49 protein-coding genes (1 of these 49 running past the window's edge) are annotated in these 57671 nt (G+C 44.3%); 19 read left to right on the top strand and 30 right to left on the bottom strand.

The features are described 5' to 3' along the window. The first annotated feature begins 358 nt into the window (after positions 1-358). From AAFN85_RS17455 to AAFN85_RS17470, 4 genes are all read left to right on the top strand, one after another. On the top strand, positions 359-1567 hold the full coding sequence (locus AAFN85_RS17455; protein WP_347528892.1) for an ABC transporter permease: 1209 nt from the start codon (positions 359-361) through the stop codon (positions 1565-1567). Between the two features lie 41 nt (positions 1568-1608). Further along, positions 1609-2847 (top strand): PP2C family protein-serine/threonine phosphatase, encoded by a 1239-nt coding sequence (locus tag AAFN85_RS17460; protein ID WP_347528893.1) that lies wholly within the window; start codon positions 1609-1611, stop codon positions 2845-2847. A 156-nt stretch (positions 2848-3003) separates the two neighbouring features. Beyond that, complete coding sequence (locus AAFN85_RS17465; protein WP_347528894.1) at positions 3004-3600, top strand: ribonuclease HII; 597 nt, start codon at positions 3004-3006, stop codon at positions 3598-3600. A gap of 57 nt (positions 3601-3657) precedes the next feature. Beyond that, positions 3658-4854: a glycosyltransferase family 4 protein gene (locus AAFN85_RS17470; RefSeq protein WP_347528895.1), complete on the top strand. Its 1197-nt coding sequence runs from the start codon at positions 3658-3660 to the stop codon at positions 4852-4854. Positions 4855-5125: 271 nt separating this feature from the next. Here AAFN85_RS17470 and AAFN85_RS17475 read toward each other — a convergent pair whose 3' ends face one another. The 4 genes from AAFN85_RS17475 to AAFN85_RS17490 form a co-directional block, all read right to left on the bottom strand. After that, on the bottom strand, positions 5126-6091 hold the full coding sequence (locus AAFN85_RS17475) for a transglutaminase family protein (RefSeq protein WP_347528896.1): 966 nt from the start codon (positions 6089-6091) through the stop codon (positions 5126-5128). Positions 6092-6105: 14 nt separating this feature from the next. Next, the gene (locus AAFN85_RS17480; protein WP_347528897.1) at positions 6106-7041 is read right to left on the bottom strand and encodes an alpha-E domain-containing protein; all 936 of its coding nucleotides are present in this window, start codon (positions 7039-7041) and stop codon (positions 6106-6108) included. Between the two features lie 247 nt (positions 7042-7288). Continuing rightward, a complete protein-coding gene (locus tag AAFN85_RS17485; protein WP_347528898.1) occupies positions 7289-8749 on the bottom strand; it encodes a circularly permuted type 2 ATP-grasp protein in 1461 nt (486 codons plus the stop codon). 316 nt (positions 8750-9065) lie between these two features. Continuing rightward, positions 9066-9914 (bottom strand): AraC family transcriptional regulator, encoded by an 849-nt coding sequence (locus AAFN85_RS17490; RefSeq protein WP_347528899.1) that lies wholly within the window; start codon positions 9912-9914, stop codon positions 9066-9068. 97 nt (positions 9915-10011) lie between these two features. On the opposite strand from AAFN85_RS17490, the gene AAFN85_RS17495 reads away from it, so the two are divergent. Next, on the top strand, positions 10012-11022 hold the full coding sequence (locus tag AAFN85_RS17495; RefSeq protein ID WP_347528900.1) for a zinc-dependent alcohol dehydrogenase family protein: 1011 nt from the start codon (positions 10012-10014) through the stop codon (positions 11020-11022). A gap of 134 nt (positions 11023-11156) precedes the next feature. On the opposite strand, the gene AAFN85_RS17500 is transcribed toward AAFN85_RS17495, so the two are convergent. The 6 genes from AAFN85_RS17500 to pdeM form a co-directional block, all read right to left on the bottom strand. Continuing rightward, complete coding sequence (locus AAFN85_RS17500; RefSeq protein WP_347528901.1) at positions 11157-12692, bottom strand: SulP family inorganic anion transporter; 1536 nt, start codon at positions 12690-12692, stop codon at positions 11157-11159. Positions 12693-13009: 317 nt separating this feature from the next. Next, positions 13010-13519, bottom strand: a complete 510-nt coding sequence (locus AAFN85_RS17505; RefSeq protein ID WP_347528902.1) for a hypothetical protein — start codon at positions 13517-13519, stop codon at positions 13010-13012. A 342-nt stretch (positions 13520-13861) separates the two neighbouring features. Then, positions 13862-14647, bottom strand: a complete 786-nt coding sequence (locus AAFN85_RS17510; protein WP_347528903.1) for a succinate dehydrogenase/fumarate reductase iron-sulfur subunit — start codon at positions 14645-14647, stop codon at positions 13862-13864. Between the two features lie 111 nt (positions 14648-14758). Beyond that, positions 14759-16693: a fumarate reductase/succinate dehydrogenase flavoprotein subunit gene (locus AAFN85_RS17515; protein WP_347528904.1), complete on the bottom strand. Its 1935-nt coding sequence runs from the start codon at positions 16691-16693 to the stop codon at positions 14759-14761. 41 nt (positions 16694-16734) lie between these two features. Next, the gene (locus AAFN85_RS17520; protein WP_347528905.1) at positions 16735-17526 is read right to left on the bottom strand and encodes a succinate dehydrogenase cytochrome b subunit; all 792 of its coding nucleotides are present in this window, start codon (positions 17524-17526) and stop codon (positions 16735-16737) included. Between the two features lie 185 nt (positions 17527-17711). Beyond that, the gene (pdeM, locus tag AAFN85_RS17525) at positions 17712-18371 is read right to left on the bottom strand and encodes a ligase-associated DNA damage response endonuclease PdeM (RefSeq protein WP_347528906.1); all 660 of its coding nucleotides are present in this window, start codon (positions 18369-18371) and stop codon (positions 17712-17714) included. 265 nt (positions 18372-18636) lie between these two features. Here pdeM and AAFN85_RS17530 point away from each other — a divergent pair, with 265 nt between their 5' ends. Both AAFN85_RS17530 and AAFN85_RS17535 read left to right on the top strand, forming a co-directional pair. Then, on the top strand, positions 18637-19017 hold the full coding sequence (locus tag AAFN85_RS17530) for a DUF6249 domain-containing protein (protein WP_347528907.1): 381 nt from the start codon (positions 18637-18639) through the stop codon (positions 19015-19017). Between the two features lie 99 nt (positions 19018-19116). Continuing rightward, a complete protein-coding gene (locus AAFN85_RS17535) occupies positions 19117-19572 on the top strand; it encodes a hypothetical protein (RefSeq protein WP_347528908.1) in 456 nt (151 codons plus the stop codon). A gap of 14 nt (positions 19573-19586) precedes the next feature. Here AAFN85_RS17535 and AAFN85_RS17540 read toward each other — a convergent pair whose 3' ends face one another. Next, positions 19587-20102 carry a DinB family protein gene (locus tag AAFN85_RS17540; protein ID WP_347528909.1) on the bottom strand — a complete coding sequence of 172 codons (516 nt, stop codon included), beginning with the start codon at positions 20100-20102 and terminating at the stop codon, positions 19587-19589. Continuing rightward, positions 20077-21294, bottom strand: a complete 1218-nt coding sequence (locus tag AAFN85_RS17545; protein ID WP_347528910.1) for a HAMP domain-containing sensor histidine kinase — start codon at positions 21292-21294, stop codon at positions 20077-20079. Before AAFN85_RS17545 ends, AAFN85_RS17540 begins: the two co-directional genes overlap by 26 nt. Before the next feature lie 276 nt (positions 21295-21570). Between AAFN85_RS17545 and gltX the strand changes: the two genes are divergently transcribed. Further along, positions 21571-23094, top strand: coding sequence for a glutamate--tRNA ligase (gene gltX, locus AAFN85_RS17550; protein WP_347528911.1), 1524 nt, complete (start codon positions 21571-21573; stop codon positions 23092-23094). Positions 23095-23337: 243 nt separating this feature from the next. Here gltX and AAFN85_RS17555 read toward each other — a convergent pair whose 3' ends face one another. The 6 genes from AAFN85_RS17555 to AAFN85_RS17580 form a co-directional block, all read right to left on the bottom strand. Beyond that, positions 23338-23778, bottom strand: a complete 441-nt coding sequence (locus AAFN85_RS17555; protein ID WP_347528912.1) for a low molecular weight protein-tyrosine-phosphatase — start codon at positions 23776-23778, stop codon at positions 23338-23340. 122 nt (positions 23779-23900) lie between these two features. Next, the gene (locus AAFN85_RS17560; protein ID WP_347528913.1) at positions 23901-24692 is read right to left on the bottom strand and encodes a S1/P1 nuclease; all 792 of its coding nucleotides are present in this window, start codon (positions 24690-24692) and stop codon (positions 23901-23903) included. Then, entirely contained in the window at positions 24692-25270 is a 579-nt protein-coding gene (locus AAFN85_RS17565; RefSeq protein WP_347528914.1) for a hypothetical protein, read from the bottom strand. Before AAFN85_RS17565 ends, AAFN85_RS17560 begins: the two co-directional genes overlap by 1 nt. A 55-nt stretch (positions 25271-25325) precedes the next feature. Continuing rightward, positions 25326-26723, bottom strand: coding sequence for a class II fumarate hydratase (gene fumC, locus AAFN85_RS17570; protein ID WP_347528915.1), 1398 nt, complete (start codon positions 26721-26723; stop codon positions 25326-25328). 85 nt (positions 26724-26808) lie between these two features. Then, positions 26809-27282: an SMI1/KNR4 family protein gene (locus AAFN85_RS17575; protein WP_347528916.1), complete on the bottom strand. Its 474-nt coding sequence runs from the start codon at positions 27280-27282 to the stop codon at positions 26809-26811. Positions 27283-27473: 191 nt separating this feature from the next. Continuing rightward, a complete protein-coding gene (locus AAFN85_RS17580; protein ID WP_347528917.1) occupies positions 27474-27767 on the bottom strand; it encodes a hypothetical protein in 294 nt (97 codons plus the stop codon). 282 nt (positions 27768-28049) lie between these two features. Between AAFN85_RS17580 and AAFN85_RS17585 the strand changes: the two genes are divergently transcribed. Continuing rightward, positions 28050-28598 carry a hypothetical protein gene (locus AAFN85_RS17585; RefSeq protein WP_347528918.1) on the top strand — a complete coding sequence of 183 codons (549 nt, stop codon included), beginning with the start codon at positions 28050-28052 and terminating at the stop codon, positions 28596-28598. A 20-nt stretch (positions 28599-28618) separates the two neighbouring features. Here AAFN85_RS17585 and AAFN85_RS17590 read toward each other — a convergent pair whose 3' ends face one another. Both AAFN85_RS17590 and AAFN85_RS17595 read right to left on the bottom strand, forming a co-directional pair. Further along, a complete protein-coding gene (locus AAFN85_RS17590; RefSeq protein WP_347528919.1) occupies positions 28619-29275 on the bottom strand; it encodes a DUF6624 domain-containing protein in 657 nt (218 codons plus the stop codon). A 39-nt stretch (positions 29276-29314) separates the two neighbouring features. Continuing rightward, complete coding sequence (locus AAFN85_RS17595) at positions 29315-29920, bottom strand: hypothetical protein (protein ID WP_347528920.1); 606 nt, start codon at positions 29918-29920, stop codon at positions 29315-29317. A gap of 201 nt (positions 29921-30121) precedes the next feature. On the opposite strand from AAFN85_RS17595, the gene AAFN85_RS17600 reads away from it, so the two are divergent. From AAFN85_RS17600 to AAFN85_RS17625, 6 genes are all read left to right on the top strand, one after another. Beyond that, entirely contained in the window at positions 30122-30730 is a 609-nt protein-coding gene (locus AAFN85_RS17600) for a DUF4142 domain-containing protein (RefSeq protein WP_347528921.1), read from the top strand. Between the two features lie 381 nt (positions 30731-31111). After that, positions 31112-33553, top strand: a complete 2442-nt coding sequence (locus AAFN85_RS17605; RefSeq protein WP_347528922.1) for a zinc-dependent metalloprotease — start codon at positions 31112-31114, stop codon at positions 33551-33553. 232 nt (positions 33554-33785) lie between these two features. After that, the gene (locus tag AAFN85_RS17610) at positions 33786-34802 is read left to right on the top strand and encodes a Gfo/Idh/MocA family oxidoreductase (RefSeq protein WP_347528923.1); all 1017 of its coding nucleotides are present in this window, start codon (positions 33786-33788) and stop codon (positions 34800-34802) included. Between the two features lie 39 nt (positions 34803-34841). Next, a complete protein-coding gene (locus AAFN85_RS17615; RefSeq protein ID WP_347528924.1) occupies positions 34842-35330 on the top strand; it encodes a thioredoxin fold domain-containing protein in 489 nt (162 codons plus the stop codon). A 352-nt stretch (positions 35331-35682) separates the two neighbouring features. Next, a complete protein-coding gene (gene gcvT / locus AAFN85_RS17620) occupies positions 35683-36762 on the top strand; it encodes a glycine cleavage system aminomethyltransferase GcvT (RefSeq protein ID WP_347528925.1) in 1080 nt (359 codons plus the stop codon). A gap of 94 nt (positions 36763-36856) precedes the next feature. Further along, complete coding sequence (locus tag AAFN85_RS17625) at positions 36857-37573, top strand: 2-phosphosulfolactate phosphatase (RefSeq protein WP_347528926.1); 717 nt, start codon at positions 36857-36859, stop codon at positions 37571-37573. A 108-nt stretch (positions 37574-37681) separates the two neighbouring features. Here the strand turns inward: AAFN85_RS17625 and AAFN85_RS17630 are convergent, their stop codons facing one another. Then, on the bottom strand, positions 37682-38182 hold the full coding sequence (locus AAFN85_RS17630; protein WP_347528927.1) for a GNAT family N-acetyltransferase: 501 nt from the start codon (positions 38180-38182) through the stop codon (positions 37682-37684). A 173-nt stretch (positions 38183-38355) separates the two neighbouring features. Here AAFN85_RS17630 and AAFN85_RS17635 point away from each other — a divergent pair, with 173 nt between their 5' ends. From AAFN85_RS17635 to AAFN85_RS17645, 3 genes are all read left to right on the top strand, one after another. Then, positions 38356-39603 carry a DEAD/DEAH box helicase gene (locus tag AAFN85_RS17635; RefSeq protein ID WP_347528928.1) on the top strand — a complete coding sequence of 416 codons (1248 nt, stop codon included), beginning with the start codon at positions 38356-38358 and terminating at the stop codon, positions 39601-39603. Positions 39604-39822: 219 nt separating this feature from the next. Beyond that, positions 39823-40818 carry a glycoside hydrolase family 43 protein gene (locus AAFN85_RS17640; protein ID WP_347528929.1) on the top strand — a complete coding sequence of 332 codons (996 nt, stop codon included), beginning with the start codon at positions 39823-39825 and terminating at the stop codon, positions 40816-40818. Between the two features lie 209 nt (positions 40819-41027). Further along, positions 41028-42641 carry an aminopeptidase P N-terminal domain-containing protein gene (locus AAFN85_RS17645; protein WP_347528930.1) on the top strand — a complete coding sequence of 538 codons (1614 nt, stop codon included), beginning with the start codon at positions 41028-41030 and terminating at the stop codon, positions 42639-42641. A 203-nt stretch (positions 42642-42844) separates the two neighbouring features. On the opposite strand, the gene AAFN85_RS17650 is transcribed toward AAFN85_RS17645, so the two are convergent. From AAFN85_RS17650 to AAFN85_RS17675, 6 genes are all read right to left on the bottom strand, one after another. After that, on the bottom strand, positions 42845-44752 hold the full coding sequence (locus AAFN85_RS17650) for a family 20 glycosylhydrolase (RefSeq protein ID WP_347528931.1): 1908 nt from the start codon (positions 44750-44752) through the stop codon (positions 42845-42847). Between the two features lie 271 nt (positions 44753-45023). Next, positions 45024-46151 carry a heparan-alpha-glucosaminide N-acetyltransferase domain-containing protein gene (locus AAFN85_RS17655; RefSeq protein WP_347528932.1) on the bottom strand — a complete coding sequence of 376 codons (1128 nt, stop codon included), beginning with the start codon at positions 46149-46151 and terminating at the stop codon, positions 45024-45026. A 137-nt stretch (positions 46152-46288) separates the two neighbouring features. Beyond that, the gene (locus AAFN85_RS17660) at positions 46289-48073 is read right to left on the bottom strand and encodes a RagB/SusD family nutrient uptake outer membrane protein (protein ID WP_347528933.1); all 1785 of its coding nucleotides are present in this window, start codon (positions 48071-48073) and stop codon (positions 46289-46291) included. Between the two features lie 23 nt (positions 48074-48096). Next, positions 48097-51567, bottom strand: a complete 3471-nt coding sequence (locus AAFN85_RS17665; RefSeq protein WP_347528934.1) for a TonB-dependent receptor — start codon at positions 51565-51567, stop codon at positions 48097-48099. Positions 51568-51790: 223 nt separating this feature from the next. Further along, positions 51791-52849, bottom strand: a complete 1059-nt coding sequence (locus tag AAFN85_RS17670; RefSeq protein WP_347528935.1) for a FecR domain-containing protein — start codon at positions 52847-52849, stop codon at positions 51791-51793. Between the two features lie 220 nt (positions 52850-53069). Further along, on the bottom strand, positions 53070-53423 hold the full coding sequence (locus AAFN85_RS17675; RefSeq protein ID WP_347528936.1) for a VOC family protein: 354 nt from the start codon (positions 53421-53423) through the stop codon (positions 53070-53072). Between the two features lie 203 nt (positions 53424-53626). Here AAFN85_RS17675 and AAFN85_RS17680 point away from each other — a divergent pair, with 203 nt between their 5' ends. Further along, positions 53627-54187: an RNA polymerase sigma-70 factor gene (locus tag AAFN85_RS17680; protein WP_347528937.1), complete on the top strand. Its 561-nt coding sequence runs from the start codon at positions 53627-53629 to the stop codon at positions 54185-54187. Here AAFN85_RS17680 and AAFN85_RS17685 read toward each other — a convergent pair. From AAFN85_RS17685 to AAFN85_RS17695, 3 genes are all read right to left on the bottom strand, one after another. Next, on the bottom strand, positions 54184-56484 hold the full coding sequence (locus AAFN85_RS17685) for a histidine kinase dimerization/phosphoacceptor domain -containing protein (protein ID WP_347528938.1): 2301 nt from the start codon (positions 56482-56484) through the stop codon (positions 54184-54186). The two genes, AAFN85_RS17680 and AAFN85_RS17685, sit on opposite strands and share 4 nt — an antisense overlap. A gap of 370 nt (positions 56485-56854) precedes the next feature. After that, entirely contained in the window at positions 56855-57253 is a 399-nt protein-coding gene (locus AAFN85_RS17690) for a cupin domain-containing protein (RefSeq protein ID WP_347528939.1), read from the bottom strand. A 281-nt stretch (positions 57254-57534) separates the two neighbouring features. Continuing rightward, positions 57535-57671, bottom strand: the 3' portion of a protein-coding gene (locus tag AAFN85_RS17695; protein ID WP_347528940.1) for an FN3 associated domain-containing protein. Its footprint extends 2020 nt past the window's final position; 137 of the gene's 2157 nt are visible here — the last part of the coding sequence; the start codon falls outside the window, past its right edge; its stop codon occupies positions 57535-57537.

Here is a 57671-nt window from a genome sequence, read left to right on the forward strand (position 1 = left end):
GTATAAAATAGTTAGGGCGGATATAACCCGAAGTCATACCGCCCTAAACAGGCTGGCATAGAGCCGCCTTAAGTAAACAAAATTAGAATTTATTTGATAATTAACACAGAATCTCTCTACGCTGTGCGTAAAGAGGGGATTTTTGTTTTTTGATTTATTTTTCCCTAACCCTCTTTACGGCTTGCCGTAGAGAGGGTGGTCCAGCGAAGCGTAGACCGGGTGAGTAAATTCTGCGCCATGCTAATCCGTAATGCAATGAACCATGCCTCCTCAAATTAATGTCAAGAAACACACCCGTATTGCTAATTGCCGCTATTTAAACGATATTTAGGCCTGCACACACATTAACTGTTTATCCTTGGCCGAACTTACTCCCGCAAAGCGCACCTGGCATGTTTTTAAGCGCAATAAAATTGCTATGGCCGGGCTTTTCTTTATCCTGCTTACTTTGCTGGTGGCCATACTGGGTTATGTTATTATGCCCGATGGTACGCCGCAGGCCAATAACATGATCATACAGTTAAGTATCAAAAAACCAGGGTCAACCTACACTATATTAAAACTGCGCAAAGCCGAACCAGTAGACACTGTAAACTTTTTTGCCAGGATGTTTTACGGGCAGCCCTCGTTTTATAAAGAGGTACCTGTAAAAAGCTACCGCTTTGTTAAAGATGCCATTTACGCCGATGAGTATATTGGCGATGAAGACAAGCCCGAAAAAAAAGCCTACAATATTTTTGAAGCGATATCCGGACAAAAGCCGGTGTATAAAAATGGGATGGTAAGTTATATAGTTAATGGGAAAAAAATAACGCGCCCTGTTAACGAAGCCCTTTACCGCGAGTTGCGAACTGAGATCATCAAACAAAATATCTGCACTAAAACATTTTGGCTTGGCACGGATGCCTACGGGCGCGATATGCTGAGCCGTTTGTTGTTGGGTACCCGTGTTTCGTTGGCTGTTGGGCTGATGGCTGTTATTATCAGCATGCTGCTTGGTGTAACGGTAGGCGCAATTGCCGGTTATTTTGGCGGATGGGTTGATGCCGGTTTAAGCTGGCTCATGAATATTTTATGGGCATTGCCAGCCTTGCTGTTGGTTATTGCTATCTCGTTTGCGCTTGGTAAAGGGCTGTGGCAAATTTTTATTGCCGTGGGCATGTCCATGTGGGTTGAAGTTGCGCGCTTGGTGCGCGGGCAGGTAATGGGGCTTAAACAGGTAGAGTATATTGAAGCCGCAAGGGCGCTGGGCTTTAGCAACAAGCGCATCATCAGCAGGCATATTTTACCAAATATAACCGGGCCTATCCTGGTATTGGCTTCTTCAAACTTCGCATCGGCCATTTTGCTGGAAGCGGGGCTTAGTTTTCTTGGTTTTGGCGCTCAGCCGCCTATGCCTACCTGGGGTGGGATGATCAAGGAACATTATGGCTATATTGTGATGGATTCGGCCTTTTTGGCGGTTGTTCCGGGTTTGGCCATTATGCTTTTGGTGTATGCTTTTAACCTGGTTACAGTTGGCTTGCGCGATGCCTTTGATATAAAATCACAAAGTACTCGCATATAAAAATTATTTCTTCTATTTTAGTCAGCGTACTCATATCAAATATGTTGAATATAGACGATAGTTCCGGAGAAGATGAATTGATCAGGCTCCTGCTTAAACGGCAGTCGGAATTAAACTCGTTGCTGGAAATTACGCGGGCCATCAATAAAAATACGGCTACCCCTATTTTGGTGCAGATGCTTGAGGTGATTTTGCAAAATTACCTGCAGGTTGGTAAGCTTAGATTTTTGATCGAAAAAGACGGAAAGTTTGCCTGCATAGCCAAATATGGCGGCGAGTTTGAATCATCTGTGGTATTGTCTCGCGCTTGCAGGCGGTTAGGGAAGTTTAAATCCCCTATCGCTATATCAGATCATACCGACCCTATACTTAAACGCTATAATTACTTCATCCCCATTTATCATAAAAGCAAAGCACTGGCCTACGCCCTCATCGGCGATTTCAATACATCGGGCGAGATGCTTAACAACGATCTGAATTTTATTCAAACGTTGATGAACGTGATCATCGTAGCGCTCGAAAACAAAAAGCTTTTCCGCGAGCGTTTACAATCCGAACGTTTTCAGCGCGAAATGGAGCTTGCTGTTGAAGTGCAGAACATGCTGATCCCCTTGCGCGAGCATAAGGACGAGAACGTAGAGATAGGCGCTATATACCTCCCCCATCAAAACATCGGTGGCGATTATTTTGATTTTATCCGCCTTAACGAAAACGAGTTTTTATGGTGCATTGCCGATGTATCGGGCAAAGGAATTTCGGCAGCCCTGCTTATGGCAAATTTTCAGGCCAGTTTGCACGCCTGGGCTGCGGTGGAAGACGATTTGACCAACATTGTTGATAGGCTCAATAAAATAGTACTCAACAATACCAAAGGCGAGCGTTTTATTACCCTGTTTTTAGCCCGTTACAATCAAAAAAATCGCAAGCTTAATTATATCAACGCAGGGCACAACCCAACCATCCTGTATTCGGAAGGCGGTGCAATCCCGCTTAAGCTGGGTACCACCATGATAGGTGTTTTTGAAGACCTGCCATTTTTAAACGAGGGCGAAGTAGACGTAGAACCCGGCAGCCTCATTTTTAATTATACCGATGGTTTGATGGATTTTGAATCGCCAAATACCAAAGTTTGGAACGAGGATAAGCTGCTTGATTTTGTGTTGGCACACGGCGAGCTATCGCCCGATAACTTTAACCAGGCCCTGCTTGATCATTTGGGCACTACGCATAAAAGTAAGCCGATAGATGATATTACCTTGCTTACGTTAAAGATCTTTTAAATTTTACACGAATATTTCGAATTAGGACGAATTAAACGAATGAGTGATTTTCTTCGATTAGAATTGGTGTAATTCGTTTTAATTTTATCCGATCAGAAAATAATTCGTGTAATATTTGATCCGTACTATCGTTCACAACAATATTATATTTGCTCCATGTTATCAGCAAGGTACCAGCACGAATTTTTAGAAGCAGGATGTGATGAAGCAGGGCGCGGTTGCCTTGCCGGACCGGTTTTTGCCGCCGCTGTAATTTTACCTCCCGATTTTGATCATCAGCTGCTTAACGATTCGAAACAGATCTCGGAAGAGTTGAGGTATCAGCTCCGTGCCGAAATTGAAGAAAAAGCCATTGCCTGGGCCGTAGCATCGGTTGATAATTTTGAAATAGACGAGATCAATATCCTCAACGCCTCGTTCCTGGCTATGCACCGGGCTATTGAAAAGCTCCATATGGAACCTCAGTTTTTAATAATAGACGGTAACCGCTTTAAAAAGTATCGCAATACCCCTCACGAGTGCATTATTAAAGGCGATGGCAAGTACTTCAGCATTGCGGCCGCATCTATCCTGGCTAAAACCTATCGCGACGATTTTATGATGCGGATAGCCCTTGAGCACCCCGAATACGATTGGCATAGTAACAAAGGTTACCCAACTATAAAACATCGCAATACAGTAATGAAAATAGGCTTTACACCCTACCATCGCCGCACCTTTAGGGTGAGTGACCCGCAGCTAAGTATTTTTTAACCCAGGCTTTGAATACCTCCGTAAGGTTGGTATTTTTGTTGAAAACCAATCCATCATTTGAAGATCCTTATTTTAACCCATCGTGTCCCATTTCCGCAAAATGGCGGATATGCCATTGTGGTTTGCAACACCATTAAGGGTTTGATAGCGCTTGGGCATGAGGTTTCGTTAGTTGCCCTGAACGGAAAAAAATACTACGGCAGCGCGCAAAGCAACGAGGACGATCTGCAGCAAAAAATTCAATATACATCGTACGATATCAATATCAACATCTCCATGTTTGATGCCGTAACAAACCTGTTCAGCAAAAAATCAAACGATGTTGACCGTTATTATGATGCTGAGTTTGAAAAGCTGTTGCTGCGCGAGTTGAGGCAAACAAATTATGATGTTATCCAGTTCGAAGGCCTGTTTGTAACACCATATTTAGCGGCAGTACGTAAGCAGAGCAAAGCTAAACTCATCTATCGTTCGCATAATATTGAGCACCAGGTGTGGATGCGCCTTGCCCAGCAAAAAAGTGATCTGTTTAAAAAGTGGTACCTGCAGCTATTGGCCCGCCGGGTAAAAGATTACGAATTACAGGTGCTTAATAAATTTGATGCGGTAGCAGTATTTACTGCCGAAGATAAAAAAACACTACTCTCCTACGGGATCAATATTCCTGTAGAGATCTTCCCGGTGGGGATTATGTTGGATGATTACAGGCCTAATTACAACAAAACCGAGTTTCCGAGTTTGTTTTTCCTGGGTTCGTTGGATTGGATGCCCAACAGGGAGGGTATAGAGTGGTTTATAGACAACTTTCATAAAGATCTTACCGATGGCGACCTTCGTGTAAAATTTTACGTTGCCGGACATAATATCCCCGATAGTTTTGACGACTACGAGGTGTTGGGCAAAATTTTTATCCAGGGCGAGGTTGATGACGCTTCGGAATTTGTGAACAGCAAGGCCATCATGATAGTTCCCCTGCTATCAAGCGGTGGCATGCGCGTAAAAATTGTGGAAGGTATGGCCATGGAGAAATGTATCATCTCCACAGCCCTCGGGGCTGAAGGCATTGGCTATACCAATGGCGTTAATATTATGATAGCCAATAACCGCCAGGAATTTTATGATGCCATTGAACGCTGCATTGCGGATGAGGAGTTTTGCCGCGGGATAGGCATCAACGCCCGTAAACTCATCGAACAGCAACACGATGTAAATGTGATTGCGCCCAAGCTTGTAAAGTTTTACGGGGAACCGTGATTTCCCCATTGTCATCCTGAGTAAGGTTTATTTGCGCGCAAATAATAGCATTGCAGATGGTGTTTTTTGCGTCTGATTATCAACGCGTTATAGGCTCGTCAATGGCAGCGATAGCGAAGGATCTTCTTCAACAAGTATAGCCGTTATACAGGACGAAGAAGATGCTTCGTGCCTCAGCATGACAAATGAATAAATGGTCAATGTCGTGCTTCCTTCAAATGCCCCTACTTAAAACAGCTGCAAACTGCCAACCGCCTTACTGCAAACTAATCTACTGCTGCTGTTGCTGCTGTTGTTGAATAACCTCCATATATCGCTGATAACTGTTTTTAGCGAAGCTTGTAGTATGTACTGCCGGTACTTCAGCCGGTTTTTCTTCAAACACAATTGCATCGGCATCATCCACCAAAACAGATACTTCAAGCTTATGACCAAATGAACCTTTATACACCCCTTTAACCGGTGAGCAATCTGAAAAATTACGACCAACGGCGAGGCGTACATGCGTTTCATTGGCCACGCAATTGTTTGTCGGGTCGATGCCCAGCCAGCCATAGTCGGGGATGTAAACCTCGGCCCAGGCGTGGGTTGCGCCTGCGCCGCGCATAGCGCTGCTGTGTGTGCAGATATAGCCGCTAACATAGCGGGCAGGTATTTTGAGCAGGCGAAGCATCACCATTAAAATATGCGCGAAATCCTGGCATACGCCGGCTTTCAGTTTCCATACCTCATCAAGGGTTGTTTCAACGGTGGTAACACCTTTAATGTATTCGAAGTTTTTATACACCCAGTTGCAAAACCTTAACGCTACCTGGTAAGGGGCTTCATTATTATTGCGCTCGCTTTCAACAAACTCTTGCAGTTCTGTAAATCCTTCAAAATACTCTTGTTTTAAAAAATCGATATAAGGCACCATGTATTGCAGGCGCTTCAGATCTTCCCAGTGCTGTTCCGGAAAAATATCGTTTACCGGTAGCGGGCGTGGCTTGGTAACTACATCAAGTTTAGAGTTAATGAGCAGTGTACTATGCAACTCGCTGTAGGTAAAGCTGCCAACCTCGTTGCCGTAATAATCAATATGGGTATCAACAACCGGGTTGCCGGTTATATGAAGCTCCTGCTTGATCACATCCTGGTAGTCATCTTTTATCGGGAACAGGATGATCTGGTTGGCGCTGTCGCGTACCGGGCCTTCGTAAGTGTATTTAGTGATATGTTGAATTTTAAATTCGGGCATGGTTGTATCTAAATTTATGAATTGGCAAAATAGTGCTGGTTCAATGAGTTGCCAATACTGTATAATTCACTTCTGATCTGGGTTAAAAACAAGTGCAGGCCTTCAGTTTTAATACTCTTTACCGAGCTGTATTTAATGCGGCTTTGCAACCTGCCTATTTGGAACGACATTTCGCGGTAGTCATCTACGTTGCTTTCGTTCTTCAATCTGTCAAAATAGCGCTGGATATTGTTTACCGAATAAATAACCGAACGCGGGAAATCGACATTTAATACAACCTGCTCCAACACGTTCTCGGCCTCGAAGCCCTCACGGTAGGTTTTAAGGTACAGCTCATACCCGCCTAACGAAAGCAGCAAGTGCTTCCAATAAGTAGTATCGGTAAGCAGATCCGGATTTTCGCTTATGGAGCTAAATTTAGTATCCAAAATATCTACCGATTGGATAGCCCGTTCAAGGTACTTGCCAATGTTCATAAAAGCACGGCCTTCACCGCGTTCCATCGTGATCTCTACGGTGCCGTAGTAAAGCATGACCTGCTTTATCAGTACGTCGAGCACGCCAATTGGGTCTTCTCGCTGCAAGGCGCGGTCAAGGCGCGGATCTTTCACCGTGTGATAATACTCGTTAAGGCATTGCCACAGATCTTTAGTGATGTGCTCCTGCACTCCACGGGCATTTTCGCGGGCCAGCGTAATGATGTTTAATATGGAGTTGGAGTTGTTTTTACCCGTTACCATGTATTTTAAAACCGCGCGACTGTCGTTCTCCAGCGAATCGGTTTCGTCGGCATCCAGGCCGGCAAAAATGCGCATCACCGGTTCCCAGGTAAACTCCTGCACCGTATCCTGCGACGACGCGTAATTAATTTTGAGCATCCGCAGCAAACCATCGCTGCGCTCAATGTAACGGCTTAACCAATAAAAACTTGCTGCTACCCTGCTTAACATAATGCCCCCTAACCCCCTAAAGGGGGAATGATTAACCTGTTGGCTTTCGCCTTAGGCGTTTGTTATTTATATTATTAATACTCAAATTCAAAAGCACATGGTCTGTGCGATTCCCCTCTTGAAAGGGGTGGAGGGGTGTGTTTCTGCTTCGTTGTTCGCTCGTATAACACACCCCTGCTGTCGCTCTTTCCTGTCGCGCCCCCTCTCAAGAGGGGAGCTTGAAAAACTATTTGTTTTCCCTACCCTTTTAAGATATCGGGGGATTAAGTACCCACGTGTCTTTACTTCCACCACCCTGCGAGCTGTTAACCACCAGCGATCCTTCTTTCAACGCCACTCGGGTTAATCCACCCGGCACTATCTCAATGCCATCCGGGCCATATAACGCGTAAGGTCTTAAATCAACCCTGCGTGGTTTTAATGAGCCTTGCATATAGCATGGCGCGGCCGATAGGTTGATGGTTGGTTGCGCAATGAAGTTACGCGGATCTTTCAATATCTCCTTTTTATAATCTTCAATTTCCTGCTCGCTTGCGGCGTGGCCCATTAGCATGCCGTAACCGCCGCTGCCATTGGTTTTTTTAACCACCATTTTGTTGAGGTTTTCAAAAACATGCGCACGTTCATCGGGGTTGCCCAGTTGGTGGGTGGGTACGTTTTTAAGGATCGGTTCCTCGTTCAGGTAATAGCGGATCATATCAGGTACGTAGGCATAAACGGCCTTATCGTCGGCAACGCCGGTCCCGGTGGCGTTTACAATGGCAACATTGCCTTTACGATAAGCACCCATCAGCCCGGCTACGCCCAGCATACTTTCGGGGTTAAATACCAACGGATCCAAAAACTCATCATCCACCCGGCGGTAAATCACATCAACCTGCTGCAAACCGGTGGTGGTTTTCATATATACTTTGTGATTGTTCACCACCAAATCACGACCTTCTACCAGCTCAACGCCCATTAATCGGGCCAGCGTAGTATGCTCAAAATAAGCCGAGTTGTAGATGCCTGGCGTTAGCAATACGATGGTTGGGTTCTGCACCTGCCTTGGCGATAGCGCCAGCAGGTTTTTATATAAAATGGATGGATACTCTGTAACGCTGCGTACGCTGCATTGCGGCAACAGATCAGGAAATAAGCGTTTGGTGATCTCTCTGTTTTCGAGCATATAACTTACGCCCGATGGGGTGCGCAGGTTATCTTCCAGTACATAAAAAGTACCATCGTAATCGCGGATAAGGTCGATACCCGAAATGTGTACGTAAATATCATACGGTACCTGTAGCTGGTACATTTCGCGCAGGAAATGTGGGCAGGAGTAAATGATATCTATCGGTACAATACCGTCTTTAACAATAAACTGATTGTGGTAAATATCCTTCAGGAAAAGGTTGAGGGCGGTAAGGCGTTGCTTGATACCCCGCTCTACAAAAGCCCATTCGCTTGCCGTTATAATACGGGGGATGATATCGAAAGGGAAGATCTTTTCAATGCCTTCGCCGCTGTTGTAAACGGTGAAGGTAATACCCTGGCTCATGAAAAGACGCTTGGCAAGCTCTTCTTTCTTGTTCAGGTCATCGGCCGATTCTTTCGAAATGTAATCGATAACCTTGCGATAATGCTCGCGAACATTAGCATCAAGGCCATACATTTCGTCCCAAACGTTATCAATCGGACTGTATTTGTCAAAATAAGCTGATTCTTCCATGAAAAAATTACAATAGTTTAAAAATTGATAATCAGTTATCTTTAAGAATTGTAATTTATGAAGTGTTTTTGATAAAAAAGCAAATTATTTTGAATTTTTTAAAGATATTTTAATCAAATTGTTAATTTGTGTTGAAATTAACATTGTTAATGTGGGATTAACATGAGGGTAATGAGTATTTTATCTTATAAAGGAAAGCTTTTTAAGATAAGCTAAGAAGTTTATAAGCACGCAAAGGCGCTAAGGTGACTTTATATTTCTCTTTGCGTCTTAGCGCCTTTGCGTGAGAATTTTTTTAAGACGGTTGATAAATAGTTTATGCAGATGCTTCCCCAGTCTTCCTAAACTCCGATGGGTTTACACTTCTATACTTCTTAAAAATTCGGTTAAGGTGGCTTTCGTCATTAAACCCAAGTTCGTTGGCTATTTCGGCCATGCGCATGCTGGTGTGCAGTAAGCGGTTCTCTACAAGTTTGAGTTTGTAGTTGATGATGTACTGCTGCATGGTTTCGTTGGTATGCTTTTTAAAATACCTGCCGAGGTATGTTTCGGAGATGCCCATTTTATCGGCAATAACATCGGCTTTCAGTTTTTCGGGGAAATAGATATTGGCCTGGATATATTGCAGGATATCCAAAGCTTTGTCTTCGGTATTTTCATCAACTTCATCGGGCATGTTCATGGCCACATTGCGGGCCGCTATTATAATAACCGTATTGATATATTGCTGTAAAAGGGCTTTACTATATAGGCCATTCTTCTCTTTTTCGCTGATGATGGCCTGCATAATAGGTTTTACAACGGTCTTGTCTTCATCAGTTTTCAAGATACATCCAGGTGCCTGGCCTGCGTTTTTTAGTAGGAAATCAAGGTGTTGTGCTGTTTCGCGGCTAAGCCCTTGGTCTTTAATGTACAGCGGATTGAATTTTATAAACAGGAATTGCGTTTCGGTTAGTACCTCAAAATAGTGCGAATCATTCGGCGTAAGCAAAAACAAATGACCAGGTTTATAGGCGAATTTGCTTTTATTAATGCACTGCTTCCCGTTGCCGCTCACAATATAAATAAACTCAAAAAAGCTATGTGAATGTTCGCTTCGCGGACAGGCGACAAGCGGCTCACGCAAAACGATGTCAAAAGGCTGGTATAAATTATCTTTTACCATAGTGTAAATGTACAAATGTTACGAGGGATTGTACAAGAAGTGGGGCTGGTGTCTTGTATAATTTTGTAGTGTAATAAAACAACAAAACACAAACACAATGAAAACTCAAAATACAACAACCATGCAAGCCCTTATAGCTCCCGAAGCAAACGCTTCTTTTACATTAACCGAAGTTGAACGCCCCGTTGCCGCCGAAGGCCAGGTATTGGTAAGCATTAAAGCCAGCGGCGTGAGCGTGCTGGATAATAAAATAAGGACAGGTAAAGGCGGACATGCCAAACAGCCGCTACCAGCAATTTTAGGGATGGATTTTGCCGGAGTGGTGGAAGCTGTTGGCGCAGGTGTTACCCGCTTTAAAGTAGGCGATGAAGTTTACGGACTTGCCGGTGGTATTGGCGGTTTACAAGGCACTTATGCCGAATACAGCGCTTTCGATGCCGATCTGTTAGCCGTTAAGCCATCAACATTAAGCATGCGTCAATCAGCCTCAATGCCGCTTAATTTCATCACCGCCTGGGAGGGTTTGGTTGACAGGGCAAAAGTACAGGCGGGCCAAAAAGTATTGGTACACGGCGGTGCCGGTGGCGTTGGTCACTTAGCTGTACAAATAGCCAAAGCCTACGGTGCCGATGTTTATGCAACAGGCAGTACCGCCCAGCAACAATACATTGAAAGTATCGGTGCAACATTTATTGATTACCGAGAAAAAACAGTTGAGCAATATGTAAATGAATACACCAACGGCGAAGGTTTTGATATTGTTTATGATACCCTTGGCGGCGCAACATTAGATGCGTCATTCGCTGCCGCCCGTTTTTATACCGGTCATGTGGTAAGCTGTTTGGGTTGGGGCGAGCATAAACTGGCTCCTCTGTCATTCCGTGGCGCTACCTATTCAGGGGTATTTACTTTAATGCCGATGATTACCGGTAAAGGCCGTAAACATCATGGCGAGATTATGGAAGAGGTTACCAAACTGGCTGAAGCCGGTAAATTGATTCCATTGGTTGATGAGCGTGCGTTTACTTTGGCTACCGCTAATGAAGCGCATGAGATATTGGAAAATGGGAAGGCCAACGGGAAATTGGTGATTGATGTGGCTGAGTAATGCCTCACCACGTCATTGCGAGGAACGAAGCAATCCCCTACTTACAGATAAACTTGCATAGCCGCTCTGCTAATCGGGGATTGCTTCGTTCCTCGCAATGACGTTTTTAGAGATATATGTAAGTCCTCTAAAAACTACTTCTCCACCGCCACCCTATACGAGGGATCTTCCAGAATATTAACATGGATGATCCCTTTCGCGTTTTTAAGCAGGGTTACACAATCATCGCTTACATGTAATAATTGTAGTCGTTTACCTGCCTGGTGATACTTTTCGGTAAGCTTGTTCAGCGCCTCAATGCCCGACATATCAGCAATGCGGCTATCTTTAAAATCGATCACTACTTCCTTTGGATCACCGGCGATATCAAACTTTTCATAAAAAGCCATCACCGAGCCAAAAAACAGCGGGCCATAAATTTCATAATGTTTCACGCCTTTAGCATCCACATATTTGCGGGCACGGATGCGTTTAGCGCTTTCCCATGCAAAAACCAAAGCTGAAATAATTACACCGATCAATACAGCCAGAGCAAGGTTATGCAACCAAATAGTAATGAGCGCTACCAGGATACCGACAAAAACATCCTGCTTAGGCATTTTATTGATGATGCGAAAACTGATCCACTCAAAAGTGCTGATCGCCACCATGATCATTACTCCGGTAAGCGCGGCCATTGGCAATTTTTCGATAACTGGTGCGCCGAAAAATATAATGCAAAGAATAGTTAGCGAAGCAATAATACCCGATAACCTTGCCCTTGCCCCTGCCGATAGGTTAACCAGTGTTTGAGCTATCATAGGGCAGCCGCCCATACCTGAAAAGAAGCCATTTAATATATTAGCACTTCCTTGTGCGATGCACTCACGGTTGCTGTTGCCTCGGGTGGCGGTCATTTCATCAACCAGATTTAAGGTTAATAAACCTTCGGTGAGGCCTACGCCTGCCATGATGAGCGAGTATGGGAAAATGATTTTTAATGTATCGATGGTAAAAGAGATTGAAGGGATATGAAACGGCGGAAAACCACCGCTTACAGCAGCAATATCATGCACTGTTTTGGTATGGATGCCGAATCCGAAAACTACCGCGAATACTACAATAATAGCAACAAGGGATGGCGGAACAGCTTTGGTGATCTTGGGCAAAATAATAACTATCGCGATGGTCAATGCCACCAAACCCGCCATAATGAATAACGGCGTCCCACTAAGCCAGGTCTCCTGTCCATTAACTATCGTTTTAAATTGCTCAAGCTGTGCCATAAAAATGATAACAGCCAAGCCGTTTACAAAGCCATACATCACAGGTTGAGGTACAAGGCGAATAAATTTCCCAAGTTTAAATAAGCCTACTAAGATTTGTACCACACCAGCTAAAGCCACAGCTGCAAATACATACTCGATGCCGTTAGATTTCATCAATGCAATCAGCACCACAACGGTTGCCCCTGCCCCGCCGGATACTAAACCCGGCCTGCCGCCAAATATGGAGGTGATCAATCCCATAATAAAAGCGGCGTACAAACCCATCAGCGGCGGAAAGCCGGCCAGTATGGCGAATGATAACGATTCGGGCATCATGGTCATGGCTACGGTAAAACCGGCCAGGGTTTCGTTTTTATAGTTGATTTTTTGCGAGAAGTCGAAAAGGCGTAAAGAGGATTTCATCCAGGGTGATTAAATATTGAATAGCCTTGATTGCAGGCTTGTAGATATGCTAATGAAACAATGTGATGTGAGCCAGATTATCAAGATTTGACCACGCTGCAAAAATATACAAAAATGCCGGACTGAAGCGAGGGGAGGATATTGAGGCTTCAATATATACTGAAATAAAAATTCATTGCCGTTGGTTTTAACCAACGGAATAAGCTAAGATGATAAGCGGCTTTAGCCAAAATAAACATGCGGGATTTGGGCTGAAGCCCTTTTGCTTAGTTGTTTGTTATCCGTTGGTTGAAACCAACGGCAATGAAGTTACTGGCTTAATTTGTATGTGATTGAACGCGCTCTACACCTTTGTTAATACCAGCTTTAATCATATTGCCGTATCCATCATCGGGTAAAAATGGTGTGTGGCTTAGCGCTAATTGATAGTTTTCAAGTGCATTATTAAAGTCTTTTAAATCCTCATGGCACTTGGCTACGTTGAGGTAGAGTGATGGGTAGACCGCTTTGATTTCCTCGCCTTCTATTTTGAGTGCAAGGTTTAACGCCGTTTCATCCCATCTTAATTTATCTTCTACGTTTTGCTGGTGTCGGGCTATATAGTGTGCGGCGGTAAACTTTTCTGTAGCATTTGTGGCTTCGTTCCAAGCTTGGTGGAATAGTGCAGATGCTTCATCGGATTTGCCCTCGCCTTCTAATAGCATTCCTTGTGCGCAGAGTTTATTGATGTGATTTTCTGGATCGAATTGCATGGTGATGGGAGTGTTTGGCGGAATAAATTTATGGTTTTGGATAGAGAATAAGCTAATATTTAAAGAGTTTGTCATCCTGAGTAAGGTTTATTTGCGCGCAAATAATAGCATTGCAGATGACTTTTTTGCACGACTGATTATCAATGCGTTATAGACTTGTCAATGGCAGGAACGAAGGATCTTCTAAAACATGTAAAGCGACTATACAGGGCGAAGAAGATCCTTCGTTCCTCAGGATGACAAAATTGTGATGTTGTTTTTCGCTATCACTAAACCAGCGGCAGATTGATGATTTGACCGTCCTCTTTCGGGGTTTTTCTGAACTACCGAGGATTCTTCGGTAGTTAGTTCAAATAAGCCAAAACAAAAAACGGCCCGGATAAACCGGGCCGTTATCAATATCTAAACAAAAATCAATTAGTGATTTTGCTCGTGGATCTCTTCTTCTCTGAATAGTTTCGCGCTGAAGAAATCATTATTCATGCGGGCAATGTTGGTAAGTTTGATCTCCTTAGGGCACTCGGCTTCGCAGGCACCGGTGTTGGTACAGTTACCAAAACCTTCTTCGTCCATCTGTGCTACCATTGATTGTACACGACGGTAACGTTCTGGCTGACCTTGTGGTAATAAACCCAATTGAGTGATCTTAGCCGAAACGAATAGCATCGCCGAAGCGTTTTTACAAGCTGCAACGCAGGCACCGCAACCAATACAGGTAGCAGAATTGAAAGCCTCGTCGGCAATAACTTTAGGGATCGGGATAGCGTTACCATCGGGTACACCGCCTGTGTTTACTGACACATAGCCACCTGCTTGTTGGATCCTGTCGAAAGCAGAGCGGTCAACCGCCAAATCTTTTACGATAGGGAAAGCTTCTGCGCGCCATGGTTCGATGGTGATGGTTTCGCCATCGTGAAAAGTACGCATGTGCAATTGGCAGGTAGTGATACCGCGTTTTGGGCCATGCGGGTGACCGTTGATATATAACGAACACATACCACAAATACCTTCGCGGCAGTCGTGATCAAAGTTAATTGGCTCTTCGCCTTTGTGGGTAAGGCTTTCGTTAACCACGTCGAGCATTTCAAGGAACGACATATCAGGCGAAATGCTTTCAGCTTTATAGCTAACAAATTTACCCGCGGTTTGAGCATTTTTTTGACGCCATACTTTAAGCGTCAGGTTCATATTTCCGTTACTCATCTTTGTTTTAGATTTGAGTTATCGTTGTTTTTTTGTTGATTGAGTGAGCGGTTGACTGGGTGAGTGGTCTGTTAACTTAATCAACCATTCACCCAGTCAACTATTCACTAATTATGCATAGTTACGTTGAGACAGGTGAACTGCTTCAAATGTTAACTGTTCCTTGTGTAATTCTTCCGGCTGATTCTCGCCTTTAAACTCCCAGGCAGCAACGAACGCGAAGTTTTCGTCGTCACGTAATGCTTCGCCATCTGGTGTTTGCGATTCAACCCTGAAGTGGCCACCGCATGATTCTTTACGCATCAAAGCGTCGTCTATCATCAGCTCGCCCAGTTCGATGAAATCGGCTACACGGCCGGCTCTTTCTAACGAAGCGTTTACTTCTTCGTTCTCGCCGGTTACGATAGCGTTTTTCCAGAAATCGGCTTTCAATGCCTGGATCAAACCTTTGGCTTTTCTCAAACCTTCGTCGGTACGGGCCATACCGCAATATTCCCACATAATGTGGCCAAGTTCGCGGTGGTACTCGTTGGTGGTTTTAGTGCCTTTAAGGGATAATAATTTATTTACATGCGCAATAACATCTTGTTTGGTTTGCTCAAAAGCAGGGTGGCTGGTATCAACCTTTTTAGGGCCAATTTTAGCCAGGTAATCGCCAAGGGTATAAGGAATTACAAAGTAACCATCAGATAAACCCTGCATCAGCGCCGAAGCACCAAGGCGGTTAGCACCGTGATCGGAGAAGTTACACTCGCCCAAAGCATATAAACCAGGGATGGTAGTGCTCAGGTTATAATCAACCCAAAGGCCACCCATGGTATAGTGTACCGCAGGGTAAATACGCATTGGTTGTTTATACGGGTTCTCGTCGGTGATCTGGATGTACATATCAAACAGGTTACCATATTTGGCTTTAACGGTTTCTTCGCCCAAACGCTTAATCGCGTCGGCAAAATCAAGGAATACCGCGAAGCCCGAGCCGCCTACACCTCTGCCCTCTTCAACCATTTCTTTGGCGTTGCGTGAAGCTACGTCGCGCGGAACAAGGTTACCGAAAGCCGGATATTTACGCTCTAAGAAGTAATCACGATCATCCTCTTTAACTTGGTCGGCTTTTAAAGTGCCTTTGCGCAATTGCTCAGCAATTTCAACCGTTTTAGGTGCCCATACCCTACCATCGTTACGTAACGATTCAGACATCAGTGTAAGCTTAGACTGGTGATCGCCGGTTACCGGGATACAGGTTGGGTGAATTTGAGTATAGCAAGGGTTACCGAAGAATGCGCCACGTTTGTGTGCCCTCCAGGCTGCCGTTACGTTAGATCCGATGGCGTTTGTTGACAGGTAGAAAACGTTGCTGTATCCACCGGTACACAATAACACCGCATGGCCTGCATGGGTATCAATATCGCCGGTTAGCATGTTACGGGTAACAATACCTTTGGCATGGCCATCAATAGTTACCACGTCCAGCATTTCATGACGGGTGTAAACTTTTACTTTACCGGCATGGATCTGGCGGTTAAGGGCAGAGTAAGCACCTAATAAAAGCTGTTGTCCTGTTTGACCCCTCGCGTAGAAAGTACGGGATACCTGCGAACCACCGAATGAACGGTTATCCAGCAAGCCGCCGTATTCGCGGGCAAATGGTACACCCTGTGCAACGCACTGGTCGATAATGTTTACCGAAACCTCTGCCAAACGGTGAACGTTTGATTCGCGGGCACGGTAGTCACCACCTTTAATAGTATCGTAAAATAAACGGAAAACGCTGTCGCCGTCGTTCTGATAGTTTTTAGCGGCATTGATACCACCCTGTGCAGCAATTGAGTGCGCACGGCGTGGGCTATCCTGAAAACAAAATGCCTTAACATTGTAACCCAGCTCGCCTAAGGTGGCAGCTGCCGAAGCGCCTGCCAAACCGGTACCTACGATGATAATATCGTATTTACGTTTGTTGGCGGGGTTAACCAGCTTCAGATCAAATTTATGCTTGCTCCATTTTTCGGCTAATGGGCCTTGAGGAATTTTAGCATCTAATGTCATCTCTTCTTGATATTTATGTTTGCGGCTTTTGGCCTGCTAACTTAGTGAGCTCCCTGGGTTGATAAAAAGTAATAATAAACCGGCATGGCGGCAAAAGCCAGCGGAATAATTACCGCAAACAGCCATGTACCAATAAAATAAACTACCGGGGTATATTTACGGTGTACCCAGCCCAGCGTACGGAACGCGCTCTGGAAACCATGCAGCAAGTGGAATGCCACAGCGCCCATAGCTATTACGTAAAATATAACGTAAATAAGGTTGCTGAAGCTGGTTGCAACACGTGTGTGCAGGTCTTTCACCCTTACAATTTCAACATTGTTTTCGGTTGATACTGAATGGCTAAACTCGGCATTGGCCGGAGTGTAATCTGTAGCGGTTGTTACGCCGGTAGCCAGATCGGTACGGTACTCTTTAAAGCCCATGGTTTTATCGTTATGGTAACGGAACCAAAAATCGCCCATGTGGATAACGATGAACAGGAACATGATCGACCCTAAAAGGCCCATGTTTTTTGACGACCAAGAGGCATCAGATTTTGCCGCTACGGCGTAACGCACCGGGCGGGCTTTACGGTTTTTGACAGTCAGGATCAAACCGTATAGTGCATGCACTAAAATGGAAAGGTACAACAGGTATGCTATCACTTCAATAGGCGGGAAATGCGTAAGGAAGTTGGCATACACGTTAAAACTGAAACCGTTATCGTTGTTAAACAACAGCAGGTTGCCGCCCACGTGCACAATTAAAAACGTGCACAGAAACAAGCCTGTTAAAGCCATGATAAGCTTTTTGCCCAGCGACGAGTTTAAGGTTTGTTTGAATTCGCTCATTATGAATTTTGATTTATTAGGCAAAAGTATTTATTAAATAACAAAACATAGAAGAGGTTTTGGCTTATTGGATGCCAAAAATCTATTTAGAATCAATCTAAAGCAATGTGCTGTGTTTTAAGCTATAAATACACTGGTATGACAGTTAACCTGCTGTAATAAAGGAATATCGGAGCGGTATGATTTTAATCGATAGCGATCACTTTATCCTTCAATACGGCAAAAATCCTATCGGTTTGGCGGCTACGGATGGCTACCCTGCCTGTAAACTTGCCGAAGGATGGCAACACCGCTTGTCTGTCGCCGAAGGCAAAACATGGTAAGGTGATACTTTGCCTGGCCCTGCCACTCAGATTTACGCCGGGGTGGATGTGGCCGCAAAAAACATAGCCTTCCGGTGTTTGCGCTTCTGTAGCTAATGGATGATGCATCATCAGGAAGGGGCCTATCAGCAGTTCGTCGTGAAGCTCCACGTTGAGGTTTTGATAGTGCTTATCGGCAATAATATCGTGGTTGCCTTTTATCAGGATGATATTAAGCGTAGGGAACTGGCTGCGCCAGAGTACAAACCAATCCCAATCGTTATTTAAATCGCTGTGGAAAAGATCGCCTAAAAAGATGAGTTTTTCGGGTTGATATTCGTAGATGAGATCAGAGAGCACGGCCAGGTCGCTTTGCTCCATATCCCGGGGTACCGCGATGCCTGCCTTACGGAAATGGCCAACTTTACCCAAATGCACATCGGCAATAATGAGGGCTTTTTGTTGTTGCCAGTAAATAGCTTTTTGTGGTGTTAATAAAAGGTCCTGCCCCAGCAGGTTAAAAGAAGTAGCCGCACTTATCATTAGGGCAAAGGTAAAAGGAATAATTTATTTTGAATTAAAAATCCCCTTGTCATGCTGAGGAACGAAGCATCTTCTTCGCTCTGTATTGCCATGATGCATGATGTAGAAGATGCTTCGTTCCTCAGCACGACAAGTAATAACATAAAATATTTTCAAATTGGGTGTAACCTGTTTCAAAAACATGTGGTCATAGCTTACAAATACACCACAGTGAGTGATTTCCACACAGAAAACAGAATTAACTAACTTTTAAAAAATAAATATTATGGATACCGGAAACTTAGCCATCTTGATGATCATCATCGTATCACTTGGCTTCTTTTTAATGATGTTTGGAATAGTTTACTTAGATAAACGTGAAAAACTGGCACTAATTGAACGCAACATGGACCCTCGAAACTACAAGCCACAATCGGCACCATACCAAAACCTAAAATGGGGTTTATTGCTGATTGGCGCGGGATTGGGTTTGTTTTTGGCTTTTGTGTTAGATCGTACAGCTTTTCATTATGGCGATAATAGTAACATATTCTTTTTATATGTATCGTTAATAGCGTTTTTTGGCGGGGTCGGTTTGTTTGTTTCATATCGAATTGAAAAACGCGAAGTGCTGGATAAAGAAGATCAGCGCATAGAAAAGTTATAAGCCATTTAACCAATAATTATTTAAAGTTCCGCCCTGTGGCGGGGCTTTTTTTGTTTGCGGTCAACCAGTATCTTCGCTGCATAAATCGGAGCTTAAACCATGGCATTACCAAACAACAAAGCGCTTACCTGCACTAACTGCGGCGGACAGCTTGAATACAATTACTCGCAGGAAGTTAGTAAATGCCTTTACTGTGGCACCGAGTTTAAAAAAGACAAGCCAAAACGAGACCGCCAGGACAGGCGCGATCGAACCCCTCAGTTTGTGGAAACCCCGGTTACCATGTCCGAAGAAAATAAGATGATCTATGATGTGGTATTTAGCCCAAGGCCAAAATTTTGGAAAGCCTTTTTATGGGGCTTAGGGGCCTGGGCTTGCTGGATATTCATTTCTCCAATAATTGGGGCTATCTGGGTTGCAGTAACTGGTAGGGCAGAAATGCCTAACAATATCTTCTCGAGCATGCCTTGGACCTGGTATTGGTTTTTACGCGGGGTGCTCTTTTGCCTGGTTTGGCCTTTTTTGCGTACCCGCGTTTTTTACAGAAGGTATTAGTTTAAAGCGGCAGGCTATCCGATGCCATACCGCTCTTTAAAAATATTTAAGTGATGGCGTTCATGCCCGGCCAGCATAAATACAAAGGCAGCTACCGTAAACAGGTGATTACTGGCAATACCGGTGCGTGCCAGCTGCTCATCACTAAAAGCTTTAACCATATAAAGGTTTGCCTGGCGGAGCGACTTAAACTCTTCGGCCAATGCTTTTATATCCTGATTATTAAAATCAGTATTATTTACGTAGATATCCTGATCAAAACCGGGAAGCTCAATATGGTTGCGTGAAAACACCAGCGCGCGATAGGCAAAAATACGTTCGGTATCTATCATGTGGCCAATGGCTTGTTTCACCGTCCATTTGCCGGGTTCGTAAGCGTACAAACCCTGTTCGTTGCTCAGGTTGCTGAATAGCCTGTAGCTGCTTTCCAATTGCTGCTCCAGCATTTCAATTACATCGTTATCGCCTACCTGGCCCACATATCCCGCTGCAAATGGTGAGTAATCACCCGTTTGTGGTTTTTTTATCATTGCGCGTGTTTTTTAATACAATCCTGAAAGTGGTGCCTTTACCCACTTCCGAATCTTTTACAAAGATCTGCCCGTTGTGGTAATTCTCTACCATACGTTTGGTGAGTGATAAGCCCAGGCCCCAGCCCCGCTTACGGGTGGTGTAACCAGGTTGAAAAACGGTATCGAATTTGGAACGTGGTATGCCTTTTCCGGTATCGGTAATATCAATAAAAATTTGATTTTTAACTTTGTTGCCGCTTATATCAACCTTAATATTGCCCTTGCCCTCAATGGCGTTAACGGCATTTTTAAGTAAGTTTTCGATTACCCAATCAAACAGCGGAATGTTTATTCCCGCTTTTAGGTGCGGGTTGCCGGTAAGCTCAAAGCTGATGTTTTTGCTTACGCGAACTTTAAAATAGTCAACAAAATCTTTAACAACGGCATATACGCCATGCTCATCAAGTACGGCTTTCGAGCCTATTTTCGAGAAACGATCGGCCACTATTTCCAGGCGTTTTACGTCGTTCTCCATTTCGGCAATCAGCACATCATCTTCGGCGTTGAACTTCTCCTTCATCAACTCTATCCAGGCAATGAGCGATGATATTGGTGTCCCCAGTTGGTGGGCCGTTTCCTTGGCGAGACCTACCCAAACTTGATCCTGCTCCGATTTTCGGGAGGAGCTAAAGGCGGTGTAGGCCATCAACAGAAATATAGCGATAACGGTAAGCTGCACATAAGGGAACAGGCGCAATTGCGAAAGCAACTCCGAATCTTTGTAGTAAACAAAGTTATCCTCGCCAAAAACTTTAAGCTTGATAGGCGCATGCTGGCCTTTCATGTAGTTCAGCTCCTCCTTAAAATAGGCCGGATCGTATTTTTTATACTTTTTAGTTTCAGCCTCGAGTTTGATGGCTGTCCGCGTAGTGTCTAACCCTCGGTAGGTAACTATCTCGCCTTTTTCGTCGGTGATAATGGCGGGTACAGTAAGGCTGTCGCGCACGGCAAACACATAATTTAAAAAATCATTATCGTCCGAAGCGAGGATCTGACGCATACTGATGGCCCAAACCTGCGCACGGGTACGCTCAGATTTTGCGATGTTTTTTACGAGGTAACTGGTGTAAAATAACGAACCGCTGGCAATTACTATCGCGAAGGCGAGCAGCAAATACTTCCAACGTTTTTTATGCTGATATGGGTTCATGACGGGCACAGGCCAAATAACGTAAATTTATTTCAGATGTGCGGATGCGCAGATGTGCAAATTTCAGATGTGAGGATTTGTGGATGTGCAGGTTACAGATGTGTGAATGTGCAGATTAAGGCATTCAATTACATATTTGTGGTTTATTTATATACTGGCGGTATGGTTTGAAAAGGAGTTTTCAAGTCATACAATTAACAATTATTAACATTTTTTTCATCTGCATATCTGCACATCTGTAATCTGCACATATATAAACTTATCTTTGCGCCCATCATGACCGATAAAAAAGTAAGAGTCCGTTTTGCACCCAGCCCTACCGGTGGTTTACACCTTGGCGGCGTGCGTACCGTATTATTCAACTACCTGTTCGCAAAAAAAAATGGCGGCGATTTTGTTTTGCGAATTGAGGATACCGACCAAACCCGCTACGTGGAAGGTGCCGAACAATATATTTTAGATTGCCTGAAATGGTGCGGTCTGCATGCCGATGAAAGTCCGGAGGTTGGTGGCCCTTATGCCCCCTACCGTCAAAGCGAACGTAAAGCGCTTTACCGCGAATACGCCGAGCGCCTTGTAATGGAAGGCCACGCCTATTATGCTTTTGATACCGCCGAAGAACTGGATAAAAACCGTAAAGAGATCCCAAATTTTCAATACGGACAGGCCTATCGCCAAACTTTGCGTAACTCGTTATCATTACCTCAGCATGAGGTTGATGAACTGCTTGCTGCCGGAACCCCGCACGTGATACGCATTAAAATGCCTGAAGGAGAAACCATCAGCTTTAATGATATGATCCGCGGTTTTGTGAGTTTTGAAACCAGTTTGGTTGATGATAAGGTATTATTAAAAGCCGATGGCATGCCAACTTATCATTTGGCTGTTGTGGTTGATGATTATCTTATGAAAATCACCCATGCCTTCCGCGGTGAAGAATGGTTACCATCCGCGCCTGTACACCTATTGCTATGGGAATACTTAGGCTGGAAAGCCGATATGCCGCAATGGGCGCATTTGCCATTGATATTAAAACCCGATGGCCACGGCAAACTGAGCAAACGCGATGGCGCACGCTTGGGCTTCCCGGTATACGCCATGAATTGGTTCGACGCAAAAACCGATGAGTTAACTCCCGGCTTCCGCGAATTAGGATTTTTGCCCGAGGCTTTCATTAACCTGCTGGCAACCTTAGGTTGGAACGATGGTACCGACCAGGAGTTGTTTACGCTGGATGAACTGATCGAAAAATTCTCGATAGAGCGCGTAAATAAATCAGGCGCTAAATTTGATTTTGAAAAAGCCAAATGGTTCAACGCCGAGTGGATCAAAAAGTTGGCAGTTGGCGATTTGCAGTTGGCAGTTAAACAGGTTTTTGCCGACAAAGGTGTTGCGATTGAAGATGAACAATACCTTGCAAAAGTTATCAACCAGGTAAAAGAGCGTTGCGTATTGATCCCCGATTTTTTCCAGCAGGCAGGCTTCTTTTTTGAACAACCTAAAGAATATGATCTGAATGCGGTTAAACCAAAATGGACGGATGCTAAAACCGAGTTTTATAAAACATACATCGCCCAGTTAAGCACCGAAACATCAATCGATGCACACGAGCTTGAAGCTAAATTCAAAGCCCTGGCCGAAGAAAAAGGTTTGAAAATTGGTGATGTAATGCTGCCATTCCGTGTGATGCTGGTTGGCGGCAAGTTTGGTCCGCATGTATTTGATATTGTGGCTTTGTTGGGTAAGGAAGAGACGATCAGTAGGATTGAAAAGGCATTGGTAGAATTTACCGCCGCCTAAACACTATGCCATATAATCTAACCCGTCATTGCGAGGCACGAAGCAATCCCCAACTTACAGAGCGGATTTGCATAGCCCCTCTGCCAATCGGGGATTGCTTCGTGCCTCGCAATGACGAGATGATGAAGAATATAAACAGCAAAGGGTTCGTGAAACGAACCCTTTGCTGTTTATAAATTTTTTATCGCTGGCGCAAGCCTGTGGCTTGCGCCCCACATGCAATTTCTACATCAGGCAAAGCCACTACTCCCCTCTCAACTCCGCGATAATATCCTTACATCCTCCCTCAATCAACTCCAAAACAGGCTCAAACTGGCTATCGTCATAATAAGGATCGGGAACCACTTTATCGCCCAATAGCAATTTCACTTTAGCCGCCTGCTCATCATTACGGGCCATGTTCAAAACATCGCTCAGGTTATTTCTGTCCATCACAAAAATGTGATCGAACTCATCAAAATCTGTACGGCTAAACTGGCGACAAACCTGTTTGCTGATATCAATACCATGATTACGTGCCGCGCGGATAGAACGTCTGTCGGGCGCTTCGCCAACATGCCAGTTACCTGTTCCGGCCGAATCAACCTGCCAGCCAAGGTTATGTTCATCTGCAAGGTGCTGCATCACACCCTCCGCCAGCGGCGAACGGCAAATGTTGCCCAGGCATACCATTAGAATTTTCATATTTTTAAGCTCAAAGCAGAAAGCCGAAGGCAAAAAGTTTTTTTACCTTCGGCTTCGCCAATTTTTAATATTATCTAAATGCAAAAGCTTTCGGCTTTAAGCCTTTAGCTTTCAGCTAAAAATTATCCAAATATCTGGTTCAACAACCCTGCTAAACGAACGCCGGCTTTTACCATTTGATCGTTTACTAAACCGATGTATTTGAAGTTGTATTTATAGCTCAGGTTTTCGCCAGGTTTAACATCGTTGTATAGCTTATCAGCGATTTGGTCGCTTTCAAAAATCCACTCGCTTAGCGGCGCGGCCTGTAGTTTGGTGCGCTGTGCTAAAGTTGTATGATTGATCATGGTTGCGTATTCGGTGTAACTCAATTGCTGAAAATCTATCAGCTGGCTATCCCAAACCGAATGCAGGTTACTCTCTTTACCAAACCATTGTACTTTAACATCGTTGCCGCCTTTATCGCTCAGGTGACCGGTGTGTAATGGCTGGTGCAGATCCTCAACAATGTGGATCAGCATACGCAGGTAAAGCAGTTTGTTGGCTTTAGTAGTGGTTTTTTTCTTCAGCTCGGCAGTGAGGAAATTTACTTTGGTGTAGGCATCGGTAATGGTATCGGCCTTTAAGTATGCCTGTAATTCAGGATAGGTATAAGCTTTTTCCAGATTGATAAAATGCCAGTTGTACAGGTAGCTGTAAGCCGGATCTGACTTGATAAAATCGGCCCAATTGCTGGTTATGGCGATTGATTCATCGCCTAAAATAGCCTGGATGGCTTTGCGGGTTTTGGCGTTGATGTAGCTATCGGCAATCTGCCCGCAAATACGGTGACCGTTGGTGCCCCAGGCCATGCTTTGCATCGGGATATAAATTACCGCTGCCAGCAGTAAAAGTTTTTTAAATAGTGTTTTCATTACAATGGTTTTGGAATACAGCTTGTTCGTTTTATTAAATGCGCGTTAATAGGTATTACGTTTGATGTGCTTAAAAGCCTGATGGCCGAATCGGCAGGGTAAGTAACTTTAAAATATTCTTCATAATCGCCAAAGCGGAAACAGCCCTGCTCGTTTTTGTACGAGCCATCGGCATTGCAAAATTGTCCTTTAATGTGCAAAGTATCCTGGCGTTGCGAATAGGTACCGCGTACAAATTCGTCCCAGTGGCCCTTGCTCATACAGGTATCGGCACCGTAGTTTACTTTGCTCACGGTACTGATCTTCAAAAGAAACGAATCGCAGCTAAATTTAATGTCGTATAGCGAATATGTTACCAGGCTTTTTTGTCCGGGTATACTATCCTGTCGCCATTCGCCCTGCAATTTGGCATCACCAGGCTCCTGCATATCAGGGTTGCGGCTGCATGAGCCGAAAGCCAAAAGCAAAAGGCCGAAAGCGATTAAAGGGAAAGCTTTTTTTATGCTGAAAGCAGAAGGCTGAAAGTTTAGAGCCTTCAAATTAGAAAAGAAAGAAAACAGGCTATTGCGTTTTTGCATAAGCTAAAAATAAAAAAGCCCCTCTCCTTTTGGAGAGGGGTTTGGGGTGAGGCTACTATTTTAAGCTGCCTATCATATTTTCGGGGCGAACCCACTCGTCAAACTGCTCGTTGGTTAGTAAACCTAAACCAATGGCTGCTTCACGTAGCGAGCTGCCGTTTTTCAATGCTGTTTTGGCAATTTTTGCCGCGTTTTCGTAACCGATGTGCGGATTAAGCGCGGTTACCAGCATCAATGAATTTTCGAGGTGTTTTTTAATACCCTCGTAGTTTGGCTCGATACCTACAGCGCAATGGTCATTGAACGATACACAAGCATCGCCAATTAACCTTGCCGATTGCAGGAAGTTAGCTGCCATAACCGGTTTAAATACGTTCAGCTCGTAATGGCCGTTCGATCCGCCGATAGAGATAGCCACGTCATTACCCATCACCTGTGCCGCTACCATAGTAACAGCCTCGTTTTGGGTTGGGTTAACTTTACCCGGCATAATTGATGAACCCGGCTCGTTATCCGGAATATGGATCTCGCCAATACCCGAACGCGGGCCCGAAGCCAGCATTCTGATATCGTTAGCAATTTTCATTAACGAAACCGCTATCTGTTTCAAAGCACCATGGCTCTCAACAATAGCATCGTGAGCGGCAAGGGCCTCAAATTTATTTTCGGCAGTGATGAATGGTAAGCCGGTAAACTCGGCAATGTATTCAGCAACCTTTACATCATAACCTTTAGGGGTGTTGATACCTGTACCAACGGCTGTACCACCAAGGGCAAGTTCAGAAAGGTGATCAAGTGTATTACGCAAAGCTTTTAAACCGTGGTTCAATTGCGATACATAGCCAGAAAACTCCTGACCTAAAGTAAGCGGTGTAGCATCCATCAGGTGTGTACGACCAATTTTTACTACCGATTTAAAAGCCTCAACCTTAGCCTGTAAAGTATCGCGCAGTTTTTCGATACCCGGGATGGTTACATCGATCAGGATCTTGTATGCCGCGATGTGCATAGCGGTTGGGTAAGTATCGTTTGATGATTGTGATTTGTTCACGTCATCATTTGGGTGGATGAAGGTTTTGCCTTCGCCCAGTTTATTGCCTTGTAGTACGTGCGCACGGTTGGCAACAACCTCGTTCACGTTCATGTTTGATTGTGTGCCCGAGCCTGTTTGCCAGATCACCAGCGGAAATTCTGAAGCCAGCGCGCCGGTCAGGATCTCATCGCAAACTTGTGCTATCAGGTCGCGTTTTTCGGCAGGTAATACGCCTAAATCGGTGTTAGTATAAGCGGCCGCTTTTTTCAGGTACGCGAATGCGTCGATAATTTCCTTTGGCATAGACGCCTCGGGGCCAATTTTAAAATTATTGCGTGAGCGTTCGGTTTGCGCTCCCCAGTATTTGTCGGCAGGTACCTGTACCTCGCCCATGGTATCGTGTTCGGTTCTGAAACTCATGGTATTAAATTTTGCAGGGGCAAAGTTATGTTTTTATCCAATGCGGGGAACGGCGGGGTGTAAACTTTTTGATAGGAGAACGGCTTTATTTATCGCTCCCATCATAATTGGTATCTTCCAATGTCCATTCAATCATCACTTCTTTTATCCAGCTTACCAAATCGGGGTTGCAAACCTCCAGCTCACTCTTGTCTGAATAAATAAAATCATGTTGCCAGAAAACCACCGGGCATACTCCATTTTTAATTTCAGATAGATCGAAGCAATAGTGGTTTCCAAACCCATCGGGCGAAAATGGAAAAAGCGAGGGCGGCATATTGTTTTCTGTTTCAAAATGCTCAAAGCGGTATATCTCATCAAGAGATGAACCTAATAGGGTTTTATCTAACCCGTAAATGCCCGTGCCCATCAATGAAATACCATTGTGTTTAGTGAGCAAATATTTAAAATCGAGCGGAAGCTGAAATCCAACTTCTTTTTCAAGTAAATTGAGCCTGTCATCTTCAATCTCTGCTCCGAGATAAAGGATATTTTTCGAAAAAAGCAGCAACTCTTTCAATACAGCTTCGCATTGTTGATAACTGTTGTTTCCATCATTTTGCCTAAATAAATATCTAAATTAACCCTATTGAAAAGTATTCTTACCAACGATGGCGTTGCCTGTAACCGGGCTTTTATTTTATACGTCTGCAAGCTTTTAGGGCCGGTATCTACTTCATTTCCGCTGTATCTGGTTTAATTAAAATGCTACTATACCCACTCAATGCGGCCTTTAAATGAAGGCTCTTTTTCATTTATAATAAGTAAGCCAACCAATAGTGCGCAAAAGGCTATAGTTGCATACTTGCAAAAGGATATAGCGCTAATAATGTTTATTTGATCGGCATCCAGGCCAGATGAAGGTTGCGGACCTGGTTTTAGAAAATCCTGTACCTCATATTTATAACTAACCATGCTATTAACCCATCCATATCCAAATAAAAGGATGAGCAAACATGTGATGATAAGGCTGATATTAATATAACGGCTTTTAATTTTTACCATGATAAGGTTACGATTGTTTAAAAATATAAAAGTAATTAATTGCGACCAATTCATTACTGCTAATAAAACGTAGGAATGGCCGGGGTATTATTGCTTGTTAAACATATCAACGCCGAAAAAAATAGTTAATACATCTCGATGCCTTTAATTTGGTATATGGCAGTTGGAGCAGCTTCAAAAAGGTTAAAAATATTTTTTAATATCCCTTAATGTTGTAAATATTTAATATGAATAATTATTTATTTGATTTATTTTCGTACGCTCCTAAGCCGAATTGCATTTATGAAATATTTTTATTTGCCTATTATAATTTTTTGTTTCGCCGCTTGCAGGTCTGATAACAAGCTTTCTTCAAGCAATATAATTCCCGAAAAAAATGCTGCGGCCAAACAGCCGGTAAGGAACAGCAGCACGCGAACATGGATCTATAGCGAAGAGACAGATCAAAAAATACCCGGCAAAAAATACAGTGCGGATATTGTGGCAAATGAACTTTTACAATTCGATTTCCCGGAAGACGGTGGTTCGACTGTAACATTGAGCATCGACAAAACATCAACAATAACCAGGGCGCTTTTGAATATCTCAAAGGGGCAATTTAGTGCAGGTATTGAAGGCTCAATAGTAAATATTGGGTTTGATAACGCGCAGCCGCTGGCCTTTAAAGCTTCTTCGGTTACAAACGGTGGCGAGGCAATCATTTCTATTGATGATGTGAAAAGCCTCATTCAAAGTTTGAAGTTTGCAAAAAAGATGACCATCCGGGCCGATTTTTATGATTCCGGATCGCGCGAGATGACTTTTGATGTGGCGGGCTTTAAATGGGAGTAATAATAGAGGTAGATGTGATCTTATTTTACATCTTCAATTTTGATCAATTTATAATCTACACCTAACCTTTTTGCGTTCTCCTCAACTGTTTGATCGAAGCCGGCTTTTTTGCGTCGTTCATTCACTGTTGATGCATCTTTTATAGGCCAGATGTACCAGCCGATCTTTTCTCCGTTTTTAAGTGCCGCGGAAGTAGCCTGCGTACCATAGATCTGCTCCTTGTGTTGGTTCATCAACTGCCTGTCGAGCATCATAGCGTACAACCTGAACGGTAATTCCTTGCTTTCGGCGGCCTTTTTCATCATAGGTAAATACTGATCTATTTTAGGAGAGTGTTGGATCACGTACCAGGCGGCTTCATTTGTTGGTTCGCCAACAAGTGTTTTGCCGGGATAGCCGTATGTTTTGAATAGTTTTTCGACAAATACCACATTAGCTGAATCGGCACGGTTTTGAAGTGTCCAATAATGCGACATCGCCTTACTTGCCGACATTGATTTTAATAGTGGTATCGAATCGCTTTTCCCCGGCATCATTAACCAGGTGAGCGTATCCCTATATTTTTGATCAAGAACCAGCACACTATCCAGCTGTTTCTTTAAAATAGGGTTAAACTTATGCTGCGCGGATGCAATGCCTGTTGTAAATAATAAGAAAGCTAAGAGCAGATTTTTCATGGTAAGCAAGGTTTAAGCAAATAAACGCAAAATCCTGTATTACAAATATAACCTGTTGGCTTTTTCAAATAATTGCCTGTTGACCTCAGTTGCCGTTAATGAATAGTTGAACCGTGACAGGGCATATAACAAAGGCAGCTTGACAGGTGCGATCTCGTTTTGACGCAGATCGTGCAGCCAATTGGCATTATCAAACTCTTTGCGGTATTTTTTCTCCAGCCGCTCGTAAATACGTTGGGAATCATCATGGCCAAGCCACTCGGGCAAAATATACAGGCCGGTAAGGTCACCCATGCGTTTGCGGTCTTCTGCTTCGGCTGTGCCGGGGCTGCCGAAAACAAAATAAAAGTAAGCCCACACGGCTAAAAACGAAAAGCCGGGAATCAGCGCTTCGGTATCTCGTTGTGCAAAAAATACAATAAAGAAAACCGCGGCCGCCAATATCGAAAATACGCGGGCATAGCCCGCTATAATACTTTGTTTATTTAATGATATATTAAAACCGTTCCTGCTACCCCATGCCGATTTGGTTACCAGCATAGAGCTTTTTGGGAACAAGGGGATCCCGAAAACCACAAATTTGGTCTCTATCCATTGGCCGTTCACTTCATGTACCCGGCCTAAAAACAATGACCCTATAAGCATCTTGAAAATATAATTTAGGCGTTATTATAATAACCTTAATATAGGATGATGCTTTTAAACAATTGTTAAATGTTTATTAAAAACGAAATATAAGGGTAGTGAATAAGCGTAGATTTCGCCCCGCATGTTTACAAATAAGAAAATAAAACTTAATTAAGTGTAAAATGTTAACTATTGGAATAAAAACATAAATCACCTACTATGAAAAAGTTAAGTTTAATTGCAATGATGGCCGTGGCCGCATTATCATTCCAGGCCTGTAATGGCGGCGCGAAGAGCGGCAGCGGCGATAGCACCGCGGCAGCTACAACAGATACTGCCGACAGTGCTAACAAAGTTAAAGACACCACTACAACCGGCAAAACAGGCATAGCCGTTACTGCCGATGATGCAAAATTTGCTACAGGTGCTGCCAATGCCGGTTTAGCCGAAGTCGCTATCGGTCAGCTGGCCAGCGAAAAGGCTACCAATGCCAAAGTAAAAGAGTTTGCCAAAATGATGGTTACCGACCATACCAAAGCAAACGATGAGTTAATGGCCCTGGCCAAAACCAAAAACATCAGCCTGCCAAGTGCACCTGATGAAGAGCATCAGAAAAAGAAAGCTGACCTGGCTGCAAAATCAGGTGCCGATTTTGATAAAGCTTATGTAGATGCCATGGTTGACGGCCATAAAAAAGTAGCATCGATGTTTGAAGATGCTTCAAAAAATTGCAAAGACCCAGATTTGAAAGCTTGGGCTGCTAAAACATTGCCAACCATTCAACATCACTTAGCCGAAATTGAGGCTATCCAAAAAGGCATGAAATAACAGGCTGTTGATTAAACACCCTTAATGATGGAACGGGCCGGCTGTATTGCAGTTGGCCCGTTTCTATTTTAATTTTTAACACGAATGCTTAGCGTGGAGTACATAATTTAAACGAATTACACGAATTGAAGAAGTGAAACAAGATGGCGTAGAAATTATTTTAACACGAATGCTAAACAAACTGTAAACAATTAAACGAATTACACGAATGATGTCGTAGAGGGGATTTGTGTAATTCGCTAATTCGTAAAAATTCGTGTGAAAATTCTTAACATGAACACATGGTCTGTAGTTTAAATTCGAAAAATTAGTATTCAAATAGGTTTGCATAGCGGCGGGTAATTGAATATTTTTAAAAATCAAGAAACCCCTTTCTGCCGCATGAAAAAATACACCCTCGTTTTGCTGTTGTTAACGGCTTGCCTGCCCTTTGCCAACGCTCAAAAAACAGACGATATCGCTTCCAAAACCAAAAACTATAAAAAGTTTCCGGGTTATTTTGATTTTTATTGGGATGAGGCCGAAGGCAAGATCTACCTTGATGTGGATAAGCTGGATAAAGAGTTCTTATACCTCAATACCCTACCGGCCGGTGTAGGTTCGAACGCCTTGGGGTTGGACAGGGGCAAAATTGGTAACAACCGCATTGTAAAGTTTATTAAAAGCGGCCCTAAAGTATTGCTGGTGCAGCCTAACTATAATTTCAGGGCGGTGAGTAATAATGATGATGAACGGAAATCTGTTCAGGAAGCTTTTGCACAATCAGTGATCTTCGGCTTTAAGGCTGTAGCCCAAAATGGTGATCATGCGCTGATAGACCTTACCCCTTTTTTATTGAACGATAGCCAGAAAATAGCCGATCAGCTAAATGATAGCGGACAAGGCAATTACCAGGCAGATGAAAATTCCTCGGCAGTATATCTGCCCAATACTAAAAACTTTCCTCAAAATTCGGAGTTCGAAGCCATCATCACTTTAAGCGGTAAAGCTCGTGGAGATGAGATCCGTTCGGTTACGCCAGATGCGGATAAGGTTACGGTGCGCATGCACCAATCGTTTATCCAACTGCCGGATGATGGCTATAAAGTACGCAAATTCGATCCACGGTCGGGTTATTTCGATACCGAATATATGGATTTTGCCACCCCTATCAGTGATCCGATAGTGAAACGCTTGTTAATGCGCCATCGCCTGCAAAAGAAAGACCCTTCCGCTGCAATGAGCGAACCGGTTAAGCCGATTGTTTATTATGTAGATCGTGGCGCGCCGGAACTGGTACGCAATGCTCTGATTGAAGGTGCATCATGGTGGAACCAGGCTTTTGAGGCCGCGGGTTATAAAAACGCCTTTAAGGTTGAGGTGTTACCTGCCGATGCCGACCCTATGGATATCCGGTATAATATTATTCAGTGGGTACACCGGTCAATCAGGGGCTGGTCGTACGGCGAAAGTATTGCTGATCCTCGTACCGGCGAGATCATTAAAGGCCAGGTATCCTTAGGTTCCCTGCGCGACAGGCAGGATTTTTTAATTGCCGAGGGGCTGGTGCAGCCTTATGAAGATGGTAAACCGGTAAGCGATAAAATGCTTAAACTGGCTTTGGCCCGCTTAAGGCAGCTTTCGGCGCATGAAGTTGGGCATACGCTTGGCCTGCTGCATAATTTTACAGCCAGTGTAAATGGCCGGGCATCGGTAATGGATTACCCGCCGCCAACCATCACCCTAAAAGCTGATGGTACTATTGATTTAAGTGATGCTTATAAAACCGAAATAGGAGGTTGGGATAAACGTGCCATTTTATACGGTTACCAGGATTTTGCGCCGGGAACGGATGAAGATAAAGCTTTAAAAGAGATCATGAACGAAACCCTGAAACAGGGTTTTCAATACATTAGCGATGAGGATGCCCGCCCCGCAGGCAGCGCCCATCCGCAGGCCCATCTCTGGGATAGCGGTAATAACGCGGCGGATGAATTGAACCGTTTGATGGCGCTTCGCAAGCAAGTGATCAGTAATTTTTCGGAAAAAGCCGTCAGGCAGGATGCGCCAATGGCCACCATCGAAGAGGTTTTGGTGCCGATGTACCTCATCCATCGCTACCAAACTGAAGCTGCCAGCAAAATGTTGGGCGGGCTTTACTATACCTACGCTTTAAAAAACGACGGGCAAACGGTAACCAAATTCGTCCCTCCTGCCGAGCAGTGGAAAGCCTTTAACGCTTTAATGGCCACCTTAAGCCCCGAAGCTTTGGCCCTGCCCGAAAAGCTGATAGAAAAAATCCCACCAAGGCCGGTAGGCTATCCGCGTACACAGGAAACTTTTAAATCACATACCGGGGTAACGTTCGATCCGATGGCTGCCGCCGAATCTGCCGCAGGTGCTACCTTAAATTTTATGCTGCAACCTCAGCGCGCGGCACGTTTGGTTGAATATAATTCGAGAGATAATACCCAGCCGGGCTTATTGCCGGTTTTGAATAAGCTTATCGCCCTCACCTGGCAAACCCCGCAACAAAGCGGATACAAAGGCGAGTTGCAAAGGCTGGTAAACAATTTAACCCTAAAACAATTACTAACTTTAGCTGCCGATGGCTCGGTAGCCGAAAGTGTGCGGGGGATAGCATTATTGCAGATAACCGATCTGAAGGCATGGATGCAGAAGGCTTCTGTAACCGCAACAGGATCAACCAAAGCCAACCTGTTGTTTGGTTTAAGCCAGATAAAACAGTTTGACGGTAACCCGGACAAGTTTAAACCCGCCGCGGCGGTAAGCATGCCCGACGGTTCGCCAATTGGGATGGATGATATGGCCTGCGGAATGTGATGGGCAATTAAAAAAAATATAAAAGACGTCATTGCGAGGTACGAAGCAATCCCCGACTGTACAGAGCGGATTTGCATAGCTCCCCTGCTTATTGGGGATTGCTTCGTACCTCGCAATGACGCCCGGAGAAACAGAATTTACAAACTCCAAGAAGCAGATTGCTTGCATGTAGCTAAATCAAATCCGGCACTTTGAACAACTTAAGAATAATATTAAAACCTATAAAAACGCGATGTCGAAACCTATAGTAACCGGCCTGATGGCCTACGGAATGTCGGGCAGGATTTTTCATGCTCCTTTTTTAACTACCAATCCCGGTTTTACTTTCAAAGCCGTAGTTGAGCGCCACGAAAAAAAGGCCGGTAAAAAATACCCCGATGTAATAAGCTACGATACTGTAGAAGAATTGCTGAATGATGATGAGATAGAACTGATCATTGTAAACACCCCAAACAATACCCACTTTGATTACGCTGTGCAGGCATTAAACGCAGGCAAACACGTGTTCATCGAAAAGCCTGCGGCCGTGACCGTTAGCGAGGTTAAAGCCTTGTATGATCTTGGTCGTAAACTCGACCTGAAAGTAATGGTTTACCAAAACCGCAGGTACGATAGCGGCTTCCTATCCGTAAAAGAAGTGATAGAAAGCGGCCGCCTGGGCGATTTAATGGAAGTACATTTCCGCCTGGATAGGTACCGCATGGCTATCGGCGTTAAAAAGTTTAAAGAGACGGCAGGTGTTCCGGGCAACGGCCTGACTTATGATCTTGGGGCGCACCTGGTTGATAATGCCATCAGCATTTTCGGCCGACCGTTGAGCTATGAGAAAACAACCGCAGCTTATCGGCCCGATTCGCAGGTTGACGATTATTTTAATATCCACCTTAAATATCCCAACCAACTGAATGTATTCCTAACCTCGGGCTTGCTTATTGCCGAGCATACCTATGGCTTTGTGGTACACGGCACCTTAGGTAGCTTTGTAAAAATGCGCACCGATGTACAGGAAGCGCAGCTTGATGCTGATATGATGCCAAACGATGACGGTTTTGGTATTGAACCAGAAGGCAGCGATGGTAAACTGGTACTAATGGGTGCAGACGGACAGAAAACGGTAGAGTGGATCAAGTCACCAAAAGGTAATTATAATGGTATTTTTGATGCCGTATATCATACGGTACGCGAAAATGCGTTATTCCCTGTAACTGAAGAGCACGTTGCCTGGCAGATAGAATTGCTTGAAAGCTAAAAATATTGTAACTATGCTTATTAAACGCCGATTAAAATAATGAAAAAACTGTATTTACTACTTTGTCTTATCGTTGCCGCTGGTTGTAGCCAGGCCCAAACGCCGCCCGCCAACTCGGGGCTTCCGCCATATCACATCCTGACAACCGATAGTGTTTACGTAACCCCGGCTAACCTTAAAAAGAACAAGCCGGTAATGGTGATCTATTTCTCGCCTGATTGCGGTCACTGCCAGCACCTGATGTACGATCTGAAACCGGAGCTGCCTAAAATGAAAGACGTGCAGATAGTGATGATCACCTTTATGCCGATGCTAAAAGGGATCCAAACTTTTCAGCGCGATTTTGATCTGGCCAAGTACCATAACATAACCATCGGTACTGAGGGCTATACCTATCTGGTGCAAAAGTTTTACCACGTACAAACCACGCCTTATATCGCCCTTTATGATAAATATGGTAAACTGGTGCAGGCCTATGATAAAGTACCGAAAATTCCGGTGCTGATGGAGGCTGTGAAGAAGGTTTAAATATACTTTAGATATTGACAAAGCCGGTTAAGCGATAAGTTTAACCGGCTTTGTTGTTTTAGATCCGCTCATCCTAAAAAAAGTATGTCATTTCGACGAACTGCGGGTTGGAAAGTGCGGGCGAGTGAGGAGAAATCTTGTACGCTGTGCTTCTACGAATGCATAGCCCCTTTGTCGGGCGTACAAGATTTCTCTTTCGCCCCGGCACGCTATCCCGCCCTGCTCTATCGAAATGACAAATTGGGGTTAAAAGCATGCTTTAGCCATCACCGTAATCACCAAAATCAAAACCATCCACCGAACAAAAAAATCAACCGTAATAACTACCTTTGCGCCCATATTTAAGTTGACGATGAAGAATACCGCATTAACCGAAACCCACATAAAAGCGGGTGCCAAAATGGTTCCGTTTGCAGGGTACAATATGCCCGTGCAATACGTGGGCATTAACGCCGAGCATGAAACCGTACGCAAAGCCGTTGGCGTTTTTGATGTAAGCCACATGGGCGAGTTTATTTTAAAGGGCGAGAACGCACTCGACCTGATACAACGCGTTACCAGCAACGATGCATCAAAGCTATACGATGGCAAAGTTCAATACTCATGCCTGCCAAATGAAGACGGCGGTATTGTTGACGACCTGCTGGTTTACCGTATTGACGATAAAACCTACATGCTGGTAGTTAACGCATCAAACATCGATAAAGACTGGGACTGGATCAGCAAGTACAACACCAAGGGCGTAGATATGAAAAACATATCAGATCGCACTTCGCTGTTGGCCATTCAAGGCCCTAAAGCAGCCGAAGCACTGCAAAGCCTTACCGATACCGACCTGGTATCTATGGAGTATTACACGTTTACCAAAGGTACATTTGCCGGTGTTGATAATGTAGTAATATCGGCAACGGGCTACACAGGCGCGGGCGGTTTCGAGATCTACTTCGAAAACCAATACGCCGACCAGATCTGGGATGCGATCTTCAAAGCAGGCGAACCTTTCGGTATTAAACCAATTGGCTTAGGCGCGCGTGATACCTTGCGTTTGGAAATGGGTTTCTGCCTGTACGGTAATGATATTGACGATACCACATCGCCGCTTGAGGCCGGTTTAGGCTGGGTAACCAAATTCAATAAAGAATTTACCAATGCCGAAGCTCTGCAAGCCCAGAAACAAGCAGGTGTAAGCCGCAAACTGGTAGGTTTTGAAATGATCGATCGCGGTATCCCCCGTCATGATTACCCTATTGTTGACGCCGATGGCAACAGCATTGGTAAAGTAACTTCGGGTACACAATCTCCATCGTTGCAAAAAGCTATCGGGATGGGTTATGTGGATACCACTTTCGCTAAAGAAGGTACCGAGATTTACATCAGTATCAGGGATAATAAGATCAAGGCGAAGATTGTAAAACCGCCGTTTTATAAATAAATAGGTCATTTCCTTCGGGTCATTGGTCATTAAGTCATTTTTTTATCGGCTTAACCAATGACCTGATGACTCAATGACCTAATGACCGATCACAATGAAAAAAAGTTTACACGTTTGCCTTACCCCTGCGCTATTGCCACTTTTTAACGTGGAAGATTACATCGTAGTGGTTATTGATATTTTCAGGGCAACATCATCTATATGTTATGGTATTGAAAACGGTGCTGAGGCTATTATCCCGGTATCACAGGTTGAGGAGTGTGCCGCGTATAGAGAGAAAGGGCTGGATTACCTTCTCGCCGCCGAGCGCGACGGATCGGTAGTTGAAGGCTTTGATTTTGGTAATTCGCCATTTTCATATACTAAAGAAAAGGTTGATGGTAAAACCATTGTGCTAACCACAACCAACGGTACACACGCGCTGCACTTATCGCGCGCCGCTAAAAAAATAGCGATCGGTTCGTTCCTGAACCTTACATCGTTAAGCAACTGGCTTAAAACGCAAAACGAAAACATCCTGCTGGTATGCGCCGGCTGGAAAAACAATTTTAACCTGGAGGATACCCTGTTTGCAGGTGCCGTGGTTGAGCAACTAAAGGATAACGGTTTTGTGCTGGATGATGCCGCCATTGCCGCTAACGACCTGTTCCAGATAGGTAAAAACGATATCACTCAATACCTTAAAAAAACCTCGCACGGCGAAAGGTTGAAGAAGTTAGGGATAGAGAAAGATATTGAGTTTTGCTTGCAGATAGATTTGACAACGGCTATCCCGGTTTTGGAGGGAGATAAGTTAGTGAAGTTGGGTTAGAAAATATCTCCCATCGTCATTGCGAGGAACGAAGCAATCGCACGGAAGCATATTCGCCCTGTATAGTTCGCGATTGCTTCATGCCTCGCAATGACGTTCTTAATTAACCTATTTTCTCACCCTAAAAAACGGCACATTCTCGCCATACCAAAACACCGAACCATCACGTACAAAACCCGCTTTTATCAACACCTTTTGCGATGCCACGTTTTCGGGGTGGGTAACCGCGCAGATCTCGTTCAATCCTACTTTATTTAACCCGTAGTTGATCAGCGCTTCGGCCAGTTCGGTTGCTATGCCTTGCCCCCAGTATTTGAAGTGCAGGCGGTAGCCCAGTTCAATGTGATTGCGGTCGTAATCGCTGGGTTTCATGATGCATACGCCTATGAAATCATTGTCGGCTACATTGAAAATTCCCCAGCGGCCAAGTCCTGTTTTGTTCTTGTAATCTTTCAGGGTATCCTTAAAAACCTGTTTGCTTTCTTCCGGGGTACGCTTTTTTACATATTGTGTGAGGCGGTCGTCGGCATCTATCAGCATAGAAAGTTCCTCATCATCGGGGGTAAATTCGCGGATCAGCAGGCGGTGCGTTTGTGTGATAATACTCATAGGTAACCAAAAGTAAATTTTTTGAATGGTTGTTGCACACGGCTTAGGTAAAATGCGTGTCAATTAATGAGAAAATGATGTGATCTGGTTGCTCTAACCGTAGCGTAATTAGGCATAAAACCCTCATTTACCGTTTAAATTTTATACCTTGCATATCTTACATACAAGATATAGTGACTTTTCAGGATTTTAATTTTAACGAGCAGTTGTTTGAAGGTGTAGAGAGCATGGGGTTCACCACACCAACTCCTATACAGGCTATGGCCATCCCTACCATTATGGAAGGCAAGGATTTAATAGCCTGCGCACAAACAGGCACCGGTAAAACCGGCGCTTACCTGTTGCCGGTGCTCAACGCAATTAGCCAGGGCAATAAACACCATACCAACGCGCTGATTTTAGCCCCTACCCGCGAGCTTGCCCAACAGATAGATCAACAGGTTGAAGGTCTTGCTTATTTTACAGGCATCAGTTCGATTGCTGTTTTTGGCGGCGGCGATGGTATTGTTTATGAACAGCAACGCCGTGGCATCCAGAATAATGTAAACATCATTGTGGCAACCCCCGGCAGGCTTATCGCCCACCTTACTTCGGGCGTGCTGAAGCTTAGTCATCTTACCCATTTGGTATTGGATGAGGCTGACCGCATGCTGGATATGGGTTTTTCGGATGATATTATGCGGATCATCAGCTATCTGCCTAAGGAGCGTCAAACATTGCTGTTTTCGGCCACTATGCCGGGCCGCATCCGTTCGTTAGCCAAAGCTATTTTAAAAGATCCTGAACAGATCAATATCGCTATTTCACAACCGGCTGTTGGTATCGATCAGCAGGTGTACCGTGCACATGATCAGCAGAAAACGCCGTTGGTTCAGCACATCCTTAAAGATTCGGCTTTTACCAGCATCATCATTTTCGCATCCCGCAAGGAAATTGTTAAATCATTATACAAAGAACTTAAGGCCATCAAGATCAATGCCATGGCATTCCACTCCGATCTGGAGCAGAAAGAGCGTGAAGAGATCCTGCTGAAGTTCAAGAATAAACTACTTCCCGTTATTATCGGTACCGATGCTCTTTCGCGTGGTATTGATGTTGAGGGCATCGACCTGGTAATTAACTATGATGTTCCCGGCGATCCGGAAGATTATATCCACCGCATAGGCCGTACAGCGCGCGCTGCTACTACCGGTACTGCCATCACTTTTGTAAACCACCGCGACGAGCGTAAGCTGAAAAACATCGAAAAGCTGATCGAAAAACCGATCAGGCTGATGGACCTTCCTGACGAATTGGCTTCCATACAACCACTAAAACCCGAGCAATCACAAGGTGGCGGAGGCGACAATAAGCGTAAGCCAAACCGCCGTTGGGGTAAAAAGAAACCAAAACAGCAGAATACGGGTAACTCGAAGCCATAGGCGAGAGTTGAAAAAATATTGAAGGCGTCATTGCGAGGTACGAAGCAATCCCCAATTAGCAGGTCCACCCTGTATAGTTCGCGATTGCTTTCCTGAAATAAATTCGGGACAAGCTGTACCTTATAATGACGTCTTTTTGTTTTACTTCGAAAAAGTAATTTCTGATTTTACTAAAACGTTTTATCGATTTTAATATCTTAGAACCCAAAATCATTCCCAATGCATATTCCTAAAAAAATCACTTTCCTGCTCGGTGTTGGTTTGGCATTATTACCGTTTGCTAATAAAGCTTCAGCTCAGGATAAAAAAACATCAGGCAACCCCATTTTTGAAGGCTGGTACGCCGACCCGGAAGCCAAAATTTTCAATAAGCAATACTGGGTATACCCTACCTATTCGGCCAAATACAACGATCAGATATTCATGGATGCGTTTTCATCGCCCGACCTGGTACATTGGACAAAGCACCCGCACATCATTGATACCGCGGCTGTAAAATGGGCTAAACGCGCTATGTGGGCACCAGCAGTAACTGACAAAGATGGCAAATATTACATCTTTTTCGGTGCAAATGATATCCAGAACAACAACGAAGTTGGCGGTATAGGCGTAGCTGTTGGCGATAAACCCGAAGGTCCGTTTAAAGACCTGTTAGGCAAACCATTGATAGGCCAGATCATTAATAAAGCCCAACCTATTGATCAGTTTGTTTTTAAAGATGATGACGGCCAGTACTACATGATTTACGGTGGCTGGGGACAATGTAACATCGTAAAACTGAAAAACGATTTTACCGGCGTAGTGCCATTTGAAAACGGCGAAACTTATAAGCTGATCACCCCGAAAGATTACGTGGAAGGCCCTGTAATGTTTAAACGCAAAGGCAAATACTATTTTATGTGGAGCGAAGGGGGCTGGACTGGTCCGGATTACCGCGTGGCCTATGCTATTGGCGATTCGCCGTTTGGGCCGTTTAACCGCATTGGTACTATACTGAAACAGGATGCCAGCATTGCTACAGGCGCAGGTCACCACTCCATGATCCAGGTGCCAGGTAAGGATGAATGGTATATTGTTTACCACCGCCGCCCCCTTACCGAAACTGATGGCAACCATAGAGTTACCTGTATCGATAAGATCTATTTTGATAAGGATGGAAAGATCCTGCCGGTAAAGATCACCAATGAAGGTGTAACGGCAAGGAAGATTAAGTAAGCGCATTTTTCTTTACTCGTCATTGCGAGGTACGAAGCAATCGCACGGAAGCAGGGCAGCCCTGTATAGTTCGCGATTGCTTCGCGCCTCGCAATGACGTGGTGGTGAACAGTTGACTTTCCCTCTTTTCCCCCTAAAAGGGTGACGGTAATTCCCCTTGATATTTAGTATCTTAAGCCGTTTAATTGACTGACAAACCCTTTATCATTATGACCCGATCTTTTTGCAGGGCCTTAGTAGTAGTACTTGCCCTTTGCGGTAGCAGCCGCACCTTCGCGCAAACCGCCCAAAACTTACCCACTGATTATTTAAGCAAAGAATTTCATGCCGGAAGGCGACAAGCCCTTCGCGATTTGATGCCCGCCAACTCGGTAACGGTACTGTTTTCCTTTCCTGAGCAGGTTTTCGCTAACGACGTAAACTATGTTTACCACCCTAACCCCGATCTGTATTACTTTTCGGGATACAAAGAGCCTAACGCGGTGCTTTTAGTATTTAAAGATATGCAGGCCGATGGCGATAGCAGCTATAATGAAGTTCTGTTTGTACGCCAGCGTAATGCCGCCCGCGAACAGTGGACTGGTCGCCGGTTAGGGGTTGATGGTGCTAAATCGCAATTGGGCTTCAAGCGCGTTTACAATAGCGATGACTTCGCCAAATTTCCTATCGATTTTAAAAAATTCAGTAATGTATATTACGACAACCTACCTGAGGATGTTACAGGCGATGGATCTGCCGGTGAACTTAAAAAACTAATAGCAGCTTTTAAAAGTAAGCTGGGCATTCCTGATGTTGATAGACAGGCTTTAAGCGATATGATCATTATTGCTAACCGTACAACACCTCAAAATCTTGCACGTATGGTTACCTTTTTTAAAGCTCGGTATAGTGATTTAAGCAAGGCAAGCCCTATGGTGCAGGAGTTATTAGCCAAACCCGATTCCGTTACCCTGGCAGCAGTTAAAAGCAAAATTGGTAATACAATAAGTGGAACATGGGGATTTAACACATTTACTACCAAGCTTCGCGGTGTAAAAACGCCGGAAGAGATAGCGGTATTGAAAAAAGCCATCCAGATCTCAAGCCTTGCGCACCTGGAAGTAATGAGAGCCGTTAAACCATCTATGAGCGAACGTGAGGTGGAAGGCATCATGATGTACGTTCACAAGCGTTACGGTGCCGAAGATGAAGGCTATCCGCCAATTGTTGGCGCTGGTGGCAATGGCTGTATCCTGCACTACGAAGAAAACTCGGCCACTAAATTAGATAACCAGTTACTGCTGATGGATGTTGGTGCCGAATACCACGGCTACTCTGCCGATGTAACCCGTACGGTACCGGCCAACGGCAAATTCAGCGAAGAGCAGAAAGCTATTTACCAACTGGTTTATGATGCCCAGGAAGAGGTTTTTAAACTGTGCAAAGCAGGTGTGCCTTACGCCAGCCTGGAGCAAAAAACAGCTGAGGTATTATCGGCCGGGCTGATCAAATTAGGTATTATTAAAGATGCTTCGGAAGTACGCAAATACTACCCTCACGGAGTTTCGCACCATTTGGGGCTTGATGTGCATGATAAAGGCGGTAGAGGTAATTTGGAGGAGAATATGGTGATCACTGTTGAGCCCGGTATCTACATTCCGGCTGGTAGTCCATGCGATAAAAAATGGTGGAATATTGGTGTGCGTATTGAAGATGATGTGCAAATAGGTAAAGATGGTGGTACCAATTTATCTATCGACGCGCCGCGTAAATGGCAGGATGTAGAGAAGGCCGCTACCGAGAAAAGTATTTTTGAAGCGGCTAAGTTTCCGGCTTTGAAGTAGGTACTAAAATAGAATAACAACACTGCCGCTCGGCTCCAGCCGAGTGGCGACTACCCGGTAGGCCTCTGGCCTACTACTGTTTACTACGGCGGCGAGACGCCGCAAAGTAGCTGACACTCGGCTGGAGCCGAGCGACTAAAACGGAGATAATGAAAAAGCCTTTCGGAACTTATCCGAAAGGCTTTTTCATTATGTGAGTATCTTTACTTCTTTATCCTGCTCTTCAACTCAGCCAACGGCATGGTAACCATACGGCCAATTGGTTTTTTACCACGATAAGTGATCACCCGTAATAAAGTGGCATCCTTAGGTGCATCTATTGGTGTGGTGTATTTAGGGTAAAACCTATCCGGGAACGAGTTATCAAAACTATAATAAGTATCCAACCCGTTCACCTCGTTAGTAAGCGTTATTTTCAATGTGCTATCCGCATTCAAGGTAGCATTGAAAGATGGATCGTAAGCACTTGGAGCGATTTTAGTTTCGGCCTCATCAAACCGTGGGAAATGTTTTTCAACACGACTAAAGAAACCATCCCAATTTTTAGGCCCCTTAGCTGACCATACGTTTTCGGCAACTGCCATACCGCGTGGCCAGGTCATGTATTCGGCCTGGCGGATGTTGTACACCTGCTCTGTCCAAAGGTTGGCTTGTCCGCCTTTGATGAGGCGGGCATCAACGCTATCTGGCACCGGCTCCCATGAGTAGGTTTTGCTTAGGCGCAGGGTTGCATAGATCTTAGTTTCGTTTACACGATCGCTTTGCATGTAGTCAAGATAAGCGAATGTTGTAGGGCTCATCACCACCTCATGACCGGCTTTGGCAGCTGTGATACCGCCCTGAATACCTCTCCAGCTCATTACAGCCGCGTTAGGGCCAAGGCCACCTTCAATGATCTCGTCCCAACCCATAAACTTTTTGCCTTTCGACTCAACAATTTTTTCCAAACGCTTTTCAAAATAGGCCTGTACCTCGCTCATCGTTTTGAGGTTTTCTTTAGCCATCAGCGCTTTGATCGCATCGCTTTGCTCCCAGAAGTTTTTAGCACATTCATCGCCACCTAAATGGATATAGCCGAAAGGAAACAGTTGGGCAACCTCGGTAACCACCTTATCTAAAAAAGTATAAACAGCTTCGTTGGCCGGGCAAAGGGTGTTATCAACAATAGCACGGTTATGCGGGCCGCTCCAGTCCATAAAAGGCTCGCCCGAGTTTACTACATATTTATCGGCACCGGGGGTACATGAAAGCTCTGGATAGGCAACCACGGCGGCAAGACTATGGCCGGGAACATCAATTTCGGGCAGGATGTTTACAAAGCGGTCTTTAGCGTATTGCACCAGTTCTTTAATGTCGTCCTGTGTATAGAAACCGCCGTAGGTACGTGGCTCATCGGCAGCCGGTGGGGTAAAAGTACCAAACTGACCAACTTTTTTTACGTTGTGCGATCCTACTTCGGTTAACCTTGGCAGGCTTTTAATTTCAACGCGCCAGCCTTCATCGTCGGTTAGGTGCAAGTGCAGTAGATTGAATTTATACTTAACCATGGCATCAATGTATTGCTTAACCTCGGCCTTGGTAAAAAAGTGACGCGCTACATCAAACATCAAACCTCTCCAGGCAAAACGCGGATAATCAGTAATTTCAACCGCCGGTGCAGCCCAGATTACGCCTTTAGCAACCTCAAGGCCTTCAACTTCTTTAGGCAACAGCTGGAAAAATGTTTGTACACCATAAAACAAGCCGGCAGCGTCATTAGCGCGGATCACCACTTTTTTAGGTGTTACCGATAGTTTATACCCCTCGGTTTTGATCAGCGTATCGGCAGTTTTATTCAACACAAGCCTGATAGGCGCGGTTGGCGCGACACTTTTTACGGTGATAAAAGCCCCGGTTGACGTAGAAAGCTTTCTTTTAAGATAAGCGGTAACGTTAGCTACATCGGCCGAAGATGCCGCTTCAACCACAATGGTTTTAGGCAGCACAAACTGCCCCGTAGTTTGCGTAACCTTTACCGGTTGCGGAATAAGCGCGAGTGCAGGCTTGCTTACTTGCGCAACCGATACAAAATGCGCCACGCATCCGCAGAGCAATAAGGATAATTTCTTCATAAAAAACTATTTAGTTATGTTTTGAACTGGATGTATGCAAATTAAACTTTTTAAATAAAATTAAAAAGTTATGAGAGGTATTTTTGACCGTTGATTTTTTTAATTACGTTGATTTCGCTGATTGGCCTTATTGTCTGAACTCGAATTTTCAAAAATTTAAAGAATAGCCGGAATGCTAAGCAACTTCCATAAATTGATATAATTCCTTAAAATTCGAGTTCAGACAAAATCCTGCGCATCCAACCAATCCACCCAAATCACGGTTCAGACATCACACCCTGATATAAATATTCTTCTTATCCAACAAATAAGCCACCAACCAGCAAACCAGCATAAAGCTTATCGCAAACAGCAATGAGCCTATTGGTCCCGGCGCTATCACCTGGTAAAAAACATTGTTGATCCAATCTACAGCGTTTGTGCCACTGATGATGATCATGCTCACCGGGATCAGCAGGATCTCCGATAGTACGTAAACCGGCAGCGGGTTTTTACCCATGGTAGTGAAAAATTTGGCCCAGTTACCTTTGTTCCAGTTGTTGATCTCTAAGGCGTAGATCAAAGCCGAAAGGATCACCAGATCAAGCCCGGTGGTTACCAGTACAAACGAGCTTGTCCACAGTTTTTTGTTGATGGGGAAAACCATATTCCAGCATAGGGCCAGGAAAATGAACAGGCAACCGGTTAGCAGCAGCTTGGTTGTGGTATCATATCCTTTGCCTTTTTGCTGCACAAATTTGCCGGCGTAATAGCCAACCACTACGTTAACTATAGCTGGCAGGGTACTTAGCACGCCTTCGGGATCGAACGGAATACCCTCACCATGATACAGGTGTTTATCGCCAAATAAAAATTTATCGAGGTAAATGCCTGCGTTACCTGTCATGCTTAGCGGATCGGTTGGATTGCTATAGATGAGCAGCAGAACCCAGTAGAGTACTAAGAATAATATCGACAGAATAATAACTGTGCGCTTGGCCAGAAAATGGATCATGAGCGAGGCAAAGCAATAGCACAAGGCTATACGCTGCAAAACGCCCATAATGCGGGTAGTGTCAATAGGTTTCCAATGGAAGCCGCCATTCATCGAAAAGAACGGGAACCAGTACATCAGGTAGCCTATCAAAAATATGAGCAGCGTACGCCTGAAAATTTTGCTTAACACGGCCGCGTTACCAATTTCCTGGTAGCGTTTCATCGAAAAGCTCATGGCATTGCCTACGGCAAATAAAAACGAAGGGAAAACAAGATCTGTTGGGGTGAAGCCGTGCCAGGCGGCATGTTCAAGCGGCGAAAAGGGCGCTGCCCCGCTGCCAGGCGTGTTAACAATGATCATGAAACACAAGGTCATGCCACGAAACACATCCAGCGATAAAAACCGCGATGATGATTTATCCATAAAAGGGTTAAAATGAGTTTATAATCAGCTTAAAAAAAGCAGGGATGTTAAGGCAAGATAATAAACGTATCGGAGAAAACAAGTTCCTCCGATACGTTATAGCATTCGGCTTTAAGCCTTTCGCTTTCAGCTTTTAATTAATGGTAGCCCGGATTTTGTTTCAAAACAGGTGACCCTCCTTTTACGCTTAGGTCAATTTCCCTTTGCGGTATAGGATAATATTCGTTTTTGCCTTTCAAAAATTTGCCGCCCTTAACATCGTTGGTTTGCGTGCTTTGAAAAGCGATATAGGCGTTAAGCTCGGTATCTGCAATACCCCAGCGCACCAGGTCAAAAAAGCGGTGACCTTCCATAGCCAGTTCAATTTTGCGCTCGAAGTATATAGCTTTCAATGCAAAATCTTTACTCGCAAAAGCGCCACCCAAATATGGGCTTACTTTGTAATTAGCGGCAGGCTCATCGGTAAAGCCGCCTGTTGGGTCTTCATCATCAATGTATTTATGTACAAAACCTTCGGGGTTGGCGGCGCGGTTACGTACCTGGTTCACGTAGCCCTCGGCTTTATCAAGGCTTCCAACCTGTGCCTCAACTTCGGCTGCCATCAGTAGTACGTCGGCATAACGGATAATGTTGTAATTGATACCAGAACCCGGCGCCCACGATGTATTATCGCCATTGGTTTCCTGCTCGGCCTGGCCATAAACGTTTTTAAGCGGCGAGTACGGACCTGCATAAGCCTGATCGCGGATCCAGTCAGAACCTGGGTGCAAACCCCAATCAAGATATGGGATACCACGGCGGCCGGCTGTCCAGTCTAACCTCGGATCGATAGTGCCGGCATCAGGTGTAAAGCTTTTTGATGATGCTACGTTCATGTCGGTTTTAAGGGCGTGGCTGTTATAATCGTCAAGGTAAGGCAAGCCGGTTGTTGGGTTGGTGCGGAAGTGGTTGGCCAGATCAACAGATGGCTGGTAAAAACCACAGCAGCTAAACGGACTGCTGTTACCGTATGGGAAATTCAGCATGTCGCCGTTATTAGCTTGCGATGGGCCATTAGGATCGGCATTGGCCGCGGCCTGCACAGCAAATACAGATTCGGCGCTGTTGTTAGTTGCCGTGCGGAAGTTATCATTAAACTTGGCATTAAGCGCGTATTTTTTGCCATTGGCTGTTACGCCCTGTGCTATCACCGCATCAAAAATTGGCTTGGCATCGGTGTATTTATGCTCAAAAAGATAGGTTTTGGCAAGGTATGCGCCAGCGGCCCATTTATTAGCACGGCCTGCATCTGGCTGTGTGCCGGGTAAATTGGCATAAGCGTATTTAAAATCATCCTCTATCTTCGCCCATACATCAACACCTGAATTAGGCAGGTTAATTTCAGTGCTGGTTTCATCAAGATATGGAACGTTGTTAAACATCTTTTTCAAATCGAAATAGTAGTGTGCCCTCAAAAACCGTGTTTGTGCCAACAGGTTTGTTTTGGCAGCATCGGTTATTTTAGGGATGCTCATGATTGATTTGATGGTGTTATTGCAACGCGAAACGCCTTCATAATCGGCTTTCCATTTCGAGTCGAAAAAGGTATTGCTACCGTCCGAGTTGTATTTCATGATCGGCTCGATAGGTGTCTGATCACCAGCCACACTGCCTTTGGATGCATCACCGCCGGCAACACCGCCATAGATCCAATTGTCTGGTGCTGCTTCCCACGCGCCGCCGCCGCCAATAGCGGCGTCGCCGCCTTGCTGCCCGTCAAGCACGGCATAAGCGCCAATCAATAATTGGTTCGCCCCTTCTTCGGTTTGTAAAAACTGTGGCTCAAGTGCGCCGGTTAGCGGTTTATCTAAATATGATTTTTTACACGCGCCAAGTGCCAGTGTACCCAGCAGTATCGTTGTGATATGTTTTAAAGCTTTCATCGTAATCCTCCTTGAATAATCTGTTATAATGAAAAGTTAACACCAAATAAAAATGTACGCGGACTGCCATAGCTACCCTCGTCAATACCAAAAGTGGTAGTACTGCCGCTAAGTTCAGGGTCAACACCTTTGTAGCCGGTAATAGTGAACAGGTTGGTTGCCGAAGCGTAGATCCTCAGTTTTTGCACACCAATTTTCTTAAGGCTATTAAGGTTGAATGAATAGCCTATCTGCGCGTTACGCATACGTACATAAGTGCCGTTTTCAACAAAGTACGAGTTTGGTGTTGAGCCGCTGCTGGTAGATGCATCAAGCTCCTGGATTGGCGCTTTGGCATTGTGGTTGGTTGGCGTCCAGGAATCGTACAAAGCGGTGTGGCTTTTAGCTGTTTCGAAAGATGAATAAAAATCCGTCCAGTATTTTACGTTATTCCAGATCTTACCTCCAAATGAACCATACAGGAACACGCTTGCATCAAAGTTTTTATAGGTAACACTTAGGTTTAAGCCTGCTGTAACTTTAGGGTTCGGATTACCAATAAAAGTACGGTCGGCATCAGTAATTATCCCATCGCCGTTCACATCTTTGTATTTAAAACGGCCCGGCTTAACATCAGTTTGGTAAACCTCATCGGGGTTATTGGTAATTTTTTGTGCCGATGCGTTAGCTGCATCTATTTCGGCTTGGGAGTTCCAGAAACCATCAGTCTGGTAACCATAAAACTCTCCTAACGAATGGCCAACCTGGTTGCGGCTTACGGCATTATCTAACCGGCCCGAGTGGCTGCCATAAAAATAATCAGCACCTGTTGATACCGTTTTTATTTTGTTATTATAAGTGGTTAAAGTACCTGTAGCGTTAAAGTTAAGATCCCTGCTGGCTTTGAAGTTACCTGTTACAGATATATCCAATCCATCGGTTTTCATTGCGCCCACATTTATGAAAGGAGCGGCCCCGTTGCCTGCTGTGCCCAACTGAGGCGCGTTAAACAACAAGTCGCGGATGTCTTTACGATAATAATCGGCCGTGATCGAGATCTCGCCATTAAACAGGGTTGCATCAAAGCCAAAGTTGGTGTTGATGTCCTTTTCCCATTTAGCGTTCGGGTTGGCGATCTGTGCCTGATAAAAGCCCGGTACAATATCCGGTCCGCCGTTAATAGGATAAAATGATTGACCGATGTTGGTATTAAATGTAGTAAAGGCGTTTTCCGGGTTGATATTGATCTGGTTACCCATAATACCCCAGCCACCCCTGATCTTTAAATCGGTGATCCATTTGGTGCTTTTCAGGAAGTTTTCCTGCGAGATCCGCCACGCGCCGCTGAAAGACGGGAAGTATCCATATTTGTTTTTATCAGAAAAAGGCGAAGCTCCATCCCTGCGGATAGTTGAGTTAAACAAATACTTATCATCATAAGCATAATCAAAACGGGCAAATAACGAGAACAATGTTTGTGTATTTTGACCGCTGTAATTGCTGCCTGGCGTACCGGTTGAGAGGTTTACATAATTAGGATCAAAAGAGAAATAGTTTTTACTGTTGGCCCCCATGCTTGAGTTGTAATTGGCAACAGATTCGGTACCTGCCAGCAACTTTACATTATGCTTGCCAAAATCGCGTTGAAAAGTTAAAGTGTTTGTCCAGTTGTAAGTATAGTTACTATACGAATCTTCCGAATAGCTGTTTGTTAACGAGTTTTCAACGTTTTCGTAAGTTGGGTAGCTAAAGTAGTGGTCGTGCCCGTTGGTAATATCGCCGCCAAAGGTGGTACGTAGGGTAAGGCCTTTTAAAATATCGGCCTCTGCAAACAGGTTACCTATTATACGGTAATCAACAGCGCCGTTCACTGCCGAGCGGTTTTGAATAGCTACCGGGTTGTTGGCATCGCCTAAGCCCGAGCCATAGCTGCCCGCGTAATTGCCTTTAATATCATAAACCGGGATAATAGGCTGCTCGCGAATGGCCATGGTAATTACACCATCAGGGTCGTTAGCACCTACTTTTGGGTTTTTTGTAATTGAATAAGCTATGTTTTCGCCAATCCTGATATGTTTAGATAGGTTAAACGAGGTGTTTGAACGCAGGCTGTACCGTTTTTGATAGGTGTCTATCAAAGTACCCTGTTGGTTGTAATAATTTAACGAGAACAGATAGCTGGCCTGTTCAGTACTTCCGCTTACCGATAGATTATGACTGGTAATGGGCGCGTTTTTGAAAATAGCATGATACCAGTCGGTACCTGCTTTATTAGCTTTAGTTATACGGTAAAAGCTATTATAATCATCGGGCGACGTAAAATTAGGATTTACATAGTATAGCTTCGGATCAACCGCAGGGTCGCCGTTTTTTGCACCGGCCGGCGTTATGTAATCAGGAAGTGTATATGTTGAACCAACTCCATCAGGGTTATATTGATCATCCTGAAAATCGGTTATACCCGAATTTTTTTGAGCGGTCATTTTTAATTTAGCCATATCTGTCGGGCTTAACATATCCCAAACATTGCCGCCTTTAGGTTTTTGTGTGCCATAATAGGCATCGTACTGAATGCTTACTTTGCCCTTACCTTTTTTGGTGGTGATAACAATAACGCCATTTGCCGCCCTCGAACCGTAAATTGAGGCCGAGCTGGCATCCTTTAATACCTGGAACGATTCGATATCATTAGGGTTAAGCGTGCTTACATCAGTAGTTTCTACTCCATCAACTATATATAAAGGAGTGTTGATGCCAAAGGTGTTAAAGCCGCGAATGTGGATCTGCGGCTCTTCGCCCGGCTGACCCGAACCTGTAACAGTAACACCAGAGGCCTGGCCCTGTAATTGGTTAATAACAGACGAAGTTGCCTGTTTATTCAGGTCTTTAACATTTACCACTGCTACAGCACCAGTTAAATCCTTCTTTTTCTGCGTGGTATAACCAACCACAACAACCTCGTTTAACGCTTTTGATTCTTCTATCAGGGTAACGTTAATGCTGGTTTGGCCACCAACCGGGATAGATTGAGTGGTGAAGCCTAAAAAGGTAAACTCGAGGGTTCCTGTACCATCGGGCAGGGTGAGGTTGTATTTACCATTGATATCGGTAACGGTACCCAAATTACTGCCTTTTAATTTTACAGCAACACCCGGAAGCGGCGCTCCGGTGGCATCTTTAACCACACCGGTAACCGTTAGGGTAACGATGGGCTTATCATTTGCCGGTTTTACCACAATAATATCATCAACCACCTGAAAAGTTAAGGCCTGTTTTTGCAGTACCTGTTTCATTACCGTTTCGATGGATGCATCCTGCGCGGCGACGCTTATTTTTTTGTCAACATCTACCTGGTCAAGCCTGTAAAAAACAGTGTATTTACTGCTTTTTTCAATTTGCTTAAACATTTGCTTCACAGAGATATTGCTTACATTAAAATTGTAAACGTTTTGCGAGTAAGCGGCAGCGTGTATTTGCATAATGCCCGTTAAGAGCAGAACGGTTACCAGCTTCATAATTTTGATAGTTTTTTGCCACAGGCCTCCAGCCAGAGCGGACTTTCTGTAAAAATTAATCATAAATTTGTTTGTTAATCAGTTAATACGTGCTTCCCCAAGCGTAGGGTATTAGCTTTGATTGCTTTTTAGGCCTGGGCGTGTTCGTAGCACATCCGGGCTTTTTTATGTTATAATTGAGCGTTAGTTTTTTGTCATAGGTTTCTGTTTGTTTTTTAGGTATTTAGTTATCGTTTGTTTTTGTTATGTTAATTACGTTACCGTTTTTGATGTAATCAATAGCCGTATTGCCTTTAATAATGGCGAGTACCTTTTCAATATCAGGCACATTTTTAAAACTGCCCGAATAACGGATGTTGCCAAGCTCATTGTTGGTAATGATAATGCTTACGTTGTATCGGCGTTCAAGCACACTGGCAATCTCTTTCAGCGTGGCATCTTCAAACATCAGCATGTTCTCCTTCCAGCCATCGTATTTGGCCAGCTTGGCCGAATCGACCTCTGATACCTGGATCTCGTTCATGTTTTTAATATCCGGGGCCGAGTAGGTATAACTTTCTTTTTTAGGGCGATAATAAATGCGGAGTACCTGCCGCGGCTTCACGTAGATTCGGTTCATTTCGTGGTTGTTTTCCACGTTGCCCTCTACAGATACCTCTCCTTTAACAACCGTTGTTTCTAAAAACTGATCGGTAGCATAGGCTTTAAGGTTAAATTTTGTGCCGATATCCCTTACCGTATAGTTTTTGGTATTAACAATAAATGGGACCTCTTTTTTGCCCGGCGCTATTTCAAAAAAAGCCTCCCCCTCCAGGTAAACGGTGCGGGTGGTTTTTCCAAAATCGGCAGTGTAGTTAAGTTTACTATCGGCATTAAGCCAAACAATAGTGCCATCGCTTAGCACCACCTTTTTAATAGTGCCGCGGTTTACCGCTATTTGCTTTACGCTTTGTATGTTTTTTGAATAGCGCTGATAAAACGTAACCGAAACTACAGCAAGTAAAGCCACGCAGGCGGCTACCTTGCCCCAGGTAATAAGTCGCGCGTAACGATGCGGTGTTTCGGGTTCAAGGGTGCTGTTAAATTTATCGTAGGCATTATCTTTATTTACAACCTTTGGCTGCAGGTAAAGCATATTGTGCCAGGTTTCATATAGTTGAGCAAAGTATTGTTCGTTTTCGGGGTGCGCACTAATCCACTGCTTCACCAACTCAAGCTCCTGTGGGGTAGCCTCGCCGGTGATGTATTTCACCAATAGCAGTTTTACTTCTTCGTTATCCATTTGTAATATTATCGTTAAGACAATCGAAAAAACGGATACCCTCAAAAGAGATTAAAATATTTTTGACCGTTGATTTAGATGATTGATCGCATGGTCTTGTTGTCTGAACTCGAATTTTAAGGAATGATAAGAATTTATAGAATTCGCATTGTATTCTGTTAATTCTTATCATTCCTTAAAATTCGAGTTCAGACAAAATCAGCGAAATCAACGTAATCACCTAAATCATCGGTTCAGAATCAGCAAAATAAAATATGTTCCCATTATTATCCACCACTGCAAACTGTCGCAATCCCCAGGGCATCATTTTTAGTGGACCATTAGGGTGGATAATGCCTGCCTGCTGATACTCGGCATACAGCTTTTCAATATCGGTAACATATATATAACAGCCCATGTTGCGGCCTTCATCGGGGTTGGGGCAGTGAAAAAGATGTACGTGGATCCCATCCCGCTCGAAGATCAGGTAGCCATTATTGTTGGCCGTAAAATTGAAACCTAATTTATCGGTATAAAAACTTATTGTTTCCCCTTCATTAAACGAAGCGAGGACTGGTGTTGAGCGTTTAAACATGGTTGAAGATTGTGGCTGCTATTTTATCCAAGTTATTCGGCTTTGGGATAAATTGCAAGGGGATATTGGGCGTAACTTCTTTTTTACAAAATGTTTTTAGTTAGGTTTTTATTATTTCAGTATTAAATTTGATGTAGCGACAAATTTTTTATAACTTGTTAAAAGTTTTTAAAAAGTATTCGGATTAATTAAAGACATTATTAATGGTTCCCGAAAACAAGCTACCTATCACTACATTTATTCAGGGCGATGCCAAGGCATTCGAGTCCCTGTTTAAACTGTATTATACCCGGCTAACCTTGTTTGCTAACCGTTTTGTGAATGATTTAACTATTGCCGAAGAAATAACTGCCGATGTATTTACCCACCTTTGGGAGCGTGGGCACGAAGTAAACTTTGCCACCTCGGTAAGTTCCTATCTTTTTAAAATGGTGCAGAACCGGAGCCTCAATTATCTCAAGCGCCAAAAAATAGAAAACCTTTACGTTAACTATCTCGAAAAAAACAACCTGTTTGATGAGTTGCGTAATACCCTCGAAAATGGCCTGGAAGAAAAAGAACTTGCCCTGCAAATAGAGGCCGCCATAGCCACCCTACCCGAAAAATGCCGCGAAATATTTGTGCTGAGCCGCTTTAGCGATATGAAGTACCGCGAAATTGCAGTGCAGCTTAACTTATCGCCAAAAACAGTAGAACGCCAGATGAGCATCGCTCTTGATAAATTGAGGCAGGTACTGAAACATGTGAGCTACATGTTTTTTTAATTCCGGTAGGCTGCATCTTCAACCATTCCGGGTACATTTTGCTCGATGGGGAAGGTGATCATGATGGTAACCCCGTGAATTGTTTCAATGGTAAATTTCCCCTTTAGTTGTTTTCCCAGCGCTTTCATCATTTCCATACCCAGCGAGGTGGCCTCGCCAAAATCAAAATCGGGTGGTAAGCCCCTGCCGTTATCCGCTACTTTTAAAATCACATTGCCATCGCCCAATGCCGAAAGGCTTACCAGGATCTCGCCGCCGCAGGCATCAAAAGCGTATTTTATAGCATTGGTAACTGCTTCGTTTAGTATCAAACCAATAGGAACGGCTATGGCAGCATCAATATTAACAGGATCCAGCGATTGCCTTATCTTGATGCGCCGCGTACCGGCGTCGAACGAGTCGCTGAGGTAATCGATCAGCTCGCCGATGTAGGTGGGCATGGATACCAGCGCCACCGTAGCGCCGCTATACAGTTTTTGGTGCAAAAGCGCGATGGCATTTACCCGGTGCTGGCTGCCGCGAATGGCCTCGAGCGCAACATCATTTTGTAAATAGGCCGATTGGGTGTTGAGAATGCTCATCACAATTTGCAGGTTGTTTTTTACCCGGTGATGTACCTCTTTCAATAACCATTCTTTTTGTGCCAGCAAGTCTTCCAGCAGTATATTTTTTGAGGTGATCACCTCGTTGCTTTTTTGCTTATGCAGATTTTGCCTGTACAGCAGCACGGCTATCACGAGTAATAAAAAAATTGCGCCAATAGTTAGGTTTTTAACCATAATGGCCTCCCTCAAGTCGGCCCGCTCCAATTTGCTTTTCTGATTTAAAATGGTGATCTGGGCTTCTTTTTGCCGCGTGTTATATTCTATTTGAAGTTGCTCAATCTGTTTGCTTTTAATAATGCTGAACACCGAATCTTTAATAGTATTGGCCGTTGTTAAATGCTGAATGGCCGATTGGTATTGCCGCCGGGTGGTATCCAGCTCAAACCAAAGCGCCTCGTTAGTGCCAAGATCATGGTCGTTGCCTATTTGGTGCAACAGGGTTTTGTTGAGGTTGAGGTATTTTAACGCGTCAGCAAACTGTGCTGTGGCGGTATAAAAGCGAATAATGAGTTCATAGTAAGTGCTGCGTGCGTACGTGTTTAGGTTGGGATTATTGGTTAATGCTATCAGGTTATCGCAGTAGGGTTTAGCTTCGGGATATTGCTTCAGGGCCAGATAGATCTTTAAATAGGTTTGGCTTATCTCGTCGCCCCCTTCGTAAACTTTCTCTTTAGGGTAAACGGTTTTTTGCGTTACATCGGCAAAAAAGGCCCTGGCTTTTTGCGGCTGGTTTTGGTGCAGGTAGGCATCAACAATATTGCCGGCCAATAGATATATGCTGGCGTTATCTTTTTCGTTCCGGGCAATTTGCAAAGCGCGCGAAAAATAGGTGATGGCTCGGTCGTAATGACCAAGCTTTATATAAGTGTACCCCAGGCTATTGTTGATCTGGCAAATAAGCCGGATGTTATCTGCATGGCTTTCGGTGGCAGCTTTGAGCGCTTTAAATTGATAGTCGATAGCGGTTTTGTAATCGCCCTGCATATAGTAAAGGCGGCCCTGTAAAGCTAATAGCCCCTGTATTTCGGTATAGTTTGCCTGTTTGTAATAAGCAAACGCTTTTTTTACTTCGATGAATGCCAGGGCGTAGTTATTCATCATATGGTGCAGATCGGCCAGTAAACGGTAACAGCGGCCAAGTTCTACCAGTTTGTCGGTGTGCTCAAAAGCTTTAACCGCCTGGTTAAGGTAATTGATACGCGTAACCATGGTAGGCTGTAAAAAATTCTGGCTATAATAATCTGATAGTTCGAAATAGGCCCGGCCCAGCAATACCCAGTTTTGCGCCTGTTTTATTTGAGGGATAGTTTGCTGAAGTAATGCCTGCCCCCGTTGTGGCTCGCCCTTTAATTTAAAAAGTGCCGCGCGTATAAGCGCTATGCGAAATCCGGTTTCGGTTTTTGGGGAGGTTCGGTTTAACTGATCGGCCTTATTGATGAAGTAGGATGCGCTATCCAACTGTGTTGGTGTGGGGTGACGGAGGTGGCTGAAAAACTCTGCCAGATCTAAAGTAGCTGAAAGTCTCCCTGCAAAAGGTTCTGAAAGGCTGTTTTGCAAAAGCAAAGAATCCACATGGCGGCGGGTAATTTCCTGCGCCTTTGCCGCCATTATGAAAAATACACCTAACATCAGTAGTTTGTATTTTATAATGGTGCCAGCCGGTTTCATCTTTGCCCTGGAGCCTTTCCGCATGCTATCTTTTTTTAAATTTAAGCATATTTATTTCTATCCGCTAATTTGAATGGTTGCGCAGAGCTTAGTGCCAAAATTTTAGTGTGTGTTTAACAATAATAATATCGCCGCCGAATGTGTGCGTTTAACACGGGTATGGCAATGTACACAGTATGGTTTTTGTTGTGTATATTATAGATGGCCTGAATAGTAAGAAGCTATCTGAAAACGATTATAAAGACTGCTATATCCCTGAGCGTCATTGCGAGGTACGAAGCAATCCCCGACTGTACAGGGCGGATTTGCGTAGCTCCTCTGCCTTTTGGGGATTGCTTCGTACCTCGCAATGACGGCTTTTATATGTTTTTAGACGATTTTTGACGAACCTGGCTCATTTTGTTAACACCACTAATGGTTTGCCCTTTTCAACAACATAGGTTGCCAGTTCTTGGGCCTCGGTATTGCCGGTATTTTTGGCCGAGTGCACGGTGCCGGCAGGAATAAACAGTACTTGCCCGGCTTTGAGAGTTACGGGCGCTTTACCTTCTATCTGATATTGTAGAGTACCTTCAAGTACGTAAATGATCTCCTCGCCGGGATGGGTGTGTTTACCAAAGGCAGCTCCGGGTGCAAAATCTATACGGGTTTGTGCGGCTTCATGGCCGGGAGTACTGAGGTCATGGCGTTGAAGTTCGGTGCGTTTAATGCCGGGTTGCTGGGCTAAGGCTGTGCCTGTAAATAATGTAAATACTATAGCCGCGATGATGTTGGTTAAAATGCTCTTTTTCATTTTTGTTGATGTTTTGTTACGCAAAGATGAGGGGGAGATCCTTTTTTATAAATCGGTAAGTAGTTCATGTGGACAGAATAGGTGCTGTAGTGGGCATTTTGTAGGCTGAAGGATTACCGCTTTTAGAAGATTAAGCACGCAAAGCCGCTAAGACGCAAAGGAGAAGGTAAGATTTGGCTTATGGTAGATTTAAGTATGCAAAGTTTAGAAATGCTAAAGCCGCAATGAACTTAAAATCTTTGCGGCTTAGCGTCTTTGCGCGAAATAATACTCTTCAGATCTTAGTTTAAAAACACCTCATCCATAAATACCCAAGCCGGTTTACCCTTGGCAGGATGCCATGCCGGTACGCTTTTAAGTGGTTTAGCAACCAGTTTAACGCAAGATACCTGTTGTGCCAACTTCAATTTGCACTCTA

It is taken from the genome of Mucilaginibacter sp. CAU 1740 (genome assembly GCF_039839285.1).
Classification (GTDB): Bacteria; Bacteroidota; Bacteroidia; order Sphingobacteriales; family Sphingobacteriaceae; genus Mucilaginibacter.

Coding starts and splice junctions, on each gene's coding strand:
- AAFN85_RS17555 (WP_347528912.1), bottom strand. CDS start 23,778: ATGAAAATTCTAATGGTATGCCTGGGCAACATTTGCCGTTCGCCGCTG.
- AAFN85_RS17510 (WP_347528903.1), bottom strand. CDS start 14,647: ATGAGTAACGGAAATATGAACCTGACGCTTAAAGTATGGCGTCAAAAA.
- gltX (WP_347528911.1), top strand. CDS start 21,571: ATGACCGATAAAAAAGTAAGAGTCCGTTTTGCACCCAGCCCTACCGGT.
- AAFN85_RS17540 (WP_347528909.1), bottom strand. CDS start 20,102: ATGATAAAAAAACCACAAACGGGTGATTACTCACCATTTGCAGCGGGA.
- AAFN85_RS17530 (WP_347528907.1), top strand. CDS start 18,637: ATGGATACCGGAAACTTAGCCATCTTGATGATCATCATCGTATCACTT.
- AAFN85_RS17535 (WP_347528908.1), top strand. CDS start 19,117: ATGGCATTACCAAACAACAAAGCGCTTACCTGCACTAACTGCGGCGGA.
- AAFN85_RS17670 (WP_347528935.1), bottom strand. CDS start 52,849: ATGGATAACGAAGAAGTAAAACTGCTATTGGTGAAATACATCACCGGC.
- AAFN85_RS17660 (WP_347528933.1), bottom strand. CDS start 48,073: ATGAAAGCTTTAAAACATATCACAACGATACTGCTGGGTACACTGGCA.
- AAFN85_RS17465 (WP_347528894.1), top strand. CDS start 3,004: ATGTTATCAGCAAGGTACCAGCACGAATTTTTAGAAGCAGGATGTGAT.
- AAFN85_RS17490 (WP_347528899.1), bottom strand. CDS start 9,914: ATGGTAAAAGATAATTTATACCAGCCTTTTGACATCGTTTTGCGTGAG.
- AAFN85_RS17610 (WP_347528923.1), top strand. CDS start 33,786: ATGTCGAAACCTATAGTAACCGGCCTGATGGCCTACGGAATGTCGGGC.
- AAFN85_RS17595 (WP_347528920.1), bottom strand. CDS start 29,920: ATGCTTATAGGGTCATTGTTTTTAGGCCGGGTACATGAAGTGAACGGC.
- AAFN85_RS17480 (WP_347528897.1), bottom strand. CDS start 7,041: ATGTTAAGCAGGGTAGCAGCAAGTTTTTATTGGTTAAGCCGTTACATT.
- AAFN85_RS17615 (WP_347528924.1), top strand. CDS start 34,842: ATGAAAAAACTGTATTTACTACTTTGTCTTATCGTTGCCGCTGGTTGT.
- AAFN85_RS17685 (WP_347528938.1), bottom strand. CDS start 56,484: ATGCGGAAAGGCTCCAGGGCAAAGATGAAACCGGCTGGCACCATTATA.
- AAFN85_RS17640 (WP_347528929.1), top strand. CDS start 39,823: ATGCATATTCCTAAAAAAATCACTTTCCTGCTCGGTGTTGGTTTGGCA.
- AAFN85_RS17475 (WP_347528896.1), bottom strand. CDS start 6,091: ATGCCCGAATTTAAAATTCAACATATCACTAAATACACTTACGAAGGC.
- AAFN85_RS17505 (WP_347528902.1), bottom strand. CDS start 13,519: ATGACAAACTCTTTAAATATTAGCTTATTCTCTATCCAAAACCATAAA.
- AAFN85_RS17630 (WP_347528927.1), bottom strand. CDS start 38,182: ATGAGTATTATCACACAAACGCACCGCCTGCTGATCCGCGAATTTACC.
- AAFN85_RS17690 (WP_347528939.1), bottom strand. CDS start 57,253: ATGAAAAAGAGCATTTTAACCAACATCATCGCGGCTATAGTATTTACA.
- AAFN85_RS17565 (WP_347528914.1), bottom strand. CDS start 25,270: ATGCAAAAACGCAATAGCCTGTTTTCTTTCTTTTCTAATTTGAAGGCT.
- AAFN85_RS17625 (WP_347528926.1), top strand. CDS start 36,857: ATGAAAAAAAGTTTACACGTTTGCCTTACCCCTGCGCTATTGCCACTT.
- AAFN85_RS17590 (WP_347528919.1), bottom strand. CDS start 29,275: ATGAAAAATCTGCTCTTAGCTTTCTTATTATTTACAACAGGCATTGCA.
- AAFN85_RS17515 (WP_347528904.1), bottom strand. CDS start 16,693: ATGACATTAGATGCTAAAATTCCTCAAGGCCCATTAGCCGAAAAATGG.
- AAFN85_RS17460 (WP_347528893.1), top strand. CDS start 1,609: ATGTTGAATATAGACGATAGTTCCGGAGAAGATGAATTGATCAGGCTC.
- AAFN85_RS17520 (WP_347528905.1), bottom strand. CDS start 17,526: ATGAGCGAATTCAAACAAACCTTAAACTCGTCGCTGGGCAAAAAGCTT.
- fumC (WP_347528915.1), bottom strand. CDS start 26,723: ATGAGTTTCAGAACCGAACACGATACCATGGGCGAGGTACAGGTACCT.
- AAFN85_RS17495 (WP_347528900.1), top strand. CDS start 10,012: ATGAAAACTCAAAATACAACAACCATGCAAGCCCTTATAGCTCCCGAA.
- AAFN85_RS17580 (WP_347528917.1), bottom strand. CDS start 27,767: ATGGTAAAAATTAAAAGCCGTTATATTAATATCAGCCTTATCATCACA.
- AAFN85_RS17655 (WP_347528932.1), bottom strand. CDS start 46,151: ATGGATAAATCATCATCGCGGTTTTTATCGCTGGATGTGTTTCGTGGC.
- AAFN85_RS17585 (WP_347528918.1), top strand. CDS start 28,050: ATGAAATATTTTTATTTGCCTATTATAATTTTTTGTTTCGCCGCTTGC.
- gcvT (WP_347528925.1), top strand. CDS start 35,683: ATGAAGAATACCGCATTAACCGAAACCCACATAAAAGCGGGTGCCAAA.
- AAFN85_RS17600 (WP_347528921.1), top strand. CDS start 30,122: ATGAAAAAGTTAAGTTTAATTGCAATGATGGCCGTGGCCGCATTATCA.
- AAFN85_RS17650 (WP_347528931.1), bottom strand. CDS start 44,752: ATGAAGAAATTATCCTTATTGCTCTGCGGATGCGTGGCGCATTTTGTA.
- AAFN85_RS17675 (WP_347528936.1), bottom strand. CDS start 53,423: ATGTTTAAACGCTCAACACCAGTCCTCGCTTCGTTTAATGAAGGGGAA.
- AAFN85_RS17485 (WP_347528898.1), bottom strand. CDS start 8,749: ATGGAAGAATCAGCTTATTTTGACAAATACAGTCCGATTGATAACGTT.
- AAFN85_RS17545 (WP_347528910.1), bottom strand. CDS start 21,294: ATGAACCCATATCAGCATAAAAAACGTTGGAAGTATTTGCTGCTCGCC.
- AAFN85_RS17560 (WP_347528913.1), bottom strand. CDS start 24,692: ATGAAAACACTATTTAAAAAACTTTTACTGCTGGCAGCGGTAATTTAT.
- AAFN85_RS17605 (WP_347528922.1), top strand. CDS start 31,112: ATGAAAAAATACACCCTCGTTTTGCTGTTGTTAACGGCTTGCCTGCCC.
- AAFN85_RS17645 (WP_347528930.1), top strand. CDS start 41,028: ATGACCCGATCTTTTTGCAGGGCCTTAGTAGTAGTACTTGCCCTTTGC.
- AAFN85_RS17665 (WP_347528934.1), bottom strand. CDS start 51,567: ATGAAGCTGGTAACCGTTCTGCTCTTAACGGGCATTATGCAAATACAC.
- AAFN85_RS17500 (WP_347528901.1), bottom strand. CDS start 12,692: ATGAAATCCTCTTTACGCCTTTTCGACTTCTCGCAAAAAATCAACTAT.
- AAFN85_RS17680 (WP_347528937.1), top strand. CDS start 53,627: ATGGTTCCCGAAAACAAGCTACCTATCACTACATTTATTCAGGGCGAT.
- pdeM (WP_347528906.1), bottom strand. CDS start 18,371: ATGATAAGTGCGGCTACTTCTTTTAACCTGCTGGGGCAGGACCTTTTA.